The organism is Rhizobium sp. O111, from assembly GCF_055616315.1.
The window spans coordinates 2,610,479-2,668,149 of record NZ_JBSHXL010000001.1 but is presented as its reverse complement, the minus strand read 5'-3'; the positions used below and the strand labels follow the sequence as shown (position 1 = coordinate 2,668,149).

Genomic DNA, 57,671 nt, shown 5'->3' with positions numbered 1-57,671 from the left:
CGGCGTCGTGGTCGGCTACGACCGCAACACCTACACCAACACGCTTCTTCGCAAGGCGGGCATCGAGGTCATCACCGTTCGCGGTTCCGAACTCGGCCGCGGTCGTGGCGGCGGGCATTGCATGACATGCCCGATCTGGCGCGATCCCGCCTACTGACAGCAGACATCCTGAAACAGCCCTACGGAGCAAGACCATGAGCTTCAATCTGCGCAACCGTTCGCTTCTGACCGTGCAGGATTATACGCCGCGTGAATTCCGCTACCTTCTCGATCTCGCGCGCGATCTGAAGCGGGCCAAATATGCCCGCACCGAGCAGCAGCACCTGAAGGGCAAGGAGATCTGCCTGATCTTCGAAAAGACCTCGACGCGCACCCGATGCGCCTTCGAGGTCGCCTGCTCGGACCAGGGCGCGAACGTCACCTATCTCGATCCGTCCGGCTCGCAGATCGGCCACAAGGAATCCTTCAAGGACACGGCGCGCGTGCTCGGCCGCATGTATGATGCGATCGAATATCGCGGTTCGGCGCAGCAAGGCGTGGAGACGCTGGCGCGCTATGCCGGCGTGCCCGTCTATAACGGCCTGACGGATGAGTATCATCCGACCCAGATGATCGCCGACGTCATGACCATGCGCGAACATGCCGACAAGCCGATCGCAGATATCAAATACGCCTATATCGGCGACACGCGCTCGAACATGGGCCATTCGCTGCTGATCGTCGGCTGCCTGATGGGCATGGATGTCCGGATCTGCGGGCCGAAATCGCTGTGGCCGGCGGAAGAATACATCAAGATCGCCAGGGAATTGCAGGAGCGATCCGGCGCGCGGCTTCTGATCACCGACGATCCGAAGGAGGCAGTGAAGGGCGTCGATTTCATCCACACCGACGTCTGGGTGTCGATGGGCGAGCCGAAGGACGTCTGGCGCGAGCGCATCAAGCTGTTGACGCCCTACCAGGTCAACGAAGCGCTGATGAAGGCGAGCGGCAATCCGCAGACCAAGTTCATGCACTGCCTGCCGGCCTTCCACGATACCGAGACGACACTGGGCAAGCAGATCGCCGAGGATTACGGCATGAGCAACGGCCTGGAGGTGACCGGGGAGGTGTTCGAATCCGAGGCCAATGTCGCCTTCGAGCAGGCGGAGAACCGACTGCACACGATCAAGGCGCTGCTTGTCGCGACATTGGGAGACTAGGATGCGGATCGTCATCGCGCTTGGCGGCAACGCTCTTCTCCGGCGCGGGGAAGCGATGACCGCGGATGTCCAGAGACGCAATACGCGGGTGGCGGCCGAGGCGATCGCGCCGCTGGCCGCCGAGCATCAGCTGATCATCACCCATGGCAACGGGCCGCAGGTCGGCTTGCTTGCGCTGCAGGGCGCCGCCTACAAGCCTGACGAGGCCTATCCGCTCGACGTGCTCGGCGCCGAGACGGAAGGGATGATCGGCTACATGCTGGAGCAGGAGCTCGGCAACGTGCTGCCTTTCGAGCAGCCGCTGGCGACGCTGCTCACCATGGTCGAGGTCGATGCCGATGATCCGGGTTTCACGAACCCCACCAAGTTCGTTGGCCCTGTTTACGAGAAGGCCGATGCCGATCGCATCCGCGCGGAAAAGAACTGGGTGTTCAAGCAGGATGGCGACAAGTGGCGCCGGGTCGTTGCATCGCCGCTTCCCAAGCGCATCTTCGAGATCCGGCCGGTGCGCTGGCTGCTCGAGCAGCGCACGATCGTCATCTGCGCCGGCGGCGGCGGGATACCGACCATGTACGAGAAGGGCAAGGAGCGTCACCTGGTTGGCGTCGAGGCCGTCATCGACAAGGACCTCTGCTCTGAACTGCTCGCGCGCGAGATCGGCGCCGATCTCCTGATCATGGCGACCGACGCGCCGGCCGTCTGTCTCGACTGGGGGAAGCCGTCGCAAAAGGCGATCCACAAGGCCCGCCCCGGAGACATGAAGCAGTTCGATTTTCCGGCGGGTTCCATGGGGCCGAAGGTCGATGCCGCCTGCCATTTCGCCGAGACGACGGGCAAGGCTGCGGCGATCGGAGCGCTTGCGGATATTGCAGGGATGGTGCGGGGTGAGCTCGGCACGATCATCGATGGCCGTTTCGGTGGGCTCAGCTGGCACGGCTGAACGGGCGGACCGGACGCATCACGAGGATCAGAGCGAGGCAGCGGGGCGTATCGGCGCCCCGTTTTGCGTTTCGACGCTTTGCGCGCGCGCGACCTCGCCGTTTCGCCTTTGCCAGACATAGACGGGAATGCCGAGCATCAGGAGCACCATGCCATAGAGCACCGGCTCGGCGCCCGAGCCATAGAGCGTGAACATGGCGAAGAGGAATGCGATCAATTCGATGACGGTGACGCGGGGCGTCTTTTGCCCGTTGCTCAGCCGCGATGCGACAAGGGTGCCGGCGAGCGCGCAGAAGGCATAGGGGACGACCGCCGTCATCGTGCTCAGCCCCACCATCAGCCGGTAGACCGCCGCGAAGCTATCCGATCCGACCGCCTGGACGAGGACGAGCAGGGTCGCGAAGGTGGCGGAGACGACCATGCCGATGGCCGGCACGCCACGGCTGGAGAGGCGGGCGAAGAGCGGCGGAAACAGGCCGTCGCGGGCAGCGGCCATCGGCACCTGGCCCATCAGCAGGGTCCAGCCATTGAGCGCGCCGATCGACGAGATCACCACGGCGATCGAGATCGCCAATTCGCCGCCACGCCCCCACATCAGCCCTGCCGCTTCCGAGAAGGGGGCGACGGAGTGGATGAGTTGCGGGCGCGGCACGACGCCCATCACGACGACGGTGCCGAGCACATAAAGAGCCGCGGCGATGGAGATACCGAGCACGGTCGAACGGGGGATTGTTCGGCGCGCGTCTCGGACATCGCCAGCGGGAACGGTGGCCGATTCCAGACCCAGATAGGCAAACATGGTCAGCGGCGCCAGGGCCGCGAAGGATTGCAGCAGCGACTGGCCGCTCGGGTTGAATTCGGCGAAATGCGAGGTGTCGATATAGAGGAGACCGATGATGGCGACGGCGCCGAAGGGGATGAGCTTGGCATAGGTCGTCACCTGCGCGAAGAGCCCGGCCGCGTGGACGCCGCGCAGGTTGACGAGCACGATCGTCCAGATGACGCCGAGCGTCAGGACGGTTGCCGTCAGCCGGTTGCCGAGGGCAGGGAAGAGATCGATCATCACGCCGGTAAAGGCGATGGCAATGACGGGAAGCGACGACCAGATCGAGATCCAGTAGCCCCAGGCGATGAGAAAGCCGGCGAAATCGCCATAGGCGAGCCGTGTGTATGCATAGGGGCCGCCGACGGCCGGCACCATGCCGGCAAGCCGCGCGAAGGTGAGACCAAGGCAGATCGCGCCTGCACCCATGATCATCCACACCAGGATCGCCAGATTGCCATAGGGGGCGACGGCGGCCGGCGACAGGTAAAAGCCGGAACCGACCATGTTGCCGACGACGATGGCGGTACAGGCGGCGAGCCCGAGGCTTTTGCCGTTCTGCGAGGTCGTCATGAAATCCCTCCCGAAGATCGGTTCACCGCTGTGGACCATGGCCGTCGGACGGTCCGGGATAGCGTCCCGGTTTGTGCGGCCACGGGCATCCTCTTCCCAATCCGCAAGGCTCGCAATCCGGATCAATGCGTAGTACGCCGCCACGCCTGAAGCCTTCACCATTCGTGTGAACGCGCTAAAATGAGATGGGCAGCCAAGCGGAGACAAGGATGCGGAACGAGCAGCGCTTTTTGACCATATCGATCGTAGCGACCGTCGTGGTGGCGGCTCTCGGCATCGTCTTCGGTATCATTTCCGGCTCATTTTCCATCGCCTTCGACGGCGTCTATTCGCTGGCCGATGCGGCGATGACCGGGCTCGCGCTCTGGGTGTCGAGCCTGATCGTGCGGTCGGCGGAGAGCAATGCCAAGTCCGGCCGCATCCGCAACCGCTTCACCATGGGCTTCTGGCATCTGGAGCCCATCGTGCTTTTGCTCAACGGTTGCCTGCTGATGACGGTCGCCGTCTACGCGCTGATCAATGCCGTCATCAGTGTCATCAACGGCGGGCATGAGCTGCATTTCGGTGCCGCGATCGTCTATTCCGGCGCCACGCTTGTCGTCTGCGTGGTCATGGCGTCGATCGGCATTGCGTTGAACCGCAGCCTGAAGTCCGACTTCATCGCGCTCGATATCAAGGCCTGGATCATGTCCGGCGGTATCGCGTTCGCCTTGCTTGTCGCCTTCGTGATCGGTCTTGCGGTTCTGCCGACGCCGATGGCCTGGATCGCCCGATATGTCGATCCTGTGGTACTCGGCCTCGTCTGCCTTGTCATGATCCCGCTGCCGATCGGCACGATCTTGAAAGCGCTGAGCGAGGTGCTCTTGATCGCGCCCGTCGATCTGCAGGAGCATGTCGACCAGGTGGCGTCGGAGACCGTTCAGCGCCTCGGTTTCCTCTCCTATCGCGCCTATGTCGCGCGCGTCGGAAGAGCGACCGAGGTCGAGCTCTACTTCATCGTGCCCGAGGGGCTGCCCGCCAAGACGATCGAGGAGTGGGACGCGCTGCGCGACGATATCGGCGACCGGATCGGCGGCGAGGGGGCCAATCGCTGGCTGACGATCGCCTTTACCGCCGATGCCGAATGGGCCGAATAGGCACCGTTTCTCTTAGCTGTATGCTTTTGCCGTCACGTTGACTGCAATCAACGACGGTCCGCAACCTCCCGTGTACCATCCGCCCAATCTCAGACGCACGCAGCGGCATGACAGCCGCTGTCCAAACTTGGGTTCTGGAGGGGCGCATGGAATTCCACAAGTCATTTCCGATCGCAGTCATCGACGAGGATTTCGACGGCAAGAGCGCTGCCGGCCGCGGGATGCGCGATCTGGCGGCCGCCATCGAGGCGGAGGGGTTCCGTGTCGTCTCCGGCGTCACTTACGAGGATGCGCGGCGGCTGGTTCATATCTTCAACACGGAGTCCGCCTGGCTGGTTTCCGTCGACGGGACGGAGGACAAGGCGTCGCGCTGGCAGGTGCTGGAGGAGGTTCTGAGCGCCAAGCGCCGCAAGAACGACCGGCTGCCGATCTTCCTGTTCGGCGACGACACCACGGCTGAAGACGTGCCGGCCAGCGTGCTGCGCCACGCCAACGCCTTCTTGCGGCTGTTTGAGGATTCCGCCGAGTTCATGGCGCGCGCCATCGTGCAGGCGGCGCGCAATTATCTCGACCGACTGCCGCCGCCGATGTTCAAGGCGCTGATGGATTACACGCTGGAGGGGGCGTATTCCTGGCATACGCCGGGCCACGGCGGCGGCGTCGCCTTCCGCAAGAGCCCGGTTGGGCAGCTTTTCTACACCTTCTTTGGCGAGAACACGCTGCGGTCGGATATCTCGGTGTCGGTCGGCAGCGTCGGGTCGCTCCTGGATCATGTCGGGCCGATCGCCGAGGGAGAGCGCAACGCGGCGCGCATCTTCGGCACGGATGAGACCCTGTTCGTCGTCGGCGGCACCTCGACCGCCAACAAGATCATCTGGCACGGCATGGTCGGGCGCGGCGATCTCGTGCTTTGCGACCGCAACTGCCACAAATCGATCCTGCATTCGCTGATCATGACCGGCGCGACGCCGATCTATCTCATTCCCTCGCGCAACGGGCTCGGCATCATCGGACCGATCTCCAAGGATCAGTTCACGCCCGAGGCGATCGCACAGAAGATCGCGGCGAGCCCGTTCGCAGGCGAGACCAGCGGCAAGGTGCGGCTGATGGTGATCACCAACTCGACCTATGACGGCCTCTGCTACAATGTCGACGCCATCAAGGTGTCGCTCAAGGATTCAGTCGAAGTGCTGCACTTCGACGAGGCCTGGTATGCGTACGCGAATTTCCACGAGTTCTACGACGGCTTCCACGGCATCTCCTCGACGCAGCCGGCGCGCTCGCAGAACGCCATCACCTTTGCCACCCATTCGACGCACAAGCTTCTCGCGGCCTTCTCGCAGGCGTCGATGATCCACATCCAGCACGCTGAAAACAAGAACCTCGACGTCACGCGCTTCAACGAAGCCTTCATGATGCACACCTCGACATCGCCGCAATACGGCATCATCGCGTCGTGCGATGTCGCCGCGGCGATGATGGAGCAGCCGGCCGGCCGCGCGCTGGTGCAGGAGACGATCGACGAGGCGATCAGCTTCCGCCGGGCGATGAATGCGGTGCGCGGCCAGATGGGGCAGAGCTGGTGGTTCGACGTGTGGGAGCCCACGATCGCCGAGGAGACGCCGAGCGATACGCATGCGGAGTGGGTGCTGAAGCCCGGCGACGCCTGGCACGGCTTTACCGGGCTTGCCGAAAACCACGTGATGGTCGATCCGATCAAGGTCACCATCCTGTCGCCGGGGCTCTCGGCGGATGGGACGATGCAGGAGCACGGGATACCGGCCGCCGTCATCACCAAATTCCTCTCCTCGCGGAGGATCGAGATCGAGAAGACCGGGCTTTATTCCTTCCTCGTGCTGTTTTCGATGGGGATCACGCGCGGCAAGTGGAGCACGCTCGTCACCGAACTCATCAATTTCAAGGATCTCTACGACAGTAACGCGCCATTGACGCGCGCGCTGCCGGCGCTCGCCGCCGCCCATCCCGAGGCTTACGGCAATATGGGCCTGCGCGATCTCTGCGAGCAGATCCACGCCATCTACCGCAAGGACGACGTGCCGAAGGCGCAGCGCGAGATGTACACAGTGCTGCCCGAGATGGCGCTGCGGCCGGCCGATGCCTATGACCATCTCGTCAAGGGGCGGATCGAGAGCGTCGAGATCGACAAGCTGATGAACCGCATCCTGGCGGTGATGATCGTTCCCTATCCGCCGGGTATTCCGCTGATCATGCCCGGCGAGCGGATCACCGAAACGACGAAATCCATCCAGGATTACCTGCTTTACGCGCGCGATTTCGACCGCAAGTTCCCGGGCTTCGAGACCGATATTCACGGCCTGCGCTTCGAGGCCGGCGGCAACGGGCGCCGCTACCTCGTCGATTGCGTGGCAGAGGGGGCGGTCCAATGATCCCGCGCGACGTGAAATCCCCGACGGTTGCGATACCGTTCAACAAGATGCTGAAGATCGTCGCCGTCGTCGATCGCGACAACCGCCAAGTGCAGGAGCTGCTGGCGCAGCTCGCCGCCGACAATTTCGAGGTCGAACTCCGCGATGACTACACGGCCGACATTTCGGAAGACGCCTCGGTGGGCGCCTATATCGGCTCCGTCGAAGGCGGCCTCTTACCCTATGCGCGCGGCTTTCTCCGCTCGCTGCGTGAGGCGGGTTTCCGCACGCCGGTCTGGGCGATGGCGGATACGCTCAGTATCTCGGACATGGATGTGGTGGAGATGGCGGGCGAGGTGGATGGCTTCGTCTATCTCGGCCAGCAGACGCCTGCCTTCTACGCCAAGCAGATCGTCTCCAGCCTGATCAACTACGGCAAGTCGCTGCTGCCGCCGTTCTTCGGGGGCATGATGGCCTATGATGGAGAGGCCAATATCGCCTTCGATTGCCCCGGCCACCAGGGCGGGCAGTTTTATCGTAAATCTCCAGCCGGCCAGCTGTTCTTCAAGTATTTCGGCGAAAGCATCTTCCGCAACGATCTTTGCAATGCAGACGTCGATCTCGGTGATCTCCTGATCCACGAAGGCCCCGCCGTCGAGGCGCAGAAGCAGGCGGCGCGGATTTTCGGGGCGGATCGCACCTATTTCATCCTGAACGGGACCAGCACCTCCAACAAGGTGGTGACCAACGCGGTGCTGCACGCTGGCGATCTCGTGCTCTTCGATCGCAACAATCACAAGTCGCTGCATCAGGGAGCGCTCGTACAGGCGGGGGCTATCCCGATCTATCTTCCGACAGCGCGCAATTCCTTCGGCATGATCGGCGCCGTCGACTGGGCGGCGTGGGACGAGGGCTGGCTGCGCCAGCAGATCGCGGCCCATCCGCTTCTGGCAGACAAGAGCCGGGCCAATGCCGAGCGGCCCTTCCGGCTGGCCTGTATCCAGCTCGCCACCTATGACGGCACGATCTACAATGTCCGCCAGGTCATGGAGAAGATCGGCCATCTCTGCGACTACGTGCTCTGGGACGAAGCCTGGATCGGCTACAACGCGTTCCATCCGCTGTTCGAGGGCCATAGCCCGATGCGGCTCAAGGATCTCAAGCCCGACATGCCCGGCCTGTTTTCGACGCAGTCGGTGCACAAGCAGGGGGCGGGCTTCTCGCAGGCGTCGCAGATCCACAAGCGCGACGAACATATCAGCGACCAGCGCCGCTTCATCGAGCACAAGCGCTTCAATGAATCGCTGCTGATGCATGTCTCGACATCGCCCTTCTACCCACTGTTCGCCTCGCTCGACGTCAATGCGAAGGTGCACGAAGGCAAGGCCGGCGAGATGCTCTGGGATCGCTGCATCGGCCTCGGGATCGAGGTGCGCAAGAAGCTTCGCGGCTTCGTCCAGCATTACGAGAGCAAGGCGACGAGCGCCGAGGAGCAGTGGTTCTTCGATCCCTTCGTGCCGGACAAGATCTCCGTCACCGGCTCGAAACACACCGGCGACCTCACGGGCATAAGGTGGGAGGACGTGCCGACCGATGTCTTGAAGCGCGAGCAGCAGTGCTGGCGGTTCGATCCGGAGGCGACATGGCATGGTTATACCGGTTATGCGCCCGGCTACACGATGGTCGACCCCAACAAGCTGACGCTTCTGACGCCCGGTATCGACCGGAAGACGGGCGAGTATCGCGAGTTCGGCATCCCGGCGACCGTCGTTGCCAACTATCTGCGCGAGCAGCGCGTCGTGCCGGAGAAGTGCGATCTCAACAGCCTGCTCTTCCTGCTGACGCCGGCCGAAGACGAGAGCAAGCTCAACACGCTGGTCGCCAAGCTGGTGAAATTCAAGAACCTGTGGGATCGCGACGCGCCGCTACAGGATGTGTTGCCGACCGTCTTTGCCGCCAATCGCGAGCGCTACCAGGGCTACACGGTGCGGCAGGTCTGCAAGGAGATGCACAGCTTCTATCGCTCCGCCGGCGTCAAGGAGCTGCAGCGCCTGTGCTTCCGCTCCGAGAGCTTTCCGGAGCCGGCGATCTCGTCGAAGCAGGCCTATGAGGCGCTGGTCGCCAACAATGTCGACTACGTGCCGCTGTCGGAAGCCGCCGGGCGCATTTCGGCGACGCTGGCGCTGATCTATCCGCCCGGCATCGGCGTGATCGTGCCCGGAGAGCGCTGGGACAACAGGGCGCGGCCGATGCGCGATTATTTCCTGGCCTTCGAGGAGTCCTTCAACCGCTTCCCGGGCTTCAACTACGAAGTCCAGGGCGTGTTCCAGGAACGGATCGATGGGCGCATCAAGTTCCACACATATGTCGTGCGCGAGTAGGGCGAGGGGAGTGTCATCATGACCGATCACACAATGCATGCTGCGGCCGATACCACGGCCAAGAAGAAGATGAACCTGATGCAGCTGACCTTCATCGTCGCCGTCAACATGATGGGGTCGGGCATCATCATGCTGCCGGCGAACATGGCGCAGGTCGGCGCCATCTCGCTGCTCTCCTGGATCGTTACCGCGCTCGGTTCGATGGCGATCGCTTACGGTTTCGCGCAGGCCGGGCTGTTCAACCAGCGCCCCGGCGGCATGTCTGCCTATGCCGAGGATGCCTATGGCAAGGACGGCTATTTCCTCGTCTTCTTCCTGTATTTCCTGTCGTTGGCGATCGGCAATGTCGCGATCGGCATCTCGGCGGTGGGCTATCTCGCCGGCTTCTTTCCGGTGCTGACCTCGACGCCTGTCATGACCTGTGTCGCGCTGATCGCTCTCCTGTGGCTGACAACGGCAGCCAATTTCGGCGGCCCGCGCATCACCGGGCGGATCGGGTCGATCACCGTGTGGGGCGTCATCATTCCGGTCGGTCTGCTCTCGATTATCGGTTGGTTCTGGTTCAGTTCGAGCACGTTCGGTGCTGCCTGGAACCCGAAAGGGCTCACGCTCGCGCAGGGGATGGGATCGAGCATTTCGCTGACGCTCTGGGCGTTCCTCGGCATGGAGTCCGCGGCGCAGAACTCCGATGCCGTCGAGAACCCAAAGCGTGACGTGCCGCTTGCCTGCATGTTCGGCACGCTCGGCGCCGCCGTCATCTATATCCTGTCGACGACGGTGATCCAGGGCATCGTGCCGAACGCCGATCTCGCGGCGTCGACTGGTCCCTTCGCGCTTGCCTATGCGACCATGTTCAATCCGACGATCGGCTCGATCATCATGGCGCTCGCGGTGCTTGCCTGCGTCGGGTCGCTGCTCGGCTGGCAGTTCACCATCGCGCAGACGGCGCGCACGGCGGCGCAGGAGCGGATGTTCCCGGCGATCTTCTCGCGCGTGAACCAGATGGGCGCGCCGGTCCAGGGCATGATCATCCTCGGCATCGTGCAGACGGGGCTCGCGCTGATGACGATCTCGCCGACGCTCAACGAGCAGTTTTCCGCGCTCGTCAACCTCGCAGTCGTCACCAACGTGCTACCCTATATCGTGGCGCTTTCGGCTCTCTTCGTGATGATGAAGAAGGCGGGCGTGCCGCCGGCGAAGTACCGGCTGAACTCCATCATCGCCACGCTCGGCATGCTCTACAGCGTGTTCGCGATCTATGCCTCGGGCAAGGACGCGGTGCTTGGCGGCATGCTGGTGACAGGTATCAGCTTCATCATCTACGGCCGGATCGCGCCGCGCTTTGCGAGCGGCCTGAATCGTGTCGCGGCGGCCGAATAGTTCCGGGGAGGATGCGTCATGCAACAGAAGAAGCGTTTCAAGACATTGCTGACCGCGTCGATCCTCGCCGGCGCGGCCGCCTCCATGGTGCTGTCGTCCGCCGAGGCGCAGACGCTCGATCGGATCAAGACGAGCAGCTCGCTGAAGCTCGGCTATGAGCCCGATGCCCGGCCATTCTCGTTCAAGACCGAGCAGGCGACACCCGGCGGCTACGCGGTCGCGCTGTGCGGCAAGATCGCCGATAGCCTGAAGACGGCGCTGAACCTGCCGCAGCTGAATGTCGAGTGGGTACCGCTGACCGATAAGGGGCGGGAGCCGGCGATAAAGGACGGGACGGTGGATCTCGTCTGCGGTGCCGAGCCGATCACGCTCACTCGTCGCGCCGAGGTGTCCTTCTCGCTGCCGATCTTTCCGAGCGGCACGGGCGTGGTCCTGAGCAAGAGCGCACCGCTGGCGTTGACCGAGGTTCTGGCATATGGGCAGCCCACCAGCCGGCCGATCTGGCGCGGCTCTCCCGCTCGTACCATCCTCGAGCACAAGACCTTCTCGTCGATCGCGGGCACGACCAGCGAGCGCTGGCTGGCTGACCGGATCAAGACCTTCCAGCTGGCGGCGACATCGGTGCCGGTGGAAAGCTATGCGATCGGTATCGAACGTGTCGTCGACGGCAGTTCGGCAGCACTCTTCGGCGACATGCCGCTCCTGATGGATGCGGCCGCCCGCAGCGACAATGCCGGCAATCTCGTGGTGCTGAGGCGGCATTTCACCTATGAGCCGCTGGGGCTGGAACTGGCGCGTGGTGACGAAGACTTCCGTCTCGCCGTCGATCGCGCGCTCAGCCAGACTTACGCCTCGGCCGATTTCGTGGACCTCTTCACGACATGGTTCGGCGTGCCCGACGAGGCTATCGTCACCTTCTTCCGTCAGACCGCGCTGCCGGAGTAAACCTCATGCCGACCCGCCTCATCATGGTTGTTTGTCGATAAAAAGCGATATTTGTTGCATCGCGGAACAATCCGACACCCTCAGGGATTCGTACAAGGAGTAGCGAATGCGGAGGTAAGCCATGAACCGGGAGCGCGGACGGAGGAGGCTGATGCTCAGACTGCCGGATATCCGGCATGTGCTGTCAGGTGTGCCCACGGAAGCGCTCGGTGACATGTTCGAGTCCTACGCATTGGCCGCCGACGCGCTCGACCGGTTTCGCAGCGAGAAGCCGCTGCAGGAAAGTCTGATCGCGGAATATTCCGAGCTTTGTCGCGAGATCGAGCAGGAGGTTATCCTCTATTGCTCCGGCGGGCTCAGATCTCAGGGGTGAGGCCGTTCAGCCTTCTTTTGTCTCGTCTCAATCAACCGGCACAAGCGGCTTTGCTTCCGTGCTGTCTCGCGGCGGCCAGGCCCAGGCGCGCAGCAGTTCGTAGAACACGCTGAGCACGATCGGCCCGAGAAACAGGCCCAGTAGCCCATAGGATAGCGTGCCGCCGATAACCCCGATCAGGATCACCAGCATCGGCGTCGAGAGACCTTTGGCCATCAGGATCGGCTTAAGCACATTGTCGACAAGCATGATCGGTACCGCCACGACTGTCAGTGCCAAGGCGACCGATGTCGGCCATGAGAGCCAGCCCCAGATGATCGCCGGCACGAGGACCAGCCCCGGACCCAGCTGCATGACGCAGAGCATGAAGATGATGAAGGTCAGTGCGCCCCGTGCGGGCAGGTCGAAGAAGGCGAAGCACAGGCCGCACATCAGCGTCTGCAGGAAGGCAACGCCGATGACGCCGCGCGAGACATTCCTGACTGTCGTTCCCGCAAGCTTGGCGAAGCCGACGCCCCGGTCGCCGGCGATGCGGCTCGCCAGAACCTGAATGGTTTCGGCCAGCCGCGTCGACTGGGTAAGGAAGAAGCCGGAGAGAATGACGGAGGCGACGAAGCTCAGCACGCCGCCGCTGATCGAGGCGAGCTTGGCGACGACGATACCCATCACATGCAGGATCGGCTTTTGATACTCGATGATGTTGGAGGCGAGATCGCCCGCGACCTTGTTCCAACCCGCATAAAGGCGTTCGCCGATGACGGGCCATGTGCGAATGCTCTCGGGTGCTGCCGGCAGCGCGAAGCTCTCCGCCTGGAGCTTGCCGACCAGTCCTTCCACCGCGTCGGCGAAGTTGACCGCCACGAGCGCCACGGGGGCGATGATCAGCACGAGGCAGGCGACGACGATGACCGTAGCCGCGATCACCGGCCGGTTGCCGATCAGGCGCGAGAGCGCGTTGAACATCGGGTAAAGCGCGACGGCAAGGATGGCCGACCAGACGACGATCAGCGCGAAGGGCGCGATGAGCAGCACCGTCCAATAGGCGAAGAGGCCGATGATCCCGAGGCGCACGAGGTCGCTGACCCTTGCCTCGATCGAGATCTGTCCGGCGTCCTTCGCAGCCATGCCCACGTCGTTCGTCTGGTCCATGATCATAACCCGCGCCGCGAGCCCCCTTGCGCGCCTGGCGTCATTGCGTCGTGTCGGGCACGACGTGGCGGACGCTGCCATCCTCGATGAAGTCCGACGGCCGCTTCTGGCGCTTGCCGAGATCGGGCTCCTCGAACTTGATCCGCTCGTAGGGGATGGACTGCAGGATGTGCGAGATGCAGTTGATCCGCGCGCGCTTCTTGTCGTCCGAGGGGACGATCCACCAGGGCGCGTGGTTGCTGTCGGTCATCCTCAGCATCTCGTCATAGGCGCGGGTATAGTCCCACCAGCGCTGATAGGATTCGACATCCATCGGGCTCAGCTTCCACTGCCGGACCGGGTCGTCGATGCGGCGCCGGAAGCGCCGCTCCTGCTCCTCCTCGCTGACAGTCAGGAAGTATTTGAGAAGCGTCACGCCGCTCTCGACGATCGCCGCCTCGAAACGCGGCGCGAGCTCGAGGAAACGCTGCACCTTCTTCTCGCTGCAGAACCCCATGACGCGGTCGACGCCGGCGCGGTTGTACCAGCTGCGGTCGAAGATCACCACTTCGCCGGCCGCCGGTAGATAGTTGATGTAGCGCTGCATGTAGATCTGCGATTTCTCGCGTTCGGTGGGGGCGGGCAGCGCGATCACGCGGAAGACGCGCGGGCTGACCTTCTCGGTGATCCGCTTGATCATGCCGCCCTTGCCGGCGGCATCGCGACCTTCGAAGACGATGACCACACGGGCGCCCGATTTCTTGACCCACGCCTGGAGATGCGCCAACTCCACCTGCAGGCGGGCGATCTGCTTGTCGTAATCCCACGCCTTCTTTTTCTTCTTGTCCTTGCCGTTGGACTTTGCCGATGGCTCCGGGTCGTGCCCCTTGGTTTCCAGTATCTCGTCCATGGTTCTCCCTCCGTGCTCTTAAACCGTGCTGCCTGCCGATGTCGTGACTGTCTGATCGTAATTTCCGATCAGCGCCCGCAGCGCCTCTTCCCTGCCGTTGAAGATGTTGTCCGGGCCGATCGTCCTGATGACGCCGGCGCGGCTCAGAATGCCGCGGCTCTCCTCGCTGAGATCGGCGATCGCGAAGGTTATGTTGCGCTTGGCAAGGATCTCGGCCACGGCTTCGAGCGCGGTGGCGCCCGTGCTGTCGATATGGGTGATCGCGCTGGCATCGAGCACAAGGCAGCGAGTCTCGGCGGGCAGGTTTCGCGCCACTGAAGTCAGGCGGTTCCTGATGTAATCGGCGTTGTAGAAGAGGATGCTGCCCTGGACCGCGAAGACGGCGGCGCCGTCGACAGGGCGCGCTTCGGGGTGGCGGGCGAGGTCGAAGAAGCCGTGCCGGCCTTCGATGCGGCCGAGCAGGCCGTCGCGCGGAAACATCGTCTGACGCAGCAGATAGACCAGTGTTGCGGCCACCGCGACGATGACGCCGTTGAGGACGCCGAAGCTGATGGCGCCCCACATGGCGATCAGCGCGAAGATGAACTCCATGCGGCTGATGCGCCAGATCTTGCGCAACTCGTGGACGTCGATGAGGCTGATCGCCGCCATGGCGAGGATTGCGGCCAGCGCCGGAATGGGCAGGATGCGCAGCGCGCTGTGGAGGAAGACGAGGGCTGCGATCAGCGTTGCCGCCGAGACGAGGCCGGCCGCCTGCGAGACGCCGCCGGTCGACAGGTTGATCGCGGTGCGGGAATCCGAAACGCTGATCGGAAACGAGCCGAACAGCCCCGGCGCGATGTTGGCCGCGCCGAGGCCTATCAGCTCCTGGTTCGCATCGACCTCTTCGCCGGTGCGCGAGCCGAAGCTGCGGGCCGCCACGATGCCCGCGCCGAAGCTCACCAGAAAGATCGCGGCGGAGCCGAGTATGATCTTGTCGAGTGGCATCTGGTGGAGCGCGGGCAGCGAGAAGCTTGGCAGGCCGCTCGGGATGTCGCCGACGACGGCGATGCCGCGCCCCTGAAAATCGAAAATGGCCGAGAGCACGACCGAGAGGACGACGACCAGCACCGGCCCCGGAATTTTCAACTGGAAGGCGCGCACGAGCCACAGCAGCGCGAACATCGCAAGGCCGAGGAGCAGCGAGGGCCAGTGGATCAGCCCGCTCTTGCCGGCGATCTCGACCAGCGGCGGGACCAGCCCGTCGGATTCGATCTTCACGCCGGTGAAGCGACCGATCTGGCCGACGAGGATCGACAGAGACACGCCGGCGAAGAAGCCGACGAGGATCGGGCGCGAGAGGAAGCTTGCGAGAACGCCGAGGCGCAGCAGCTTGGCGGCGATGCAGCAGATGCCGACGCCAAGCGCGAGCGCTGCCGCGATCGCGACCCGATCGACCGGGGTGCCGGCGGGGTAGGCGGCGACGATCGTTCCCATGGCCGCGGCAAGCACCGTCATGGTGGCCGCATCGGGGCCGACGACGAGGAGCCGCGAGGGCCCGAAGATCGCGTAGGCGATCGGCGCGACGATGCTGGCGTAGATGCCCGTTTCCGGGGGCAGGCCGGCAATGGCGGGATAGGCGATGGCGCTCGGTAGGCCGACGGCCGCAATCGACAGCCCGGCTGGGATATCGCTCTTCAGCCAATCCCTGCTGAAACCGCTCAGGCCTCGCAACATCGGAAGACTGCCTATCACCGCGGGCTCCTTATCACTTCGTCATCGCTGTTCCCGTATTGGTGCCGGCCCCACCGTCAAGAGCGGGACCGGCCTTCTCCCCTCAGTGTTCGAGGAAGACGTAGTTCATCCAGCTGCTCATTCTGAGCAGCACCTTTCTCAAGACCGCGACGTGGTGCCAGTGGTGGGTGTAGACGGCCACCTCGGCAACGACACCGCCGGGTAGCTGGTAGCCCTCGGTGCTCTCGAGGAGCTCGATGCTGGCGATCGTCTGGCCGGGGGCTGCGCGTTCGGGCGATTGCGGGTCGATCAGCGCGCCTGAGGGCTGCAGCTGGCCTTGCGCCATCACGTCGATGATGCCCTGCACGCGGGCCTTGAAGATCTTGCCCGGGACCGCCTTGAAGGCCACCTCGGCGTCGTCGCCGACATTGACGCGTTGCAGCGAGTTCTGGATGAAGGCGGCGCCCAGCATCTGGTCCTGGCTGTCGATGAAGACCATGACCGGGCGCAGCGGCAGCGGGTTCGCCATCATGCCCGGACGCAGGAAGACCTGGGTGACGTAGCCGTCGCTGGGGGCACGGACCGTCGTCTGATCGAGCTCGTATTCAGCATTGGCGAGCTCGGCCTGAAGGCGGGCGACGGTGGGGTTCGTACCGTTGATTTCCGATTCATAGGCCAGTTTTGCCTGCGTGGCCTGGGCGCGGGCGGTATCGACCGCAGCCTCGGCCGTCAGGTAGAGACCCCTGCGGTTTTCGACTTCGAGTTCGGAGTAGACGGCGCCACGACCGCTCGACTTGGCGTTTTCGTTGGACGCCTGGAATTTCTCGAAGGCCTGCAGCGAACGATCCCTGGAGGCTTCGGCGCCGGTGACGGCCGCATTGGCGGCGTCGAGTGCTGCTTTCAATTGCAGCACCGTCTGCTTGGCCTCGGCGAGTGCCGCCGTCTTCTGGTCGACCGTGAACTGATAGGGGCGCGGGTCGATGCGGAAGAGGACGTCCCCCTTCTTCAGCGGCGCGTTCGGCGTCACCGGCACCTCGATCACCTGGCCGCCGACCGTCGGGATGACGGGCGCCGAAGTGAAATAGATGCGTGCGTCGCTGGTGTAGGGATGATTGTAGCTCATCAGCAGCAACAGTGTCCCGATCAGGAAGATGCCGCCGAGGACCGATGTCGCCAGCGTCCACTGGTTCACCGGGATGCGGAAGATCTTGAAGATCGCGTAGCAGAGCGCCGCGTAGGTCAGTATGAGAAGCAGGTCCATCAGGCGTTCTCCCTCTCCGATGTCTGGCCTTCCGACTGGCCTTCGAGTTCCGCGATGCGGGCGTGCAGGCGTGCGATTTCAGCGTTGGCCTCCTGCGCCGGCGATAGTTTCCCATCGCTGCGGATGCCCCAGCCGCGGTCCTCGCGGTAGATCGTTGCCCAGATGAACAGGAACGGCCAGATGGCGTGGAGGGTGAACAGGCTCACCCAGCCGGCGACGTGGATCGCATCCTGATGCGGATGGTTTCTGGCCTTTGCCATCAGGTGCGGGATGTCGTGGATCGCGATCACCGCGTAGAACAGCGTGATCACGACGAAGAACAGAACGCCCAGTGCGAAATAGTCGAGGAACACGGTTTTTGCCTTTCGACAACGAATGGTCGACCTCAGCGGGTGCGGGGAATACGCAAAAACAATAGACCTGCGTGGGCGGCGATGCCCGTAGCATCACGTAACATCTATCGGATCGAGGAGGGTCGAGGGGCTTTTCGCTGCCATGCGAGACATCGCCGGTCGTCGACCTTGGCGCGCGAATTGACATGGTCCGTATCCGTCAATCGTCAACCGCACGGAGCGCGGATGCCGCGTATCTTCGCGTATCTTACGTCTGCGCCCGCGCTCAATCGCCCTATAATCAGCTGGTCTTCCTGGGGGGAGATCGGCGGTGGGGGGTGCGATGAGCTGGAGAGTAAGCAATACGCCACGACTGTCCGCTCTCGCCGTCGCCGAGGTCCATTTCCCCGATCAGGCCAAGAGGGTCCGGCATCTCTACCAGGTGAGCGAAACGTTCCGCAGCATGTGCGAGGACCTCGCGGTGATCCTGGAGACGCTGACCCATCTCGACGATCTTCCGCGCACGGAGCGGGAGGCGCGTCGGCAGGAATACAAGGAACTGGAGAAAGCGCTTCTCAGCGAAATCGGCGAGGCGCTGTCGCAATCGAACGTCGTATCGCTCAAGCGCTCCTGAGTGCTCGGACATGGAGCGCGCCAAGAGCAGCATTCATCGCCATTTGCACGGAAAGGTCGACGCGTCATGAAATCAAGATCGTTCAGACTAACCGCTGGCCTGACAACTGGTTTGACGGCGCTGGCCTTCATTTCCATGCAGCCGGCGCCTTTCGTGTTCGCCCAGACGGCGGCTCCCGCTGCCGCGCCGGCGCCCGCGGCGCCTGCTGTCGCGACCGACCTCTTGTCCGAGGATGAGCTGGAGGTGCTGGTCGCCCGTATCGCGCTCTATCCCGACGAACTGGTCGCCGCGATTTCGGCGGCGTCGCTTTTCCCGCTGCAGATCATCGAGGCGCAACGCTTCCTGGACTCCAAGAAAAAGAACGCCGATCTCAAGCCGAAGGATGATTGGGACGGCAGCGTCATTTCGCTGCTGAACTATCCCGACATCGTGAAGATGATGAGCGACGATCTCGACTGGACGCAAAAGCTCGGCGATGCGCTGACCAACCAGCAGAAGGATGTGCTCGTTGCCATCCAGCAGCTGCGCGACGAGGCGGTGGCGAAGAACATCATCAAGACGGACGACAAGGTGACCGTCGTCACCGAAAACAACAACGTGGTGATCCGCCCGACCGATCCTCAGAAGGTCTACATCCCGCAATATGAGCCGCAGATGCTCTACGAGCCCGGCTACGCGGCAGAGCCGATCTCCTACTATCCGAGCTCCTACGACAATTACTATTATCCGGGCGCCGCGTTCTTCGCGGGGGCTGTCACCGGCGTCGCCTGGGCGGCGATCGTCAATTGGGACGACTGGGGTGTCTGGGGCGGCCGGTGGAACGGCGATGTCGATATCGACTGCAACAACTGCTTCAACGACCGGAATTTCAACGGCAAGGTCAAATGGAACGATGTCGACTGGACGAAGGTCGATCGCAGCAAGCTCAGCATCGACAAGAGCCAGTTCGCCAACCTGGATCGCACGGCGATCAAGTCCGGCCTTGAAGGCGACAAGCGCAACCAGCTGAAGAACCAGGTCGGCGACCGCCGGGCGGATTTGGGGGCAGGGGGGCGCAATACGGCCGCGCGCGCCGACGATATCCGCAAGGGAACCGTCAATGGCCTGAAGGCCAACGGCAAGCCGGGCATAGCCAACAGGCCCGCGGACCGGCCGAATGCCGGGAACCGTCCGGCCAATGCATCTCGGCCCGATGCGCGTCCCGGCAATGCCGGGGCCAATCGCCCATCGAAGGGCAATGTGAAGAAGAATTCCGGCGCGCCGAAGATGGCGGCGAGGCCGGACAACCGTTCACGGCCCAACGCGCTCGGCAACCCGCAATCGTCAGGCCGACGCGAAGCGATCGCGTCCCAGCGTGGCGGCCAGAGCATGGGCGGCGGCCATCGCGGCGCGCCGCGCGCACAGAGCCGCCCGGCACCCAGGTCTTATGCCGGCGGCGCCGGACGTGGCGGTGGCGGTCATTCGCGTCCGCCGCCACGGCGCGGCGGTGGCGGCGGCGGAAGACGATAGGATCTGACCGGGTTTCCAGAGCCAATGGAGGCAACCATGGCATTGCGACTGAAGTTGATGCGTTTGCTGGTTGGTGTGGTCCTGCCCTTGACGTTCGCAAGTTCGTCCATGGCGCAGACTGGCCTGTCGGCGTACATCGGCAAGGCGCCGCAACCGTCCTTCGACACGCCTGACATGGCGCTCGACAAGCTGAAGGCGGTGCTTGCGGCGAACGATCTGAATGGGCTTGCGGAACTGCTCGGGCTGAAGGCCGACAAGCTCAAGGACAACAACGCGGCCATGGTCAGCTATGCGCTGATCCGCGAAGGCGCGTCGCGGCTGATGAAGCTTGAGGATCTCGATGGGCGCAAGGTCGTGGCCATCGGCGACAGGCTCTGGCCGCTGCCGTTTCCGCTGACGAAGGGCGCGGACGACAAGTGGACGTTCGACACGCGCACCGGACTGGAGGAGATCGTCAACCGCCGCATCGGCGAGAACGAGCTCGCGACGATCGAGACCATCCATAACTTCGTCATCGCCCAGCACATCTATGCCTCGGAGGATCGGACCGGTTCTGGCATCTACGAGTATGCGCAGAAGCTGATCAGTTCGCCCGGCAAGCGGGACGGTCTCTATTGGCAGGCAGGTCCGGGTGACGAGGACAGCCCGGCGGGCCCACTGATCGAAACCGCCGCCTTCGGCAAGGCCAAGCGCGGCGAGGGCTATTTCGGATATCGCTACCGGATATTGACCGGGCAGGGCGACAACGTGCTTGGCGGCAAGCAGAGCTACATCGTCAACGGCCACATGACGGCGGGCTTCGCGGTGATCGCCTGGCCGGTCAAGTACCGGGAGACGGGTGTGCAGACGTTCATCGCCAATGGCATGAGCGTCATCTACCAGCGCGACCTCGGGCCAGAGACGGAGAAGAAGGCGGCGGCGATCAAGACCTTCAATCCCGACAACAACTGGTCGGTCGTGTCCGAATAGGGTGAAACGCATTCGGGTGGCGGTTGTCCGAAGCAACCGCCACCCGCAAAATCGATGAGTGCTCGCAGCCCCTCCCGGGGCTTTATTTAACCGGGGGTTCCCAGGTCAGGAACAGGCCGACATCGCCGGGCATGCCACCTGGAAAGTCGATGATCATGGCCTTCAAGCCATAGCCCTGCGGCTTGGCAAGCTGTTCGAACAGGTCGAGAAGCTCCTTCGCCTTGCCCTGAAGCGTCTTCTGCCATCCTGGAAGGCTGTTGTTGATGGCGCGGCCGCCGTCGTCGCAGAAGCTTGAGGGGAAGCTGTAGATCATCGCTTCGTACTTGCCATCCGCCGCGGCCTTCATGACGAGGCGCTTGATCATCGCGCGTTCCTTCTCGTCGATATGCTTGCGGAAGAAGTCCTCGACGAACTCGGCATGCTTTTCAGCCTCTCGCGCCTTGATCTTCTCGTCGCGCTCCATCTCTGCGATCTGGAGCTCAAGGGCGCGTTTGCGCAGTTCTTCGGCGCTGGCCATGGAATGGGGTGCGGATGTCTGCGTCGATGTCATCTCTACGTCCTCCAAGTTCATCCTCAGGGGATGATAGGGCGGATAGAGAAGCGAAGGCAGTATGATACGCGGGGGTGGCTGTAAGATACGGTATGTTACGGCTACGGCCCGGAAACGGCTTCAAATGCCGGTCGTCGAGGTCGATCCTAGCCTATTTACAATCATGTGACGGCTCCAACTCCGGCCCGCCGGGGCCGATGTGCGTTACGGTAATATACGCTCCATTCGCGCGACATCATGCCATCGTCCCGCCCGTCGATGTGACCAGTCAGGGACGGATAGGATGAAAAGATCAAGACGCGGGATTCTGATAACGGCCGTTGCGTGTGTCTCCATGGGCTTTGCCTGGGGAGCGTCGGCGCAGACCTTGAGCTATGCGGATGCGGTGACGAAGCTCGCAAGCGATTGCGGCTCCGACATCCAGAAACTGTGCAAGGGACTGAACCTCGGCAGCGGCCGCATCGCCGACTGCCTGCAGCAGAACGCGGCGAAGGTTTCGCCGAGCTGCAAGGCTTCGCTTGGTACCGTATTCCAATCGATCACGACGCGCGAACAGGCGCAGACGGCCTATGAGCGCGTCTGCCAGCGCGACATGTCGAAGAGCTGCAACGGCATCAAGGGCGATGGCTTCGTGCTTGCCTGCCTGATCAAGAAGCAGCCGCGCGTCAGCGACGAATGCAATCAGACGATCACCAATGCCGGATGGAGATGAGGCGATGAAGCGGGTTCTTTCGAAAGCAATCATTCTCGCAGCGGCGGCGTTCCTCGTTCCCGTTCTGGCATCGGCGCAGGAAGTATCGCAGGAGCGCATCGTCAAGGGGCTCGGCAAGCTGACCTCCGCTGCGCCAGCCATCGATCTGGAGATCCTGCGGCAGGAGGCGATCAGCGGCGGCGGCAAGCAGATGTCGGAGCTGCCGAACTGGAAGCGTATCGCCAAGCTGCCGCAGATGGTGGTCGAGATCAATTTCGAGAACGATTCCGTCGCGATCCAGCCGAGTTCCTATCGCACGCTCGGCCTGCTTGCCGACGCGCTGCACCATCCGAACCTCTGGGACTATAAATTCCTGGTGGTCGGGCACTCCAGCTCGACGGGCGACGAGAAACACAATCTCGATCTCAGCGAGCAGAGGGCGGCCGCCATCAAGGAGGCGTTGTCCACGACCTTCGCGGTGGATCCGCAGCGGCTCTATGCCGTCGGTGTCGGCGAATACATGCCGATCCCGGGCACGGACACATCGGGATCGAACAACCGGCGCGTACAGCTGATCAATCTCGGCGTCTTCACGAAGAAATCCTGAGAGCGTCTTCAAGCAAGCCGGAAGCTAGTGAAATATTTCCCGCATGCGTCTGGCAGACACTGAGTAAGAATACATGAAACGACCCGCGTGGAGTGATCCGCGCGGGTCGTTTCATTTCGGGCAAGTTTCTTTGCTCAGCCGGGCATCTGGCCCATCCGGGACAGCGTGACGCCAGCTTCGGCCGTTATGGGTCGCGTCACGGTGTAAGCTGATACAATTCGGGATATACGCAATGTTGAACATCGTCGTACCAATGGCAGGGCACGGAAGCCGCTTCGCCAAGGCCGGCTATACTCTCCCCAAGCCACTTTTGCCTGTGCACGGCGTGCCGATGATCCGGCTGGTGATCGAAAACCTTCGCCCCTCGGTCGAGCATCGCTTCATCTTCATCTGCCAGGCTGCGCATGTCAGGGAGCATGGGCTGGGCGAGAACCTGCGCGCCTGGGCACCGGGCTGCGAGATCTTTCTCGTCGAGCAGGTGACCGAGGGTGCCGCCTGCACGGTGCTGCTCGCCCGCGACGAGATCGACAACGATCAGCCGATGATGATCGCCAATTGCGACCAGTATATCGACGTCGATATCGACGATTATCTTCAGGCCATGGGCGATCTCGACGGGATGATCATGACCATGACGGCTGACGATCCGAAGTGGAGCTTCGTTTCCTTCGGCGCCGATGGCTATATCGACAACGTCGTCGAGAAGCAGGTGATTTCCGATCACGCGACCGTCGGGATCTACAATTTCCGCAAGGGCTCCGACTTCGTTTCCTATGCGGACCGGATGATCGAGCGCGACTTCCGCGTCAACGGCGAGTTCTATGTGGCGCCGGTCTATAATTTCATGATCGAGGACGGCTCGAAGATCGGCGCCTATTCGATCGGCTCGGTGGATGCGGGGATGTATGGTCTCGGCGTGCCCGAGGATCTCACCCATTTCCAGAGCCTGCCCTTGTCCATCGACGTGACGCGCTCGCTGGGTGCCGCGGCATGATCGAGGTTCTGAGCCATCGCGGCTATTGGAAGACGCCTGAGGAGAAGAACTCGGTCGAGGCCTTCGTGCGCTCCTTCTCGCTCGGCTTCGGCACGGAGACCGATGTGCGCGACAGCCAGGCGGACGGCGCGTCTTCGATCGTCATCTCGCACGACATTCCGCGCGGGGGAGAGATCTCCTTTTCCGAGTTGCTTCGGATCGCCAAGCAACACGGTTCGCCGTTGCTGGCGCTGAACATCAAGGCCGATGGTCTGCATGACATGCTGGCCGAAGTGCTCTCGAGCGAAGGCTACAGCAACTACTTCCTCTTCGATGCCTCGGTTCCCGATCTCATCCAGGGCGTGAAGCGCAAGATGACCTCGTTCACGCGTCTCAGCGAATATGAGCGCGAGGCCTCGCTTTACGACGATCCCGGCGTGACCGGCGTGTGGATCGACAACTTCCTGCCGGGGCGCTGGTACGACGCGGCGCTGATCGAGGGCATTCTCGCCGACGGCAAGTCGGCCACGCTGGTGGCGCCGGATCTCCACGGCCGCCACGACGAATATGAACCATTTCTCCAGTGGCTGGTGTCTTCGGGGCTCAACGAGCGGGACGGGCTTTCCGTCTGCACCGACTTTCCGGAGCGCGCGCAACTGATTTTGACTGGCCGGGACGCAGCATGACCACGCTTAAGGCGATTATCTTCGACATGGACGGCGTGCTGATCGATGCACGCGAATGGCACTACGAGGCGCTGAACCGGGCGCTCGAGCTCTTCGGATACACCATTCCGCTGCACGAGCACCTGACGATCTTCGACGGCCTGCCGACACGGCGCAAGCTGGAGATCCTGACGACCACGCGCGGGCTTCCCGAGGCGCTGCACGGCTTCATCAACGAGATGAAGCAGCTCTACACGACCGAGATGATCCACACCAAGTGCAAGCCGACCTTCAAGCAGGAATACGCGCTGGCGCGGCTGCGGGAAGACGGATACCGGCTCGCGGTGGCATCGAACTCGATCAAGAGCACTGTGTCGCTGATGATGTCCCGCGCGGCACTCGACGGTTACCTTGAGTTCCAGCTGAGCAACGAGGACGTCAAGCACGGCAAGCCGAGTCCGGAGATTTACACCAAGGCGATCACCATGATGGGCCTGACGCCCGAGGAATGCCTGATCGTCGAGGACAACGAAAACGGTATCAAGGCGGCCAAGGGTTCCGGCGCCCATGTCATGGTGGTGAACGATATCGCGGATGTGAACTATCCCGCGATCACCGAGACCATTCGAAAAATCCACGGTTGATGAGCTTGCGATGAATATTCTGATCCTGATAGCCGGCGAGCCTCGCATCCAGGCGATGGAGGCCTATCCGACCGCGCTGGTGGAAATCAACGGCGTACCCCTGGTGCAGCGGCAGCTGGCCGAATGCGCCAAGATCCCCGGCCACCGCATCATCGTGGCGATGCAGAAGAAAGACCTGGCGCGTTATCACCTCGACGAGGTCGTGCGCCTGCTGTCGCCGGACGCCGCTGTTGTCTCGGTCGAGGACAAGACGGAAGGGGCTGCCTGCACGGCGCTGCTCGCCGCCGGCTACATCGACAATGACGAGCCGCTGTTGATCCTCAACGGTGACGAATTCCTGACAGTTCCCTTCGACGGCGTGATCCAGAACTTCGTGGAGCGCGAGCTCGATGGCGGCACGATGACTTTCAAGTCAGTGCATCCGCGCTACTCCTTCGTCCGGCTCGATGAGCAGAACATGGTGGTCGAGGCGGCCGAGAAGCATCCGATCAGCGACAACGCGACGGCCGGTTTCTACTATTTCCGGCAGGGACGCGATTTCGTGCGCGCGGCGAAGAATGCGATCCGCAAGGACGCCCGGCACAACAACATGTTCTATGTCTGCCCCGTCTATAACGAGATGGTGCTCGAGGGGAAGAAGATCGGGATCTTCCCGATCAACGCCAAGGACTTCCATCCCATCAAGTCAGACCGCCAGCTGATCGAACTATCAGTCACGGAAGGTGACAAATGAGCGACAAGCCACTCACCCTCAACGACATGATCGGCGGCTGGTTCATCGGCGACTTCGATCCCACCGTCGTCAAGACGGATGCGTTCGAGGTCGGCGTGAAGCATTACGTGGCCGGCGACAAGGATGCGGCGCATTACCACAAGATCGCGCGCGAGATCACGCTCGTTGTCTCCGGCACGGTGCGGATGGTCGATCAGGTTTGGGAAGCGGGAAGCATCATCGATATCGAGCCCGGTAGGGTCAACCAGTTCGAGGCGCTGACCGATGCGACGGTGACGGTCGTGAAGATCCCGAGCGCCAAGAACGACAAGTATCTGGTTTAAGTTATTTGGAGGAGGGCGGTCGCGGATGGTTTCGCGGGCGCTATACTTTCAAGACAGTGCTATAAAGCAGAACGCCCGCATCGATGATCTCGATGCGGGCGTTCTTGTTTGATTGCTTGCTTGTTATTCCGCGCGGATTTCGTGCAGAACCATGCCGGTGCTGCCTGCCATGCTGGTCAGCCGCGGACGGTTGAAGACCGTATAGAGCGGGTTGACGCATTCCGGGTTGGCGAACAGCGTGTTGGTGTCGAAGTAACCGTCCTCGATGAACTTCAGATTGTCGTGCATCGTGCGGAGGTAATAGTACATCATGTGCAGATGACCGCGGCCGGCCAGCTGGTTCATGATCAGCGCATTGTGGAAGGCGGGAATGGCGGCCTTGCCGATCACGTGGATCGCATCGCCGACGCGGCGGTGATCGCGCCAGTAGTCGCGATATTCCTTCCAGGTGAAGTGGATGCTGTTGATGTCGATCTTCAGGTCCCAGGCGTCGAACGGCTTTTTGAAGGCCAGGTCGAAGCGGACCACGACAAGCGCATCGTAATCGGTCTTCTCGAAGATATGCTTCAGCGCTTCCTTGTAGGTCTCTGCCTGCGAGCTTCCCTTGGGGTCGAGCAGGATCAGTTCGCATGGCGCGAATTTTTCCTGCAACTCGGCCAGCGCCGGGCTTTCATATGTCGCCAGATAGACCGTGGCGTCGGGGTTCTTCGCGCGGATCGGCGCGATCACGTTCTCAAGCAAGGACGCGGCGTTGTCCCGCCCGTCCATCGGCAGGCCGAAACGATCCTTTTCAAGAAAGTTATGGCCTCTAATCAATATAGACAGTCGCATTCTAGTCGTCCCTATCACCCAATAGCTCCATGAACGCCATTTTACTTGTGCCGGGCTTGCCTCGGGGACGAATCGGTGTGCGCCGCAGCATCCGGAGCTCCCGCCAGGGCAGGATTTGTGCGTTAGGCCCAAAAAAGGTCGGAAATTATTGCGGGCGGGCGGCGCTATGCTGCTGGAGCGTCGCGCCGACATTTGCTATCCGCCGCTTCGGATCGACAGGTAACTTGCGTTTCCATGATGATTCGTTTTTGTTTCTATAGTATTTCTAATTGATAATCTGGGAATTAAAAAAGAGAATCATGGTTCTGGATCAGTTTTTCTCTTTCCTATTCTATCGTTTTGAATTGATACGTTAAGCACCGGCCCGTGCATGCAGCCATTGTTGCAATCGCCAGTCGATCCGTACGGTTTCGGCTTGAAAAAAGACATAGTGTCCCAATTGCATCTAAAAAAATGACGATTTAAACTTCCGGCGACCGAATCTGTAACAAGAGTGCAGCTCCGCTACAGCCGACGTTAACTCGAAATTAAAGACTGCCGAATAAGAGTTTTACTGCTCGCGATAGCTCTACCGAGGAGCGCGGTTGGCCGGTTTGTCCATGATGGACGCTGGTAAACGGTGCCGGGGGTTAAGAAGTTCGCGGTCATTGGCGTAGGGATCAGAGCCATTTTTGGCTCTGGGCGCATGATGCCCTCCTTTTGCGCTGGCTCGTCCGAGCCATGTTTAGTTTGACCCAATTTTGTTCCGACAGGAAACCCGGATCGTCGATGCCGACGACGCCGTGTGGCCGGCTTAAGTGCGGCTATACGCGTCCGACCGACGAAGCGGGATGATGTCTTTTGATCAGCTAACGCGAGGGGCGCTCGTCCATGACTTCCATTGTAACTTCTCTGACCGTCAATCAGATCCGGGCGCTGTCGACGACCGCGATCGCCAATCTGTCGTCCGATGACGTGGCACTGCTCACGACGACACAGATCAAGGCCTTGAGCTCCACGCAGCTCGGCGCTATCGAAACCCAGGACTTCGTTGCTCTTTCTTCCCAGCAGATGAGCGCCGTATCGGCGACCGCGCTGGTTGGTCTGAAGCTCGAGCAGCTGGCAGTTCTTACCACGGGCCAGCTCGGCGGTCTCTCGACCACGCAGGTTGCTGCTCTCTCCACCACTGAAGTCGCAAACCTCTCCTCCGAACAGATCGGCGCGCTTTCGACCGGTCAGGTTGCCGCTCTTACCTCCAAGCAGATCGCTGCGATGGGCACGGAAGACGTTGCCGCCTTCACGACCAACCAGATCGCCGTCCTGAAGACCACACAGCTCGCCGCGCTCTCCTCCGCGCAGATCGCTGGTCTCTCCACCGATCAGGTCGTTGCGTTCACGTCCTCGCAGGCCGCAGCGCTGACCTCGGTTCAGCTCGGCGCCATCTCGTCCGACGGCATCGCCCTGTTCTCGACCGACGAGATCGCGGCCATCAGCACGAAGGCTCTCGGCGGCCTCAGCACCGATGGCATGGCGGCGCTCACCAGCGACCAGGTCATCGCGCTGAAGACCAGCCAGGTTGCTCTGCTCAGCAGCGCCCAGTTCGGCGCCCTGAACTCTGACCAGATCGGCGTTCTCACGGGCTCGCAGATCGGCGCTCTCGGCTCCAAGCAGCTTGCTTCGCTCTCCACCGACGTCATCGCATCGCTCAACACCGACCAGATCGTCGCGCTGAAGACCACGCAGGTCGCAGCCCTCACCACCGACCAGCTCGCAGCACTCGACGTCGCGCAGGTCGGCGCATTCAGCTCCGCCCAGACCGCAGTGCTTTCCTCCGCGCAGTTTGGCGCGCTGACCACCGACGACATTGCGAGCTTCTCGACCGACGAGATCGCCGCCATCAACACGAAGACGCTGGCCGGCCTGTCCACCGCGACGCTCGCAGCTCTCGACACGGACCAGTTCGCAGCCCTCAAGTCCAGCCAGATCGCTCTGCTCACGACCTCGCAGGTCGCATCGCTGGGTTCCGAAAAGATCGCCGCGCTGAAGAGCGACCAGGTCGTCGCCCTGACCTCCAGGCAGCTTGCAGCACTGACCACCGATGAAGTCGCAGCGATCAGCACCGACAACGTCGCCGCCATGAAGACCGGGCAGATCGCCGCTCTGAACAACAGCCAGATCGCCGCGATGTCCTCCGAGCAGATTTCGGCGCTCACCGGCGCACAGATCGGCGCAATGTCCTCGTCCGAACTCTCGGCGCTGTCGACCGACGACATCGCGACGTTCACGACCGATGAAATCGCTGCCATCAGCACCAAGGCTCTCTCCGGCCTGTCGACCGATGTCATCAACTCTCTGACCAGCGATCAGGCAGTCGCCCTGAAGTCGAGCCAGATCGCAATTCTGAGCACCGCCCAGATCGGCGCATTCTCCACGGACAACATCGCTATCCTGACCAGCGATCAGGTCGGCGCCCTGAACTCCAGGCAGATCGGCGCGCTCACGGCGGACGAAATCGGTGCGATTTCGACGGATAACGTTGCCATCCTGAAGACCGCGCAGGTCGCGGCCCTCAGCTCGGCGCAGATCACCGCGATGTCTTCCGAGCAGGTCGAGGCTCTGACCAGCAGCCAGGTTGGCGTCCTCAGCTCCGCACAGCTCGGCGCGATGTCCACGGACGGCGTCAGCTCCTTCACCACGGATGAAATCGCCTCCATCAGCAGCAGAGCTCTGACGGGTCTGAGCACCGACGACGTCGCCGCTCTCAGCAGCGACCAGATCGTCGCGCTGAAGACGAGCCAGGTCGCTCTCCTGAGCAGCGCGCAGCTCGGCGCCATCTCCACCGACAACATTGCTCTCCTGAAGAGCGACCAGGTCGGTGCCCTGACCGCCAAACAGATCGCCGGTCTCTCCAGCGACGCTCTCAGCGCTATCTCGACCGACAACGTTGCAACTCTGAAGACGGCGCAGATCGCCGCCCTGACGACGGCGCAGATCGGCTTCCTGTCGACAGACCAGGTCAAGGCTCTGACGACCGGCCAGGTCGGCGTCCTGACGGCCGGCCAGATCGGTGCGATGTCGAGCGACGACATCATCACGTTCTCGACCGACGAAATCGCCGCTATCAGCACGAAGGCCATTGCACAGCTCTCCACCGACGGCCTCGCTGCACTGGATAGCGATCAGGTCAAGGCTCTGAAGTCGACCCAGGTCGCGCTTCTGACCACCGCTCAGGTCGCATCGCTTACGACGGACCAGGTGTCCGTGCTCGGCAGCGACCAGGTTGGCGCGCTGAACTCCAGGCAGATTGGCGCTCTCACCACGGATGAGCTTGCTGCCCTGTCGACCGACAACGTTGCCATCCTGAAGACCACGCAGATCGCCGCGCTGAGCAGCCTGCAGATCGACGCCCTGACGTCCGATCAGGTGACCGCGCTGACCAGCACCCAGGTCGGTGTGCTGACCTCCGGCCAGCTGCATGCCCTGTCGAGCGACGATATCGTGTCCTTCACCACGGATGAAATCGCTGCGATCAACACCAGGTCGCTGTCGGGCCTGACCACGGATGCCGTCAACGCTCTCAGCAGCGATCAGGTTGTTGCTCTCAAGACCAGCCAGATTTCCGCGATGGGCACCATCCAGCTGAACGCGCTGACGACTGACAACATCACCAAGCTGCTGAGCGACCAGATCCTGGCGCTGAGCACCAGCCAGCTTGCTTCGCTGTCGACCGATGACATCGCTGCGATCTCCACCGACAATGTCGGCATCTTGAAGAGCTCGCAGGTTGCCGCTCTGACGACGGCGCAGATCGACGCCATGTCGAGCGACCAGGTCGAGGCACTGACGACCGGTCAGGTCGCGGTTCTGACGGCCGCCCAGATCGGCGCAATGTCGAGCGACGACATCGTGACGTTCTCGACCGACGAAGTGGCCGCGATCAGCACGAAGGCCATTGCGCAGCTCTCCACCGACAGCCTCGCGGCTCTGGACACAAACCAGTTTGCCGCTCTGAACTCGGGCCAGGTCGCGCTGCTCACCACCAGCCAGGTCGCATCGCTGTCGACCGACAAGCTCGCTGCCATCGGTAGCGATCAGCTCGGAGCCATGAACTCCAGGCAGATCGCAGCTCTGACCACGGATGACATCGCTGTCCTCTCCACGGATAACGTCGCCATTCTGAAGACCGGCCAGATCGCCGCCATGACCACGGACCAGCTCAATGCGCTGACCGCCGATCAGGTGACCGCGCTGACCGCCGATCAGGTCGGTGCGATGTCCTCGCTCCAGCTTGCGGTCATGACCACCGACGACATCACGTCGTTCTCGACCGATGAAATCGCGGCCATCAGCACCAAGGCGCTTGCCGGTCTGAGCACCGATGATATCAACGCGCTCAGCAGCGACCAGGCCGTTGCCCTGAAGTCGAGCCAGATCGCACTGCTCAGCACGGCGCAGATCGCCGCCCTGTCGACCGATAACATCGCGCTTCTGACCAGCGACCAGGTCGGTGCACTGAAGTCGAACCAGATCGCGGCACTGTCCACGGACGAAGTCGCGGCTCTGAGCACCGACAACATTGCCCTGCTGTCGTCGGGTCAGGTCTCCGCTCTGAACAATACTCAGATCGGCGCCATGTCCTCCGACCAGATCAAGGCTCTGACCAGCGCCCAGATCGGTGTTCTCACCGCCGACGAGTTCGCCGCAATGTCCACCGATGACATCGCGACCTTCTCGACCGACGAAATCGCGGCGATCAACACCAAGATCATCGCGGCTCTGTCGACCGACACGCTCGAGGCATTCGGTACGGATCAGTTCGCTGCTCTGACCACCGGTCAGGTGGCACTGCTGAGCACCTCTCAGATCGCGTCGCTGACGACCGACAAGGCGGTGGCCCTGAGCAGCGATCAGATTGGTGTCCTGAACTCCAGGCAGATCGCGGCGCTCAGCACCGACGACCTCGCGGTTCTGTCCACCGACAACGTGGCACTGCTGAAGACGGCCCAGGTGGCCGCACTCAGCACCGCGCAGATCACGGCGATGTCGTCCGATCAGGTTCAGGCTTTGACCAGCACTCAGATCAGCGTGCTGACCTCGGCCCAGCTCGGCGCCATGTCGACGGATGGTGTCTCGTCCTTCTCGACCGACGAGATTGCGGCGATCAGCACCAGGGCTCTGACCGGCCTGAGCACTGATGATATCAACGTGCTCAGCAGCGATCAGGTCAAGGCTCTGAAGACCAGCCAGATCGCTCTGCTGACGACCGGCCAGCTGGCTGCGATCACCACCGACAACATCGCTCTCCTGTCTTCGGATCAGGTCGGTGCGCTGACGTCGGCACAGGTCAGGGGTCTGACCACGGACGAAGTGGCGGCTCTGACCACCGACAACGTCGCAGTGCTGAAGTCGGGTCAGGTCGCGGCTTTGACCACGGATCAGATCACCGCCATGACCTCGGATCAGGTCACGGCGCTGACGAGCTCCCAGGTCGCGGTTCTGACCGCAGCCCAGATCGGCGCCATGGACACGGACGATATCACCTCGTTCACCAACGACGAGATCGCGGCCATCAGCACCAAGGCTATCGTGGAACTTTCCTCGGCCAGCATTGAGGCAATGACCACCGATCAGTTCAAGGCCCTGACGACGAACCAGGTAGCGCTTCTGACCACCAGCCAGATCGCTTCGCTCTCGACCGACAAGATGGCTGCCATGAGCAGCGATCAGCTCGGTGTCCTGAGCTCGCGGCAGGTCGCGGCTCTCAGCACCGACGATATCGCGGTTCTGACTACGGACCAGGTCGCAGTGCTCAAGACCGGCCAGGTGGCTTCGCTGACGACGGCTCAGATCGACGCGATGACGTCCGATCAGATCCAGGCGTTCAACAGCACCCAGATCGCGGCCATGAGCTCGGCGGAGATCGGCGCAATGTCCAGCGAGGACATCGCGACCTTCACCACCGACGAAATCGCGGCGATCAGCACGAGGGCTCTGGCCGGACTTGCAACGGAAGACATCGCGGCCATGAACACCGACCAGCTGGGCGCCTTCACCTCGACGCAGGTGCCGGCTCTGAACTCGGCCCAGGTCGATGCGGTTCTCGCAGCCTACGCAGCGCTGAACTCGTAAGTCACGGATAGACGAAAATAGAGACGCCGCCCGATCATCTCGGGCGGCGTTTTTCGTTTCGGCGCCCGGTGCCGAACCGCCTTGGATATCAGGCGTTCTCACGCTGTTTTGACGCCAATCAGCCAGCCCGACGCAAGCTCTATCCGATAGCAAGGAGCCCGACGCTTTCGTGCGTCTGTTGATCTCAGGCCATCCGGCCGCCTTGCCGTAGGACGTCCATGAACGCGAACACCGCAATTGCATCGAGCCAAGTCTCTCCAATCGCAAACATTTTGGAGCAGGCCCGTCATCAACGCCTGTCGCTTGGCGATCTGATTTCCATCGCCGAGGGTCTTGCGAATGCCGACCAGCGGCAGCAGGCGGCAGAGCTCTATAAGACGTGGATCGCGTTCAACGAAAATAATCCGTTGCTGCATCTTGCCTATTTCAACTACTCCGTGGTGTCGCGTCAGGCCGGCGACATGGCCGGCGCGATCAGCGCGCTGCGTGCCTGCCTGAAGATCGATCCGCGCTTCGGCCCGGCGCATATCAACCTCGGCCGGGCGCTCGAGGATTGCGGTCTCGGCCATCAGGCGGTCGAACAATGGCGCAGCTACGCGGAGACGACCAACGACATCACCAGCGAGCGCATCGAGCACCGTTTGATGACGCTTCAGCATATCGGCCGCGTTCTTGAGGGCGGTGGCGTGCTGGAGGCGGCGGAGACCACGCTGTGGCAGGCGATCGAGCTGCAGCCGAACCGCCCGGAAGCCGGCCAGCACTGGACGTCGCTGCGCCAGCGGCAGTGCAAGTGGCCGATCCTGACACCGTCGATCCATGTCAGCGCACGTCAGTTGCTCGACGCGATGTCGACGCTGACGCTCTCCTGCTACGCCGACGACCCGCTCTATCAGCTCGCCAAGGCCTATCGCTACAACAAGACGCTCGTTGGTCGCCCGAACCTTTCGGCCTTCCCGCGCAAGCCCGCGCGCGTGAAGACCGGCACCGGCCAGCGCCTGCGCGTCGGCTATGTCTCGTCGGATCTGCGCGATCACGCCGTCGGCTTCGCGCTCAGCGAAGTGCTGGAGCTGCACGACAAGACGACCGTCGAGATCTTCGGCTATTACTGCGGCGAGCCGCGCACCGGTGACGCGACGCAGGAGCGCATCAAGGCGGCCGTCGATGGCTGGCGCGATATCAGCGCGCTCAGCGATACCGATGCGGCCAACCTGATCCGCAAGGATGAGATCGATATCCTCATCGACGTCAACGGCTACACCAAGCATGCCCGCACGAAGCTGTTCGCCTATCGTCCGGCGCCTGTGATCGTGAACTTCTGTGGCTATCCCGGTTCGATGGGCAGCCCCGTTCATCAGTACATGATCGCCGACGAGACGATCGTGCCCGTCGAAAACGAGATCTACTATACGGAAAAGGTCCTGCGGATCGCCTGCAACCAGCCGATCGACCGCAAGCGCCAGATCGCCGCGACGCCGACCCGCACGCAGGCGGGCCTGCCCGAGGATGCCTTCGTCTTCGCCTGCTTCAACGGCATGCAGAAGATCAGCGAGCCGTGCTTCGCGCGCTGGATGACGATCCTGGCTGCGACGCCAGGCAGCGTGCTCTGGCTGCTCGCGGCAGACGAAGCCGTGAACGACCGCCTCGTGCAGGCTGCCGTCAAGGCCGGCATCGATGCCAAGCGGATCATCTTCGCGCCGAAGGCGCCGAACGCGCATCACCTGGCGCGCATCGCGCTTGCCGATCTCTTCCTCGACACCTTCCCCTACGGTGCCCATTCGACCGCGGGCGACGCGATCACCATGGGTCTGCCGGTTCTGACGGTTCCGGGCAAGAGCTTCGCCTCGCGCTTCTGCAACAGCATCGTGGCCGCCGCCGGCGTGCCGGAACTCGCCTGCAGTGGGCCTGATGATTACGTGAAGCGTGCGATCGGCTTCTTCAAGGATCGCGCAAGCCTGGCCGCCATCCGCCAGTCGCTGAAGGACAAGCGCGAGGGCAGTGCGCTGCGCGACATCCCGGGTCTCGCCCGTCGTCTGGAAGAGCTGTTCTGGCAGATGCAGGGCGAAGCCGAGCGCGGCGAAACGCCGACGCCTGACCTCAGCAACCTCGACGCCTATTACGAGATCGGTGCCGAGCTCGTGCAGACGCTCGGTGAGTTCGAGGACGATGCGAGCTATCGCCGCCACTACCGCGAGAAGCTGGCGCAGTGGAACGACTATGCGCCGCTTGCCATCGACACGCGCCTGTGGACGGAGCCGACGGCCTAACGCCGCCGGTCCATCCTCAAGGGGTTTCAACTTGCCGCAAGGCCACAGGCAACGGGTGCTTTAGAGAATGCAGGGGAATGGAAAGATCGTGATCGTCGGCGCCGGACTGTCGGGCGCCGTGATCGGGCGGGAACTGGCGCTGGCGGGGCACAAGGTCGAGATCCTTGATGCCCGCGACCATATTGCCGGCAACTGCCACACCGAGCGTGACGCCGATACTGGCGTGATGGTGCATGTCTACGGACCGCACATCTTCCATACCGACGATGCCGAGGTCTGGGATTACGTCAACGGTTTCCAGACCTTCATGCCCTACAAGAACCGGGTGAAGACGACGAGCAAGAGCCAAGTCTATTCGCTGCCGGTCAATCTGCACACGATCAACCAGTTCTTCGGCAAGACGCTGCGCCCGGATGAGGCGAAGGCGTTCATCGAGGAGCAGGCCGACAAGACGATCACCGATCCGCAGACTTTCGAAGAGCAGGCCATGCGCTTCGTCGGCAAGGATCTCTACGAGGCCTTCTTCAAGGGTTATACCGAGAAGCAGTGGGGCTGCTCGCCGACCGAACTGCCGGCCTCGATCCTGAAGCGGCTGCCGGTGCGCTTCAACTACGACGACAACTACTTCTTCCATAAATTCCAGGGCATGCCCGAGAATGGTTACACCGACATGATCGGCCGCATTCTCGACCATCCCAATATTGCGGTAAAGCTGAGCACGCGTTTCGAGCGCGCCGAGCATGCGGATGCCAGCCACGTCTTCTATTCCGGCCAGCTCGACGGCTATTTCGACTACGAGGCAGGCCGTCTCGGCTACCGGACGCTGGATTTCGAGCGCTTCAGCTATGACGGTGATTATCAGGGTTGCGCGGTCATGAACTACGGCGATGCTTCGGTGCCGTTTACGCGCATCACCGAGCACAAGCATTTCTCTCCCTGGGAAGAGCACCAGGGTTCGGTCTGCTATCGCGAGTTCTCGCGCGCCTGCGGGCCTGACGATATTCCCTATTATCCGATCCGGATGGTCGAGGAGAAAGAACAGCTGGCGCAATATGTTACGCGCGCCGAGAAGGAAGAAGGCGTCACCTTCGTCGGCCGCCTTGGCACCTATCGCTATCTCGACATGGACGTGACGATCCGCGAGGCGCTCGACACGGCGCGGCTCTATCTCTCGACGCTATCAGAGAGCGCGCGCATGCCGGCCTTCCTGCATCGTCCGGTCTGACCGGAACATCATCGTCGTTGTTGCGAAAGGCGCTGGCTGCAAGGCTGGCGCCTTTCTCTTTTCCCGCGTCGAATTTCGACTGCGCAGCGTTCGATCCGACAAGACGCGCGTCCATCAGACAATCACATATTGGTGAATTGGTCGTCGCAGCTTGTCCGGAAGGCCGGTTTGGCTTTGGTATAGCGTTGTATTCCCTTGAATATATTGCTCTGCTGGCAGGCCAGCCGGCGCTTTGGCGAGAGCGAGCTATTTCGAGTGCGGCGCGTAACAAAATGGCTGCGTCGCCCGTAGTTGTTGTCAGACACACACTTGATACCGGAGGAGACCACGAGATGATGAATAGACGCAGACTGCTCTTCAGTGCCGGCATTGCCGCGATCGGCCTGCCGATTGTTCTCGGTCGTTCGAAGGTTTCGGCCGCGGAGACCTTTCCCGTCACCCATACGGATGCCGAGTGGAAGAAGATGCTGACAGCGGATCAATATGCCGTTCTGCGCGAGGAGGGGACGGAGCGCCCCTTCACCAGCGCCCTGCTTCACGAAGAGCGCAAGGGCAACTTCGCCTGCGCCGGCTGCGGACAGGACGGTTTTGCATCCGCGACCAAATTCGACAGCGGAACGGGATGGCCGAGCTTCTGGGCGCCGCTTGACGGCAAGGTCGTCGGCACGACACGCGACACGCAGTTCGGCATGGTACGCGAGGCGGTTCACTGCAGCCGCTGCGGCGGTCATCTCGGGCATGTCTTCGACGACGGGCCGCAACCGACCGGCCTGCGCTACTGCCTGAACGGTGTCGCTCTGACATTTCATCCGGCTTCGGCCTGATCAACGGGACCTGTCATGATCCTCTTCATTCTCGCTTATCTCGGTGGCGTGCTGACCATCGTCAGCCCCTGCATCCTGCCGGTGCTGCCGTTCGTCTTCGCCCGCGCCGGCCAGCCGTTTCTGCGCAGCACGCTGCCGATGCTTGTCGGCATGGCGGCGACCTTTGCGGCCGTTGCGACGCTGGCGGCGCTTGGTGGCGGCTGGGCGGTGCAGGCCAACGAGTATGGCCGCTATGCAGCGCTTGTGCTGCTCGCCGTCTTCGGCGTGATCCTGCTTTTCCCGGCCCTGTCCGATTATCTGACGCGGCCGCTGGTATCGCTCGGGGCACGGCTGTCGCAATCGGCCGATCGTGGTACCCGAAGCGGGGGATCGACCGTCGTGGCGTCGGCATTGTTGGGTGTAGCGACGGGGCTGCTCTGGGCACCCTGCGCCGGCCCGGTTCTCGGGCTGATCCTGACGGGTGCGGCGTTGCAGGGGGCAAGCGTCGGCACGACGTTGCTGCTGCTCGCTTACGCTCTGGGTGCGGCGACGTCGCTGGCGCTGGCGCTGCTGATTGGCGGGCGGGTGTATCAGGCGATGAAGCGGTCGCTTGGCGTCGGTGAATGGGTGCGCCGCGGGCTTGGTGTTGCCGTTCTGGCCGCTGTCGTGGCGATCGGTCTCGGCCTCGATACCGGTTTCCTCACGCAGGCCTCGCTGGCCAGCACCGGCACGCTGGAGCAGAGCCTGATCGACAAGCTGCATCCGCAGCAGCAGGCGGCAGAGAATGCCGGCTCCGTCGTGATGAAGGGCGACGCCATGAGCGGCAGCAACCAGATGATGATGTCCGGCAATGCTCCGGCCATGATCTCAGGTAACAATGCGATGATGGCCGGCTCGAACGCGATGATGATGAAGGGTGGCCCGAAGACGGCTGCCGCGGAAGCGCTTCCGGTCGAAGGAATGATGCCGTCGCTTGATGGCGCCGTGCAGTGGCTCAATTCGCCGCCGCTCTCGGCGCAGTCGCTAAAGGGCAAGGTCGTTCTCGTCGATTTCTGGACCTATTCCTGTATCAACTGCCTGCGCGCAATTCCCTATGTCCGCGCCTGGGCGGAAAAGTACAAGGATCAGGGGCTGGTGGTGATCGGCGTGCATGCGCCGGAGTTCGCGTTCGAGAAGAACATCGACAACGTCAAGAAGGCGATCGGCGATCTCAAGATCACCTATCCTGTCGCCATCGATAACGACTATGCCATCTGGCGCGCCTTCGAAAACCAGTATTGGCCGGCGCATTACTTCATCGATGCCGAGGGGCGCGTGCGCCATCATCACTTCGGCGAGGGCGACTACGACGGTTCCGAGCGGGTGATCCAGCAGCTTCTGGCGGAGGCAGGCAAGGCCAAGGTCGCCGCCGATATGGTCGAGGTCAAGGCGACCGGCGCCGAAGCCGCATCGAACCAGGCGGATGTGCAATCGCCGGAAACCTATGTCGGCTGGGAGCGCTCCGAGAACTTCGTCGACCAGAAAGGCACGGTCAACGATGCGGCCCATACCTATGTCGCGGCGACACCGCGGCTCAACGAATGGGGCCTGACGGGCAACTGGACCGTTGGATCCGAGCAGGCCGCGTTGAACGACAAGGACGGCAGCATCTACTACCGTTTCCATGCCCGCGATCTGCATCTGGTGCTCGGTCCGGGTGCCGACGGCAAGCCGGTGCGCTTCCAGGTGACCGTCGATGGCAAGCCGCCGGGTGACGGGCATGGGGCCGATACCGATGCCGATGGCAACGGCACCGTGACCGCACAGCGGCTCTACCAGCTCATCCGCGAGCCTGGCGCCGTTGGCGATCACACATTCGAAATCCGCTTTCTTGATCCCGGCGTACAAGCCTACGCCTTCACCTTCGGTTGATAGGAGACCATCATGACTGACCATAAGGGCATGACTGACTATAAGGGTTCGACTACACGGCGCTCGATGCGCACCGTCGCCTTTGGTGCGGCGGGCGTGCTGGCCGCGGGTCTGGCGATGTATTTCACACCGTCATCAGCAGAGGAGGCGCGTGTCATTCCGGCGCCTGTCATGGACGAGCCGGCCGGCGGCGGCAGCGAGACGGCGACGTTTGCCGGCGGTTGCTTCTGGGGCGTGCAGGGTGTGTTCCAGCACGTGAACGGGGTGAAAAGCGCGACGTCGGGCTATGCCGGCGGCTCCAAGAATACCGCGCAGTACGAAACGGTCAGCGGTGGCGATACGGGCCATGCGGAATCGGTCAAGGTCGTGTTCGACCCGAGTAAGGTCAGCTACGGCCGGCTGCTGCAGATCTACTTCTCCGTTGCGCACGATCCGACGCAGTTGAACCGCCAGGGTCCCGATACCGGCACGCAGTATCGCTCGGCGATCTTTCCCGCCAATGACGAACAGGCCAAGGTCGCCAAGGCCTATATCAGCCAGCTGAACCAGGCGCGGGTTTTCGATGCGGCCATCGTCACCAAGATCGAGCCGGGCAAGAGCTTTTATGCCGCGGAGGGGTATCATCAGGACTTCCTGACGAACAATCCAACCTATCCCTATATCGTCATCAACGACCTGCCGAAGGTCGCCGCGCTGAAGCAGCTGTTTCCGAAAGATTACAGCGAAAAGCCGGTGCTGGTCGCGGCCTCCGGCTCGAACTGAACACCATCCGTATCGCATGCAAAACGCCCGCTCGGTTTCGAGCGGGCGTTTTGCGTTAAATCGCACTGTCTGGTCAACTCATTATACCTGAGTGAAAAATTCCACAAAAGAGCCATTGGTGCGTGAAATATCGCTACTTGCTTTGAACATGTGCAAAATAATTCTCAATTGTGGCGGAAATCGAACCGGTTTGCGCTCGCCGGTGCTTGTCACCCAGGCAAAGCGGGCGTACGGCGCTTAGCGTCAAATTGCCCTGCGCTGAATTGACGCTTCAGCAAAACTTGAGCGACCGACTCCCACGGTCGTGAAGGAGCCAATCATGAGAGACCTCCCGGGCCTGCCGTCCCGCAGAAGCTTCCTGAAAGCTTCCGCGGCGACCGCGGCCATTGCCGGCATTGCCGGTGCAGCGAAAGCCGAAACCAAACCCGAACCCGCCGCGCTCACCGAATACAAGCCGGACTGTCTTCAGCCCACCGAGTGGGCCTTCGTCATGGCTGCGGTTGCGAGACTGATTCCGTCGGAAGGCGACGGTCCCGGCGCGATCGAGACGCGCGTTCCCGTTTTCATCGACAAGCAGCTCGCCGGCGATTACGGCAAGGCATCAGACTGGTACATGGTCGGCCCCTATGAGCCGGCGGCTAGCCCGCTGCGCGGCTGGCAGACCCCGCTCAACCCGCTGGAAACATACCAGCAGGCGATCCCGGTGTTCAACGAGTGGTGCAAGCAGACCCACGGCAAGATCTTCGCCGAGCTTGACGCGGCAACGCAGGACAAGGCGCTCACCTCGCTCCAGAAGGACGAGATGAAGATCAAGCCTGAACTGCGCGAGTTCTTCTCGATCCTGCTCGCCAACACCAAGGAAGGTTACTTCTCCGACCCGATGTATGGCGGCAACCATGGCATGGCTGCCTGGAAGTATATCGGCTTCCCGGGCGCGCGCGGCTCCTACAAGGAGTGGGTCGGAAAGCATAACGTCAAGTATCCGCTTGGCCCCGTCTCGATCTCCGGCGAAAGGGGCTAACGATCATGGCACGCACAGAAAAGAAAAAAGACGTCGTTCTCGTCGGCTTCGGCTGGACGGGCGCGATCATGGGCATCGAGCTTGCCAATGAAGGCCTCGAAGTCCTGGCGCTGGAGCGCGGTCACGATCAGGCGACCGTTCCCGACTTCCAGTACCCGAACATGATCGACGAGCTGAAGTACGGCATTCGCTACGGGATGATGGAAAAGCCGGCGAACACGACGGTCACCATTCGCCGTTCGCTGGATGAGACCGCGCTGCCTTACCGCAGCCTCGGCACCTTCCTGCTCGGCACCGGTGTCGGCGGCGCTGGCACCCACTGGAACGGCCTCAACTGGCGTCCGATGCAGTCGGAATACCGCCTGAAGTCCTACGTGACCGAGAAGTTCGGCGCAGGCGTCATGACCGAGGACATGACGATCCAGGACTATCCGATGACCTACGAAGAGCTCGAGCCGCATTTCGATCGCTTCGAGAAGGTTGCGGGCATTTCTGGCCAGGCCGGCAACGTCAACGGCAAGATCGTCGAGGGCGGCAACCCGTTCGAGGCGCCGCGTTCCAACGACTATCCGATGCCGGCCATGCCGTCGACCTGGGATGGCGTGAAGTTCCGCGATGCGGCGAAGGCTGCGGGCTATCACCCGTTCCCGAGCCCTGGTGGCATTGCCTCCAAGGACTACGTCAACGAATACAACATGCAGATGGGCCCGTGTAACCATTGCGGTTTCTGCGAGCGCTACGGCTGCTACAACTATTCGAAGTCCTCGCCGCAGACGGCGATCATCGACGCGCTCAAGCGCAAGAAGAACTTCGAGTATCGCGTCAACTCGGAAGTGCTGCGCGTCGAAAAGGCAGAAGACGGCAAGACCGCGACCGGCGTTACCTATTTCGACCACAAGACCGGCGAAGAGGTCTTCCAGCCGGCCGACCTGGTCATCCTGACCGCCTTTGCGCTGAACAACGTGCACCTGATGCTCGTCTCTGGCATCGGCCAGCCGTACGATCCGAACACCAACGAAGGTGTCGTCGGCCGTAACTACGCCTACCAGATCACCGGTGGCTACACACTGTTCTTCAAGGACGAGGAATTCAACCCGTTCATCGGCACGGGCGCCAACGGCTTCTGCATCGACGATTTCGGCATCGACAATATCGATTTCGCCAAGGAAGGCTTTGTCGGCGGCGCTTACTGGCGTGCCGGCCAGACCAATGGTCAGCCGGGCCACACCATGCCGCTTCCTGCGGGCACGCCAAGCTGGGGCGCTGGCTGGAAGAAGGGCATCGGCGAATGGTACGGCCATGCGATGAACATCGGCGCCCACGGTTCCGTCATGTCCTATCGCGGTCACTATCTCGACCTCGATCCGACCTACAAGGACCGCCACGGCCGTCCGATGCTGCGCATGACCTACAACTGGCATGAGAACGAAATCCGCCAGACGCAGTTCATGAAGTCGAAGATGGAGCCGCTCGCCAAGTCGATGAACCCGACGACGATGCAGGAAGGTTTCAAGAAGGAAGGCGCCATGTTCGACGTCCGTCCTTACCAGACCACACACAATACCGGCGGCACCGTCACCGGCGACGATCCGAAGACCTCGGTTCTCAACCGTTATCTGCAGTCCTGGGATTGCCATAACGTCTTCGTCATGGGCGCCAACGTCTTCCCGCAGAACACGCAGTACAACCCGACCGGCATGGTCGGCGGTCTGGCCTATTGGGCGGCGCATCACATCCGCAAGGATTACCTGCCCAATCCGCGGCCGCTGGCATAAGGAGAACAGAGATGAAAACCTTTCTCCGCATCATCGGAACGCTGGTCGTTCTTGGTGTTATCGCCCTTGTCGCCTTCATCTTCGTGCCGGTACAGCGTACCGGCCCGGTCACCCAACTCGCAGCCGACTTCAAGCCGGCCAAGGGGCAGGGTGAATATGTCATGCGCGCCGGCGACTGCATGGCCTGCCACACCAGCGAAGGCGGCAAGCCCTTCGCCGGCGGCCGCGCCATCCAGAGCCCGATGGGCACGATCTGGACTACCAACATCACGCCGGACAAGGACACCGGCATCGGCAACTGGACGCTCGCCGATTTCCGCGCTGCCCTCTACGACGGCGTGACGCCCAATGGTACGCATCTCTATCCGGCCATGCCGTACGAGAACTACCGCAAGCTGTCGGAAGAAGATGTCGTGGCGCTCTACGACTACTTCATGCATGAGGTCGAGCCCGTCTCGAACAAGGTGGAGGAAACCAAGCTTTCCTTCCCGTTCAACATGCGCTTCGGCCTGCGCGCCTGGAACTGGCTGGCCGCCAGCTACGCGGCCGGCTTCAAGCCGGAGCAGGGTGAAGACGAGCAGTTCAACCGCGGCAAGTATCTCGTTGAAGGCGCCGGCCACTGTGCCGCCTGCCACAGCCCGCGCAACCTGTTCATGGCGCAGGATGGCATCGACAATTCGTCGAAGGCCTTCCTCTCCGGCGGCGAGATCGACGGCTTCACGGCCCCTGATCTGCGTGGTCCGGCAAGTGGTCCGCAGACGTGGAGCACCGAGCAGCTGGCAGCCTATCTCTCGACCGCTCGCAACGCTCACTCGTCGGCGACCGGCGAAATGATGCTCGTCGTTCGTGACTCGCTGCAGTACATGAGCCATGACGACAACCTCGCGATCGCCACCTATCTGAAGAAGATTGGTAGTGCTGGTGGTTCCGCTTCGGCCGCACAGCCGGAGAAGGCAGAGGTGACGGCGACCGAAACGCTGCTTTCGGACGCCAAGCCCGACATGCCGCTCGGTCCGCGTCTCTATCTCGACAACTGCGCCGCCTGCCACATGGTAAGCGGCAAGGGTGCCGGCGAGACCTTCCCGGCGCTTGATGGCAACTCGCTGGTTGACGCCAAGTCGCCCAAGGGCCTGATCAGCGTGATCCTGCACGGCGCCGAACTGCCGTCGACGCCGGATCGCCCGATGAAGCTGCGCATGCAGGGCTACGAAAACCGCCTGTCGGATGACGAAGTCGCCGCACTCGCGACCTTCCTGCGCGACGGCTGGCACAACAAGGCCGCAACTGTTTCAGCTGCCGACGTGACCGCCGTTCGCGGCGAGAAGCACTAAGACAAGAGGCCGGCAGCGCCAGAGTGCTGCCGGTTTTTCCATGAGACTGGACATGAAACAGCCCGCGGGAGAGATCCCGCGGGCCGTCTTGTCTTAGGAAGCTCGACCTGAAATCAGGTGCGCGGCTTGAGGTTTTCGGGGTCGTAGATCGGCTTGTAGCCGACGCTGACCACTTCGACCGGATAGGTCTCGGCGAAATATTCGACGTTCAGCTTGCGGCCGACCTGGCAGTATTCCTGCGGGAGATAGGCGAGCGCGATGTTCTTTCCCACGGTCGGGCCGTAGGCGACCGAGGTCGTGTAGGAGATGCGGCCGAGGCTGTCGACCAGCGACTTGCCAGTTTCCGGATCCATGACCGGCATGGAGCCGACGGGGTAGCGCTTGACGCCCTTGCGGTCGGTGTTTTCGGTCATGACGAGGGTGCAGAGCATCGCCGGCTGGTGTTCGCGGGCCTTGTATTCCAGATGCTTGGCCTTGCCGCGGAAATCGGCTTCCTTGACCTTCGGGCGGGCGAGATCGGCTTCCAGCAGGTTATACTGCGTGAGCAGATCGCCGTTCTGCAGGCGCAGCGATTTTTCCATACGGCGCGAGTTGGCGTAGGTCTCGACGCCGAAAGGCATGACGCCCGTGGCGCGCAGCGCATCCCAGACGGCGAGGCCATCCTCGTACTTCATGTGCAGTTCCCAACCCTGTTCGCCGACATAGGAGATGCGGAAGGCGGTGACCGTCTTGCCTGCGATCTCGATCGGCTTGATGGCCGCGAAGGCGAAGTTTTCGGGATCGAGTGCTGCCGGATCGGCGACCACCTTCTTCAGCGTGTCGCGGGCATTCGGGCCCCAGATGCCGATCGTGATGAACTTTTCCGAGACGTCTGTGATCGTCACGTCGAGGCCGCGATCTTCTGCCACGCGCTTCATGTAGTGGAAGTCGCGCGGGCCGGCATCGGCGCCGTTGATGAGGCGGCAGCGGTCGGCCATGCGGATGACGGTGAAGTCGGCGCGCACCATGCCCTCGTCGTCGAGGAAGTGGGTGTAGATGCCCTTGCCGATATTGGCGTCACCGCCGATCTTGGCGGCGCAGAGCCATTCCAAGAGCTCGACATGATCGGGGCCTTCGAGGTCGACCATGTGGAAGTGGCTGAGGTTGACGATGCCGCAATCCTCGCTCATCGCCAGATGCTCGGCGTTTGAGACGCGCCAGAAGTGGCGGTTGTCCCATTCGTTTTCGCGCACGGGAACGCGGTCGGCGTATTTCTCCAGCAGGTGCTCGTTGGCCTTGTAGCCATGCGCACGCTCCCAGCCGCCGAGCTCCATGAAGTAGCCGCCGAGTTCCTTTTCGCGCTCGTAGAAGGGCGAGCGCTTGGCGTTGCGGCCAGAGGCGTAGGGTTCGCGGGTGTGGACGGCGGGGAAGTAGATCTTCTGCGCGGCTTCATAGCAGCGGCCGGCGATGAAGTCCTCGGTCAGCTGGTGCGGGTAGAAGCGGGAATAATCGATCGAGTTGTGGTCGATCTCGGTGCGGCCGTCGGTCATCCAGTCGGCGATCAGCTTGCCGTAGCCCGGGCCGTCCTTGACCCAGATGGCGACGCAATACCAGAGGCCGCGCACCTTCTGGCTCTCGCCGCAGGAGGGGCCGCCGGCGGCGGAGACCTGCAAGAGGCCGTTGAAGGAGTGGCCTTCGTTATAGCCGAGTTCACCGAGGATCGGCGTCAGTTCCATGGCCTTTTCGAGCGGCTCGAGGATCTGCTCCATCTCGAGGTCGCGCTGCGAGGGCGACAGGCGCGCCTCGTGCTTTTCCAGCAGTTCGCGCGGATGGCACATGCGCGGATTGGTGGTCTCATAATAGCCCCACTCGATCTGGCCGCCTTCGGTGGTCTTCGGGTCGCCGGTGTCGCGCATATAGGCGGAGTTGCCCTGGTCGCGGAGCAACGGGTAGCCGATTTCCTTGCCGGTGCCTTCGAACTCGTTATAGGGGCCGAAGAAGGTGAGGGGGTGATCGACCGGCATGACCGGCAGGTCTTCGCCGACCATTTCGGCGATCAGACGGCCCCAGAGGCCGGCGCAGACGATGACGTGATCGGCCATGATGGTGCCGCGATGGGTGACGACGCCCTTGATGCGGCCGCCTTCTACGATCAGCGACTGGGCGGGCGTGTTGCCGAACATCCTGAGCTTGCCGGATTTTTCGGCGGCATCGACCAGCTTGCCGGCAACGGTCTGCGAGCGCGGGATGACGAGGCCGGCGTCGGGATCGAACATGCCGCCCTGGACCTGATCTTCCTCGATCAGCGGGAACATCTGCTTGATCTCAGCGGGCGAGACGTAATGCGCCCGGGTGCCGAAGGCCTTGGCGGAGCTCAGCTTGCGCTTGATCTCTTCCATCCAGGCATCGTCGCCGGTACGGGCGACTTCAAGACCGCCGATGCGGGAGTAGTGGCCCATCTTCTCGTAGAAATCGATCGAATACTGGGTGGTCCAGACCGAGAGATAGTCGTGTGATGTGGTGTAACAGAAGTCCGAGGCGTGGGCGGTCGAGCCGATGTCGGTCGGGATACCCGACTTGTCGATGCCGACGATGTCGTCCCATCCGCGCTCGATCAGGTGATGGGCGATGGATGCGCCGACGATGCCGCCGAGACCGATGATGACGACCTTAGCCTGCTTAGGAAACTCTGCCATTGAGTGCGACCCTGATTGAATATTGAGATCGGATTTTAGGGATAGAAACGCGACGTGTAGAGCCTGTCTACGACATAATTATCAAACTGCACGACCAGAGGCATGTGGCTTGTGGATGACGGGCGAGGGCAGCGCAGGCTTTTGCTGTCTTCGAGAGCTGACCGGTCGCTGTCGGACAGGGTCGATGTTGCGTCGTTTCCGCGACATGGTAGAATCCCGCTAAGATTCAGAGAGTTGGCTCTATTTCCGTCACCCCCGGCGGGCAAGGACCGGCAATGAAGACTGCGAGTGCGCCGATGGCAAGCTACGGTGTCGAACCAGGGATACGCTTCGCGTTGCTCCTTGATGGGCGCGGCGGCTGCAGACAGATCGACATGGATGATGTCTGCGCCTGGAAGCCGGGCGATGGCGTGATCTGGCTGCACCTAGAGCGCGATCATCCGGCGGCCGCCGAATGGGTGAACGCCAAGGGCGGTTTCGACAGTTTCGTGGCCGAAGCGCTGCTGGAGGAAGAGACGCGGCCGCGCGTCGAACCCGTCGATGATGGATTGCTGATCATCCTGCGCGGCGTTTGCGCCACCGCCCCCGATGAGGCGGAGGAGCCACATTCCGGGCTCGATCTCGTGCCGCTGCATCTGTGGGTCGATGGCAACCGCGTCGTTTCGCTGCGCGACAGTGGCCACTACATCACCGCGCTTCGCGATATCAGGGCGGCGCTGGAGAAGGGCAAGGGGCCGCAGCGCAGCGGCGATCTCCTGGCGCTGATCGGCGAGAAGCTGGTGCGCGACCTCGAACCGGTGCTCGATGGAATGGACGAGGAGGTCGATGAGCTCGACGAGATGATATTTCACGGGGAGGCGAGCGAGGTGCGCGAGCGTCTGAAGCTCCTACGACGCCGCTCCGTGCAGCTGCGCCGCTATCTGGCGCCGCAGCGCGACGCGCTGAACCGTATCGAGCACGACGACGCGCCATGGCTGCTCGAACGCGACAAGCTGAGATTGCGCGAAGTGATCGACAAGCTGATGCGCTTCATCGAATATCTCGACGCGATCCGCGACCGGACGGGCATTCTGCACGATGACCTGTCGACCGTGATCAGCGAGCGCATCGCCCGCAATTCGAACCGGCTTGCGGCGCTTGCGGCGCTGCTTTTGCCGCCGAGCGTGGTGGCCGGGCTGTTCGGGATGAATGTCGGCGGGATACCGGGGGTCAATGATACCTGGGCGTTCATCGTCATCGTCGGCTTCGTGACGATCACGTCGATCGCGACGCTGTGGGCGCTCCGGCGGATCGGCTGGCTCTAGCTTGGGCGAGTGGTAGCCGGATATCAAACAAGCGTGATTCTGGCCTGGCTTCATTGACAATGCAATTTCGGAGGAAATATCACTTCCTCTACCGCTGCAGCGTGTGGCTTCCTACATCCGTGTCCCCGCCACCTGTTGCCTTCAACCAAGGCTGAAGATCAGCATGATCGATACGCGTTTTTCCACGGCGATGCAGATCGTCGTCAGCGTCGCCGTCAACGACGAAGCCGGCGTGCGCTCGACGAGCCAGTCGCTGGCGGCGGGTTTGGACACGAATGCGAGCTTCGTGCGCAAGCTGCTGCCGCCTTTGACGGAGAGCGGCATTCTGGTTTCGGCAGCGGGGAGCAAGGGCGGGATCAGGCTGGCGCGGCCGAGCAAGGAGATCCTGCTCAGCGAGATTTACGCGGCCGTGACGGGAAACAAAAAGCTGTGGGCGACGCGCCACGAAATCCCGCATGCGGGGCTGGTGGGGGAGAATATCGGCGATCTATCCGAATATCTCTGCGACCGGGCGGAGCAGGCGGTTGTCGATATGCTGGGAGCGGTGACCGTCGAGGATAGCGTCGCGGAGCTGCGTCGCCTCGATGTCGAGCGGCACAAGCTTGATGCTGCCGGTACACGTGCGGCCGATCGGCGTGACGCCGCGGAATAGTCCATTCAGCCAATAGCAAAAGGTGGCTCAGCAGGGAAACCGAACCACCTTCCGTAAACTGATCGGAGGTCAATCTGATCAGAAACACCTGATTCGGGCGCCATTCCTCGCTCACGCCGGATCAGAGGATCCAGCGTGATTGAAGAGTGGCGCCCGAAGATTATTAGAATGCGCGCTGCAGGCGGAAGAAGCCCTTGGTGATGCTGTCTGCGTTGTCGGCGTCCGTGTAGTCTACGGTTGCCTTGACGTAGAGGTTGTCAACGATCTGGTAGTCGACCGTCAGGCCGGCCTTCCAAGCGTCGTTGTTGTCACGGAACTGGCCGGCAGTGATGCCGTAGTTGCCGTAATACTGGAACGCAGGGGTGATCTTCAGCTTGTCGGTTGCCTTGATGGCGTATTCGACAGCCACTGCCCACTCAGACTTGTTGTAGTAGGAGTTCGGGCCAGACGAGTAAACGCCAGCGAGGCCGAGCGTGCCAGGACCGATTGCAACGGTACCCATGGCGCGAACTGCACCTTCTTCGTTGTCGGTGTCGTAACCGCCGGTGATCTGGTACGTGAAGGCGCCAGCCTTACCACCGATAGCAGCGGCAACGCCGAAGTTGTTGGCGGTTTCGCCCGGCTTGTAGTAGCCGTCTTCCAGTTCGTCGATTGCGATACCAGCGTAGAAGTCGCTGGTTTCGTACTGGTAACGAATGGAGTTGCGCAGGGTAACGGAGGAGCCGATGTCGTCGGTTTCGCCGGAGAGACCATCGTCCCACCAACCATAGAACAGACCAGCGCGCAGGCCAGCGATGTCGATGTAAGCGGAGTCGAGCGTCGTGGTCGTCGAAGAGTTGTCGCCGTTGTTACGGAGAACGATAACGCCGGTCAGCGGGCCGTACTCGGTGTCGCTCTTAGCGGTGAACTGAACCTGGGCGCGCGTACGAGCGTTCCAGTCCGAGGTGCCCTTCTGGTTCGGGCCGCCGTAGACTTCAAAGCGGAGGTAACCGCCGACCTTGAGGCAGGTTTCCGTGCCTGGGATGTAGAAGTAGCCGGTGCCGTAAGCGTCGCAAACGCGAACGTATTCTACAGCTTCCGGTTCAGCAGCGACGATAGCGTCTGCAGCCTGGGCGCCCGAGACGGCGGCGAGAGCCGCTGCCGAGCTGATGAGCATCATACGAATAGTCATAGTTGAGTCCAATCTATTTAGGATTGGGCACAGGTCATTGCTGCCGAAAACGGCTTCTACCTACCCCAATTTCAAAACAAGCCCTCACGGGGACGTGATGTCTCCGTGACCGGCAAATTACATTTCGGCTTAAATGTATCAATTACAGATACAGTCATAATTCGTTATATTTGCGATGCAAAAAGACGGTGTTGCAGAAAGGCAACTTTCGCGACGATGAACGCGGTTCATCAGCAGCTCGATCCTGATAATCAAGCTATCTCAATACTATATGGAGAAATGCTTATGCACGCTTGTCGTGCTGCAATGCAATATTATTGCCGAATTACGGTTGTCCTTCGGTCATGATGCAGCACTCACGCCAGCGAATCGCTCGCCAATCAGGTGACGGGTCAATTGGTCTTTAAGGTCGAATTGAAGACGGCCGTCCAGCGTCGTCAGGCGCTCCAGCAGCTTGCGAACGCCTTCGCTGAACAGCAGGCTCGACTGGTGCGCATCGACACTCGTTAAAGTAGTTGTTCCGAGAATGCTGACGCCGCTATGGGCGACGATTTCGTCCACCTTGGACATCGCGCAATTGCCACCGGCGGCTGCCTCAAGATCGATGATAACGGTGCCCGCCGTCAGGAGCGATAGCGATGCGTCGTCGATCAAAACAGGGGCGCGCCCGGTCGAGCCGCCGACACTGGAGACGATCAGCTGCATTTCCCGGAGTTGGCCAGCAAGCTGCTTGCGGCTGGCGGCGATGAGAATGTCTGCAGTCGCAGCGCTTGCGCGCTCGAGTGCCGAATCGATCGCCACGAATTTCGCGCCCAATGTCTCGGCCCGTTTTCGATCGTTGTCGGTGACGCTGAAGAGATAGGTCTGGGCGCCGAGACGCCTGGCGGTGGCGATCGCCTGAAGGGCGGCCGCGCCCGTGCCCAGCGCCGCCATCTTGACCGGGCGTGCAATGGCGCCATCCATGACAAGCATCGGATGCCCGACGCCGAGTTGACGGGCGCCTTCGAGAACCGCTGCGTGGCCGCAGATGGTCGCCTGTCGTGTCGCCACATCCATGCTGCCGGCATCCGCGACGCCTTCAAGGCTGGCGAGGTCGAGCATGAGGCCGCGGCCTGCCGGCTCGTCTGCGTCGAGCGGGGAGCCGAGGAAGATCAGGGTTGGGGATCCGGCGAAGCTGCGCGCGTCCAGCGGCTTGCGGATGCTGACGAAAAGATTGCACTCGCGCGCAATGGTCTCACGGCTCGCCGGTCGCGCACCGGCGGCGACATAGGCCTCATCCTCATAGCCAGCGGCGGCGCCGCAGCCGTGTTCGAAGCGGATCGAAAGGCGCGCTGAGAGGTGGCCGATATCCTCGGGCGTCAACGCCACGCGCCGCTCACCGGGCACAGTTTCCCGGAGCAGTCCAGCGTGGACGGGAGCGAGGTTTGGCATTCAGAACTCTGTTGGTGAAAAACCGAAGGGCGCGCGCGGTCGCTATAGGGCGCTGACCTCATCGTTTTATGACAGTTTTGTAATTTTTCACCGATGATCGCGATATATTCGCGATGCGCGCAACTTCAGGTAAAATTCCGGTTGAGACATGTTCCAGAAGTTTGCAAGAATGAGCCCTTAAGGGAGCAGCATTGCAAAGAGATGCGGTTTTGCGCTGCCGCATTTGGATGTAATGATCCTTGCGAAGCGCTTGGCTGCTGGAGGCATTCGTGAATTTCTATTCGGTCTATGATCAGGGATTTGTCCGCGTGGCGGCTTGTACGCCGATCTGCGAGGTCGGCGATCCTGATTTCAATTCGAAGGCGACGCTTGATATGGCGCGGCAGGGCCATCAGCAGGGCGTCGGCCTGATGGTGTTTCCAGAGCTCGGGATCTCAGGCTATTCCATCGATGACCTTCTTGGACAGGATGCGCTCTTGAAGGCGGTGGACACTGCGATCGCCGAGATCGTCACTGCCAGCGCGGCACTGACCCCGGTTCTTTTGGTGGGGGCGCCGTTGCAGCATGAGGGCCGACTTTATAATTGCGCCGTCGCCATTCACGCCGGCCGTATCCTCGGCGTCGTGCCGAAAACGCATCTGCCCAATTATCGCGAATTCTACGAGAAGCGCTGGTTTGCCTCCGGGCGGACCGTTCGCGGTGAGACGATCCAGGTTGCCGGCGAGAGCGTGCCGTTTGGTATCGACATGATCTTCGCGGCCGAGGATCGGGCGGAGTTCACCTTCCATATCGAGATCTGCGAGGATCTCTGGGCGCCGGCCGCGCCGAGCGATTTCGGCGCGCTCGGCGGTGCGCTCATCCTCACCAACCTGTCGGCGAGCAACATCACCGTCGGCAAGGCGGAAACCCGCAAGCTGCTCTGCGCCTCGCAATCGTCGCGCAGCTTGTCGGCCTATATCTATTCGGCCGCCGGGCCGGGGGAATCGACGACGGATCTGGCGTGGGATGGACAGGCCTGCATCTACGAGCTTGGCTCGATGCTATCGGAGACCGAGCGTTTCCCGATGACGTCGCAAATGTGCGTCGCCGATATCGATGTCGAGCGGTTGCGGCTGGAGCGCTTGCGCACCGGGACCTTCAACGATGCCGCGACGCTCAATCTGACGCCGGATCGAGTGTTCCGGCGCATCGGCTTCCAGTTCCAGGCGCCACAGGACGATATCGGGCTCGAGCGTGATGTCGCGCGCTTCCCGTTCGTACCTGCTGACGAGAGCCGGCTGGACCAGGATTGCTACGAGACCTTCAATATCCAGGTGCAGGGCTTGATGAAGCGTCTGCGCTCGACGGGGATCAAGCGGCTTTGCCTGGGGATTTCGGGCGGGCTTGATTCGACGCATGCGCTGCTGGTGGCGGCGCGGGCATACGACAAGCTCGGCTGGCCGCGCTCCGACATTTTGTGCTTCACCATGCCGGGCTTTGCCACCGGCGACGAGACCAAGTCGAATGCCTGGGCGCTGATGCGCAGCATCGGGGTGACGGCGGAAGAGATCGACATCAAGCCGCTGGCGCTGCAGCTGCTGCGCGATCTCAAGCATCCGTTCTCCGGCGGGCAGCCGGTCTACGACGTTACCTTCGAAAATGTGCAGGCGGGCCTGCGCACCGACTTCCTGTTCCGCGCCGCCAACCAGCGCAATGCGCTGGTGCTTGGCACGGGGGACCTGTCGGAAATCGGTCTCGGATGGTCGACCTATGGGGTCGGCGACCAGATGAGCCATTATAATGTCAACGCCTCCGTGCCGAAGACGTTGATCCAGCACCTCATCCGCTGGGTGATCCGCACCGGCGATTTCGACGCCGATGCCAAGGCGACGCTGGAGCGCATTCTGGGCACGTTGATCTCGCCGGAGCTCGTTCCCGCCGACGAGAACGGCGTGATGCAGAGCACGGAAGACAAGATCGGCCCCTACGATCTGCACGATTTCGCGCTGTTCTACACCACCCGTTTCGGGCTGCGGCCATCGAAGGTGGCTTTCCTCGCTTATTCCGCCTGGAAGGATGTCGACGCCGGTGTCTGGCCGCCGCATTTCCCCGAGGACAAGCGCCGCGCCTTCGATCTTCCTGTCATCAAGAAGTGGATGGAAACGTTTCTCTTCCGCTTCTTCACGATCAGCCAGTTCAAGCGCTCGGCCTCGCCGAACGGGCCGAAGGTCACGTCGGGCGGCTCGCTTTCGCCGCGCGGAGACTGGCGTGCGCCGTCCGATGGCAATGCGCGGATCTGGATCAAGGAGCTGAAGGCCAACGTTCCCGATGTCGCGAACTGACGGAGTTGGCGGCGGCATCCTTGCCGAAGCCTGCCGGTGGCACACATAAGAGAGCATAGCTTACGGAGGTAGATGCTCGTGGAGTGTGATGGTCCTGACGAACCGTTGCGTTACGAGATCCGGCGCGAGCCCTCGGGGCGGTGGACGGTCGTGGATTCTATGACCGCGCTGCCGGCGGCAAGCGACGGGCGCGACCTGGTCGGGCTTTCCAGGGAGGACGCGCGCGATATCGCCGAGGAGCTCAACCGGAGCATCGCGCAGGGTCGTGATCCGTTGATCTGACCACCGGCGCGGAACCCGCTGGAGATGCGACATGGCGGATCATGACGATCGCCTGAATGATCAACGTCTGGCTAATCAAGGTTCGGCGGATCAGGCCGCTGACAAGCCCGGCCGTCTGGATGACAGGGAAGAGCGCATGCTCAGCGAAGGCCGCAGGCTTTCGGCATGGGCGCTGATCGGTGCGGCCGCCTTCGTGATCGCGATGATTGCGCTTGCCTTTGCCGTTTTCAAGAGCGATGGCCCCAATCCAGGCGCCGCGACGTCGCCTCCAGCCGTAGATAGGCCGTCTTCCGAGGGGCCGTAGGGCAACACTTCGCCATATATACTCTATAAACGATGTCATTTGTTGTCTCTTCGCGGATTCAGCGCTATTGCCTGCCGGATAGGAGATCACGTGAGGAGCGTAAGGTAGTCGGAATGCTGACGAAAAAAGGAAAATACGGCCTGAAGGCTTTGGTCGATCTCGCAAGGCTCGCACCGGGCGAAACCGCGTTCATCAACGATGTGGCGGCACGCAACAATATTCCGAAGAAATTCCTCGACACCATCCTCCTCGAACTGCGCAATGTCGGCATCCTTCGCTCGAAGAAGGGGCCGGGCGGTGGCTACTCGCTGTCGCGGCCGGCGTCCGAAATCCGCATCGGCCATGTGATCCGCACGCTCGATGGCCCGCTGGCACCCATTCGCTGCGCAAGCCGCACCGCGTTCGAAGCCTGCGACGACTGTTCCGATCCGGAGACCTGTCAGGTGCGCCGGTCGATGACCGATGTGCGCGACGCGATTGCCGATATCCTCGACAACATGACGCTCGAGCAGTTCGTCGCATCCGGCAACAACAACAAGTGGACCGAGAGCGACGAGACGGTGCCGATGTCGGTCGCCTGACCGACCGCGTTTCGTACCGCATCCCAATTCCCGTTGATTTCGGTCATGTGACCTGTCCCATGACCGTGCTCTCGATTCATAGGATACTCACTATATGGTGAGGGGATGGTCTTCGCGGGGTGGCTGCGCGAAGATAGCGCGTGTTTTTTAAGAAATAAGAGTGTTACTGACATTCCATTGCCCGCGTGGGCGCTGTCTTGGGTCGTGTTTGCCGCTGCCTGATGAAAGGCGCTGCCATCGCGACCCATGACATAATGCAGCATGAGGTACCATATGCCGTCGAACCCTCGCACACGGCTCCAGCTCGATCCCGGCGATATGCCGATCTACGCGATTGGGGACATTCACGGCAGGCTCGATCTTTTGCGACAGGCCGAGCAGGCGATCTTCGAGGATGCCTCGCGCCTGCCGGGGCGCAAGCTCATCATCACGCTCGGCGATTACATCGACCGCGGGCCGGCCTCGGCGCAGGTGATCTCGCACCTGATGCAGCCGGTACCGGAGGATTTCGATCGCATCAGCCTGACGGGCAATCATGAAATAATGATGCTCGACTATCTCGACGGCAAGATGTCCTACGACAGCTGGATGATGACCGGTGCGGATGCGCTGCTGCATTCCTATGGCATCGATACCAAGCAGATGCCGGTGCTGTTTCGCACGGCGTCGAAGCGGGATGCCTTCATCCGCGATTCTTTGCCGAAGGCGCATATCGAGTTCCTGCGCGCGCTGCCGATCATGATCGACACGCCGGCGGTGCTTTTCGTGCATGCCGGCATCGATCCGGCGCGGTCGATCGACAATCAGCAGGATGACGATCTGGTCTTCATCCGCCACCGCTTCTTCGAGAGCGATCTGCCGCTGCCGAAGCTCGTCGTGCACGGGCACACGCCGGTCGATCAGCCCGACGTGCAGGAGATGCGGCTCAACCTCGACACCGGCGCCTACCGCAGCGACAGGTTGACTGTCGCGCGGTTGTGGCAGGGCGAGGTGCGCCTGTTCTCTACCTAATCAGGCATCCGCTTCCGCGGTTTCCCGCATCTTCGGCGTCTCTTCGGTGTAGTAGCTCGTGTATTTGTGACGGTAACGCTCGGTGCCGCCGAAGTTGGTGAACTTGCCGAGTTCGGCCATGTCGGTCTTGTTGAGGATCACACCAAGGATCTTCGACTTGATCTGCGGCTCGGCGTTCAAGACGTCACGCACCAGATTGGTGGGCGTCGCACCCCATTCGGTGACGAAGAGGAAGCCGTCGACCTGCGGCGCAAAGGCCTTGGCGTCGATGACGGGGCCGAGCGGCGCAAGGTCGACGACGATGTAGTCGAACATCTTGCGGGCGGCTTCCATCAGATTGAACATGCCCTGCGATGCCAGCAGTTCGCTGGTGTGCATCAGGTTGTCATTGGAGATGACGGGCAGGATCGCGAGCTTGGTGGTCGGATCGACCTTCACGGCGCCGGCCCACGGGATTTCACCGAGAACGGCTTCGACAAGGCCATGCTGCGGCGGGGTCTTCAGCATGCGGGTCAGGCCCGGATTGCGAAGGTCGGCGTCGATGAGAAGCGTGCGCTTGCCGCTTGAGGCGAGCAGTGCCGCGAAGTTGGCGGCCGTCGTCGACTTGCCTTCGCCTGGCATTGCCGAGACGACGCCAATGACGCGGTCGGAGCGACCCTGGAACATGACGTCGCTGGCGAGCTTGGCGTTGCGGAGCGTTTCGGCGAAGACCGAGCGCGGCGCTTCCAAGACGACACGCATGATGCGCTCGAAGGTCGCGCCATCGTCACCGACAGGATCGCCGGGCTCTGAGGCAAGCTGGCTCGGGTTGCGGAAGATCTTGCGCTCACGCGGCGGCTTGCCGACCAGCGGCAGGTAGCCGAGGAACTTCAGGCCGAGAATGGTGCGGACATCGCCCTCGACGCGGAAGAAGCGTTCGCGGAATTCCTGGAACACGACCAGGCCGCCGCCGGCCATCAAGCCGAGCACGATGGCGAGACCAAGCGTCATCGTACGCTTCGGGCTGGACGGCGAGACCGGGACGCCGGCTTCCGAGATCACGCGGGCCTTGGCGATCGGGAAGGACTGCTGCTGCGAGGCCTCTTCATACTTGCCGAGGTAGGATTCGTAGAGCGTCTTCAAGGCGGCTGCGCGCTGTTCCAGATCGTTCAGCTGAACGATGGACTTGTCGGCTTCCGAGTTCTTGCCGGTCAGATGATCGATATTCTGGCGGAGCGATGCTTCACGTGTGCGTGCAACCTCGAATTCGTTGCGGGCGTTGGAGGCGAGCTGCTGCAGTTCCTGGAAGATCTGGCGGGTCAGATCGTCCTTTTCCGAGCGGAGTGCGACCGCCTGCGGATGATCGGCGCCGAAGTTCGTCGTGACTTCCTGCTCACGCTTGCTGACATTGATGTAGCGCGTGCGCAGATCCTGGATGACGGAATTGTTGGCCTGGCCAGACGAGATGGCGGCATTGTTGACCGCGCCCTCGGGGCCGAGGTCGATGATCTGCTTGAACTGGTTGTAGCGTGCCGAGGTGCTGGCGGCGTCCGACTGGGCGACGATCAGCTGCTTGGTGAGGTCGGCCAGCTGCTGCTCGGACATGAGCTCGCCATTGGCCGAGGTCAGGCCATTCTTCGCCTTGAAATTGGCGGCCTCGAGCGCTGCCTGCTGCGAACGTTCGCGCAGGTCGGTCAGGCGCTGTTGCAGCCAGACGGAGGCGCTTTCGGTGGCGTCGAAGTTGGCGTTCAGCTGGTCGCTGAGATAAGCGGTCGCATAGGCCTTGGTGATACGGGCGGCAAGGAGCTTATCCGTGGAGCGGAACGAAACGGCGAGAACCGCGCTTCGGTTGACGCGCGACACGGTCAGCGCCTGCTGAATGAGGGCTGCTGCCTTCTGGCGGCGTCCGGCGCGGGCGTCATCCTCGGAAACCGGAGGACTGCCGGGAAGCACGGCGCTGGCGAGCAGCTTGATGCCCGACTTGACGAGGCCAACAGGGGAGGCGGGCGGATCGAGGATGGTGGCGTTGTCCTGCAGGTTCTCGGCATCGACGACGCGCAGAGCGAGCTGGTTGGACTTCAGGATTTCGACCGCGCTGGCGATCTGCATGTCCACCTGCTGGGAGTTCGCCACCGGCGTGGCGTCCTGCGC

Annotated in this window: 47 protein-coding genes (2 of these 47 running past the window's edge); 35 read left to right on the top strand and 12 right to left on the bottom strand. The window is 62.1% G+C overall.

Annotated features, from left to right (window positions below):
• The 3 genes in view from arcA to arcC are tightly spaced (at most 37 nt apart) and all read left to right on the top strand, a layout consistent with a single transcriptional unit that may run on beyond the window.
• A protein-coding gene (arcA, locus tag ACVTFQ_RS13480) for an arginine deiminase (RefSeq protein ID WP_111564053.1) crosses the window boundary here: on the top strand, positions 1 to 157 show its 3' portion. The gene continues 1,073 nt to the left of window position 1, outside the view; the window shows 157 of its 1,230 coding nt (coding positions 1,074–1,230); the start codon falls outside the window, past its left edge; its stop codon occupies positions 155 to 157.
• A gap of 37 nt (positions 158 to 194) precedes the next feature.
• The gene (locus ACVTFQ_RS13475; protein WP_047514062.1) at positions 195 to 1,199 is read left to right on the top strand and encodes an ornithine carbamoyltransferase; all 1,005 of its coding nucleotides are present in this window, start codon (positions 195 to 197) and stop codon (positions 1,197 to 1,199) included.
• A gap of 1 nt (position 1,200) precedes the next feature.
• Entirely contained in the window at positions 1,201 to 2,139 is a 939-nt protein-coding gene (arcC, locus tag ACVTFQ_RS13470; protein WP_111564054.1) for a carbamate kinase, read from the top strand.
• A gap of 27 nt (positions 2,140 to 2,166) precedes the next feature.
• Here arcC and ACVTFQ_RS13465 read toward each other — a convergent pair whose 3' ends face one another.
• Entirely contained in the window at positions 2,167 to 3,534 is a 1,368-nt protein-coding gene (locus ACVTFQ_RS13465) for an amino acid permease (protein WP_111564055.1), read from the bottom strand.
• Positions 3,535 to 3,743: 209 nt separating this feature from the next.
• On the opposite strand from ACVTFQ_RS13465, the gene ACVTFQ_RS13460 reads away from it, so the two are divergent.
• The 6 genes from ACVTFQ_RS13460 to ACVTFQ_RS13435 all read left to right on the top strand — a co-directional run bounded on the left by ACVTFQ_RS13460 (position 3,744) and on the right by ACVTFQ_RS13435 (position 12,136).
• Positions 3,744 to 4,670, top strand: coding sequence for a cation diffusion facilitator family transporter (locus ACVTFQ_RS13460; RefSeq protein WP_111564056.1), 927 nt, complete (start codon positions 3,744 to 3,746; stop codon positions 4,668 to 4,670).
• A gap of 146 nt (positions 4,671 to 4,816) precedes the next feature.
• A complete protein-coding gene (locus ACVTFQ_RS13455) occupies positions 4,817 to 7,078 on the top strand; it encodes an arginine/lysine/ornithine decarboxylase (RefSeq protein ID WP_112437384.1) in 2,262 nt (753 codons plus the stop codon).
• On the top strand, positions 7,075 to 9,438 hold the full coding sequence (gene speC, locus ACVTFQ_RS13450) for an ornithine decarboxylase (RefSeq protein ID WP_111564057.1): 2,364 nt from the start codon (positions 7,075 to 7,077) through the stop codon (positions 9,436 to 9,438). Before ACVTFQ_RS13455 ends, speC begins: the two co-directional genes overlap by 4 nt.
• A gap of 18 nt (positions 9,439 to 9,456) precedes the next feature.
• Entirely contained in the window at positions 9,457 to 10,818 is a 1,362-nt protein-coding gene (gene potE, locus ACVTFQ_RS13445) for a putrescine-ornithine antiporter (protein ID WP_018896905.1), read from the top strand.
• Between the two features lie 18 nt (positions 10,819 to 10,836).
• Positions 10,837 to 11,763 carry an amino acid ABC transporter substrate-binding protein gene (locus ACVTFQ_RS13440; protein ID WP_470423901.1) on the top strand — a complete coding sequence of 309 codons (927 nt, stop codon included), beginning with the start codon at positions 10,837 to 10,839 and terminating at the stop codon, positions 11,761 to 11,763.
• A 121-nt stretch (positions 11,764 to 11,884) separates the two neighbouring features.
• Positions 11,885 to 12,136, top strand: a complete 252-nt coding sequence (locus tag ACVTFQ_RS13435) for a hypothetical protein (RefSeq protein ID WP_111564059.1) — start codon at positions 11,885 to 11,887, stop codon at positions 12,134 to 12,136.
• Between the two features lie 27 nt (positions 12,137 to 12,163).
• Here ACVTFQ_RS13435 and ACVTFQ_RS13430 read toward each other — a convergent pair whose 3' ends face one another.
• From ACVTFQ_RS13430 to ACVTFQ_RS13410, 5 genes are all read right to left on the bottom strand, one after another.
• On the bottom strand, positions 12,164 to 13,285 hold the full coding sequence (locus tag ACVTFQ_RS13430; RefSeq protein ID WP_111564172.1) for an AI-2E family transporter: 1,122 nt from the start codon (positions 13,283 to 13,285) through the stop codon (positions 12,164 to 12,166).
• A 40-nt stretch (positions 13,286 to 13,325) separates the two neighbouring features.
• Positions 13,326 to 14,174 (bottom strand): polyphosphate kinase 2, encoded by an 849-nt coding sequence (ppk2, locus tag ACVTFQ_RS13425; protein ID WP_047514045.1) that lies wholly within the window; start codon positions 14,172 to 14,174, stop codon positions 13,326 to 13,328.
• Positions 14,175 to 14,192: 18 nt separating this feature from the next.
• Positions 14,193 to 15,908: a SulP family inorganic anion transporter gene (locus ACVTFQ_RS13420; protein ID WP_111564060.1), complete on the bottom strand. Its 1,716-nt coding sequence runs from the start codon at positions 15,906 to 15,908 to the stop codon at positions 14,193 to 14,195.
• 82 nt (positions 15,909 to 15,990) lie between these two features.
• Complete coding sequence (locus tag ACVTFQ_RS13415; RefSeq protein ID WP_047514040.1) at positions 15,991 to 17,148, bottom strand: HlyD family secretion protein; 1,158 nt, start codon at positions 17,146 to 17,148, stop codon at positions 15,991 to 15,993.
• Positions 17,148 to 17,501, bottom strand: a complete 354-nt coding sequence (locus ACVTFQ_RS13410) for a DUF3302 domain-containing protein (RefSeq protein ID WP_018896912.1) — start codon at positions 17,499 to 17,501, stop codon at positions 17,148 to 17,150. The genes ACVTFQ_RS13415 and ACVTFQ_RS13410 overlap by 1 nt, the downstream gene beginning before the upstream one ends.
• Positions 17,502 to 17,823: 322 nt before the next feature.
• Between ACVTFQ_RS13410 and ACVTFQ_RS13405 the strand changes: the two genes are divergently transcribed.
• From ACVTFQ_RS13405 to ACVTFQ_RS13395, 3 genes are all read left to right on the top strand, one after another.
• The gene (locus ACVTFQ_RS13405; RefSeq protein WP_111564061.1) at positions 17,824 to 18,114 is read left to right on the top strand and encodes a hypothetical protein; all 291 of its coding nucleotides are present in this window, start codon (positions 17,824 to 17,826) and stop codon (positions 18,112 to 18,114) included.
• Between the two features lie 66 nt (positions 18,115 to 18,180).
• Positions 18,181 to 19,623, top strand: a complete 1,443-nt coding sequence (locus ACVTFQ_RS13400) for a DUF3300 domain-containing protein (protein WP_112437385.1) — start codon at positions 18,181 to 18,183, stop codon at positions 19,621 to 19,623.
• A gap of 36 nt (positions 19,624 to 19,659) precedes the next feature.
• On the top strand, positions 19,660 to 20,592 hold the full coding sequence (locus ACVTFQ_RS13395) for a DUF2950 domain-containing protein (RefSeq protein WP_112949869.1): 933 nt from the start codon (positions 19,660 to 19,662) through the stop codon (positions 20,590 to 20,592).
• An 82-nt stretch (positions 20,593 to 20,674) separates the two neighbouring features.
• On the opposite strand, the gene ACVTFQ_RS13390 is transcribed toward ACVTFQ_RS13395, so the two are convergent.
• A complete protein-coding gene (locus ACVTFQ_RS13390) occupies positions 20,675 to 21,109 on the bottom strand; it encodes a hypothetical protein (protein WP_402928721.1) in 435 nt (144 codons plus the stop codon).
• Between the two features lie 316 nt (positions 21,110 to 21,425).
• On the opposite strand from ACVTFQ_RS13390, the gene ACVTFQ_RS13385 reads away from it, so the two are divergent.
• The 7 genes from ACVTFQ_RS13385 (at position 21,426) to ACVTFQ_RS13355 (ending at position 25,778) form a co-directional block, all read left to right on the top strand.
• Positions 21,426 to 21,854, top strand: a complete 429-nt coding sequence (locus ACVTFQ_RS13385; protein ID WP_313759974.1) for a cysteine rich repeat-containing protein — start codon at positions 21,426 to 21,428, stop codon at positions 21,852 to 21,854.
• Positions 21,855 to 21,858: 4 nt separating this feature from the next.
• Positions 21,859 to 22,440 (top strand): OmpA family protein, encoded by a 582-nt coding sequence (locus ACVTFQ_RS13380; protein ID WP_111564065.1) that lies wholly within the window; start codon positions 21,859 to 21,861, stop codon positions 22,438 to 22,440.
• A gap of 232 nt (positions 22,441 to 22,672) precedes the next feature.
• Positions 22,673 to 23,434 carry a glycosyltransferase family 2 protein gene (locus ACVTFQ_RS13375; protein WP_111564066.1) on the top strand — a complete coding sequence of 254 codons (762 nt, stop codon included), beginning with the start codon at positions 22,673 to 22,675 and terminating at the stop codon, positions 23,432 to 23,434.
• Positions 23,431 to 24,099: a PI-PLC domain-containing protein gene (locus ACVTFQ_RS13370; RefSeq protein WP_313759973.1), complete on the top strand. Its 669-nt coding sequence runs from the start codon at positions 23,431 to 23,433 to the stop codon at positions 24,097 to 24,099. Before ACVTFQ_RS13375 ends, ACVTFQ_RS13370 begins: the two co-directional genes overlap by 4 nt.
• Complete coding sequence (locus ACVTFQ_RS13365; protein ID WP_047514019.1) at positions 24,096 to 24,722, top strand: HAD family hydrolase; 627 nt, start codon at positions 24,096 to 24,098, stop codon at positions 24,720 to 24,722. Before ACVTFQ_RS13370 ends, ACVTFQ_RS13365 begins: the two co-directional genes overlap by 4 nt.
• Positions 24,723 to 24,732: 10 nt before the next feature.
• Positions 24,733 to 25,455 carry a glycosyltransferase family 2 protein gene (locus ACVTFQ_RS13360; protein WP_111564067.1) on the top strand — a complete coding sequence of 241 codons (723 nt, stop codon included), beginning with the start codon at positions 24,733 to 24,735 and terminating at the stop codon, positions 25,453 to 25,455.
• Complete coding sequence (locus ACVTFQ_RS13355) at positions 25,452 to 25,778, top strand: cupin domain-containing protein (protein WP_111564068.1); 327 nt, start codon at positions 25,452 to 25,454, stop codon at positions 25,776 to 25,778. The genes ACVTFQ_RS13360 and ACVTFQ_RS13355 overlap by 4 nt, the downstream gene beginning before the upstream one ends.
• A gap of 123 nt (positions 25,779 to 25,901) precedes the next feature.
• On the opposite strand, the gene ACVTFQ_RS13350 is transcribed toward ACVTFQ_RS13355, so the two are convergent.
• The gene (locus ACVTFQ_RS13350) at positions 25,902 to 26,609 is read right to left on the bottom strand and encodes a hypothetical protein (RefSeq protein ID WP_146618528.1); all 708 of its coding nucleotides are present in this window, start codon (positions 26,607 to 26,609) and stop codon (positions 25,902 to 25,904) included.
• 870 nt (positions 26,610 to 27,479) lie between these two features.
• On the opposite strand from ACVTFQ_RS13350, the gene ACVTFQ_RS13345 reads away from it, so the two are divergent.
• From ACVTFQ_RS13345 to ACVTFQ_RS13305, 9 genes are all read left to right on the top strand, one after another.
• Positions 27,480 to 32,717, top strand: a complete 5,238-nt coding sequence (locus ACVTFQ_RS13345; protein ID WP_112949862.1) for a beta strand repeat-containing protein — start codon at positions 27,480 to 27,482, stop codon at positions 32,715 to 32,717.
• 218 nt (positions 32,718 to 32,935) lie between these two features.
• Positions 32,936 to 34,981: an O-linked N-acetylglucosamine transferase, SPINDLY family protein gene (locus ACVTFQ_RS13340; protein ID WP_111564071.1), complete on the top strand. Its 2,046-nt coding sequence runs from the start codon at positions 32,936 to 32,938 to the stop codon at positions 34,979 to 34,981.
• Between the two features lie 67 nt (positions 34,982 to 35,048).
• Entirely contained in the window at positions 35,049 to 36,206 is a 1,158-nt protein-coding gene (glf, locus tag ACVTFQ_RS13335) for a UDP-galactopyranose mutase (RefSeq protein ID WP_111564072.1), read from the top strand.
• Positions 36,207 to 36,538: 332 nt separating this feature from the next.
• On the top strand, positions 36,539 to 37,030 hold the full coding sequence (msrB, locus tag ACVTFQ_RS13330; protein WP_111564073.1) for a peptide-methionine (R)-S-oxide reductase MsrB: 492 nt from the start codon (positions 36,539 to 36,541) through the stop codon (positions 37,028 to 37,030).
• Between the two features lie 15 nt (positions 37,031 to 37,045).
• Positions 37,046 to 38,920, top strand: a complete 1,875-nt coding sequence (locus ACVTFQ_RS13325; RefSeq protein ID WP_112437144.1) for a cytochrome c biogenesis protein DipZ — start codon at positions 37,046 to 37,048, stop codon at positions 38,918 to 38,920.
• Positions 38,921 to 38,932: 12 nt separating this feature from the next.
• Positions 38,933 to 39,682: a peptide-methionine (S)-S-oxide reductase MsrA gene (gene msrA, locus ACVTFQ_RS13320; RefSeq protein WP_111564074.1), complete on the top strand. Its 750-nt coding sequence runs from the start codon at positions 38,933 to 38,935 to the stop codon at positions 39,680 to 39,682.
• Positions 39,683 to 40,001: 319 nt separating this feature from the next.
• Positions 40,002 to 40,703: a gluconate 2-dehydrogenase subunit 3 family protein gene (locus ACVTFQ_RS13315; RefSeq protein WP_111564075.1), complete on the top strand. Its 702-nt coding sequence runs from the start codon at positions 40,002 to 40,004 to the stop codon at positions 40,701 to 40,703.
• 5 nt (positions 40,704 to 40,708) lie between these two features.
• Positions 40,709 to 42,478, top strand: coding sequence for a GMC family oxidoreductase (locus tag ACVTFQ_RS13310; RefSeq protein ID WP_112437143.1), 1,770 nt, complete (start codon positions 40,709 to 40,711; stop codon positions 42,476 to 42,478).
• A gap of 11 nt (positions 42,479 to 42,489) precedes the next feature.
• On the top strand, positions 42,490 to 43,809 hold the full coding sequence (locus ACVTFQ_RS13305) for a cytochrome c (protein WP_111564077.1): 1,320 nt from the start codon (positions 42,490 to 42,492) through the stop codon (positions 43,807 to 43,809).
• A gap of 113 nt (positions 43,810 to 43,922) precedes the next feature.
• On the opposite strand, the gene ACVTFQ_RS13300 is transcribed toward ACVTFQ_RS13305, so the two are convergent.
• Positions 43,923 to 46,484 (bottom strand): GcvT family protein, encoded by a 2,562-nt coding sequence (locus ACVTFQ_RS13300; RefSeq protein ID WP_111564078.1) that lies wholly within the window; start codon positions 46,482 to 46,484, stop codon positions 43,923 to 43,925.
• A 275-nt stretch (positions 46,485 to 46,759) separates the two neighbouring features.
• Between ACVTFQ_RS13300 and ACVTFQ_RS13295 the strand changes: the two genes are divergently transcribed.
• Both ACVTFQ_RS13295 and ACVTFQ_RS13290 read left to right on the top strand, forming a co-directional pair.
• Positions 46,760 to 47,788 (top strand): CorA family divalent cation transporter, encoded by a 1,029-nt coding sequence (locus tag ACVTFQ_RS13295; RefSeq protein WP_026282729.1) that lies wholly within the window; start codon positions 46,760 to 46,762, stop codon positions 47,786 to 47,788.
• Positions 47,789 to 47,951: 163 nt separating this feature from the next.
• Positions 47,952 to 48,440: an RrF2 family transcriptional regulator gene (locus ACVTFQ_RS13290; protein ID WP_047513982.1), complete on the top strand. Its 489-nt coding sequence runs from the start codon at positions 47,952 to 47,954 to the stop codon at positions 48,438 to 48,440.
• Between the two features lie 163 nt (positions 48,441 to 48,603).
• Here ACVTFQ_RS13290 and ACVTFQ_RS13285 read toward each other — a convergent pair whose 3' ends face one another.
• Together ACVTFQ_RS13285 and ACVTFQ_RS13280 are read right to left on the bottom strand one after the other, a co-directional pair.
• The gene (locus ACVTFQ_RS13285) at positions 48,604 to 49,611 is read right to left on the bottom strand and encodes a porin (protein ID WP_111564079.1); all 1,008 of its coding nucleotides are present in this window, start codon (positions 49,609 to 49,611) and stop codon (positions 48,604 to 48,606) included.
• Between the two features lie 342 nt (positions 49,612 to 49,953).
• On the bottom strand, positions 49,954 to 51,042 hold the full coding sequence (locus tag ACVTFQ_RS13280) for a Rossmann-fold NAD(P)-binding domain-containing protein (RefSeq protein WP_111564080.1): 1,089 nt from the start codon (positions 51,040 to 51,042) through the stop codon (positions 49,954 to 49,956).
• A 269-nt stretch (positions 51,043 to 51,311) separates the two neighbouring features.
• Here ACVTFQ_RS13280 and ACVTFQ_RS13275 point away from each other — a divergent pair, with 269 nt between their 5' ends.
• The 5 genes from ACVTFQ_RS13275 (at position 51,312) to ACVTFQ_RS13255 (ending at position 55,541) form a co-directional block, all read left to right on the top strand.
• A complete protein-coding gene (locus tag ACVTFQ_RS13275) occupies positions 51,312 to 53,363 on the top strand; it encodes an NAD(+) synthase (RefSeq protein WP_112437145.1) in 2,052 nt (683 codons plus the stop codon).
• A gap of 150 nt (positions 53,364 to 53,513) precedes the next feature.
• Entirely contained in the window at positions 53,514 to 53,645 is a 132-nt protein-coding gene (locus ACVTFQ_RS13270; protein ID WP_280638479.1) for a hypothetical protein, read from the top strand.
• A gap of 31 nt (positions 53,646 to 53,676) precedes the next feature.
• Complete coding sequence (locus ACVTFQ_RS13265; RefSeq protein WP_111564082.1) at positions 53,677 to 53,949, top strand: hypothetical protein; 273 nt, start codon at positions 53,677 to 53,679, stop codon at positions 53,947 to 53,949.
• A gap of 113 nt (positions 53,950 to 54,062) precedes the next feature.
• Positions 54,063 to 54,530, top strand: coding sequence for an RrF2 family transcriptional regulator (locus ACVTFQ_RS13260; RefSeq protein ID WP_111564083.1), 468 nt, complete (start codon positions 54,063 to 54,065; stop codon positions 54,528 to 54,530).
• Positions 54,531 to 54,803: 273 nt separating this feature from the next.
• Positions 54,804 to 55,541, top strand: a complete 738-nt coding sequence (locus tag ACVTFQ_RS13255) for a metallophosphoesterase (protein ID WP_111564084.1) — start codon at positions 54,804 to 54,806, stop codon at positions 55,539 to 55,541.
• Here ACVTFQ_RS13255 and ACVTFQ_RS13250 read toward each other — a convergent pair whose 3' ends face one another.
• On the bottom strand, positions 55,542 to 57,671 hold the 3' portion of the coding sequence (locus ACVTFQ_RS13250) for a polysaccharide biosynthesis tyrosine autokinase (protein ID WP_111564085.1). It continues 228 nt past the right edge of the window; only the last 2,130 of its 2,358 coding nucleotides appear in the window; its start codon lies off the right edge, out of view — the gene reads right to left on this strand; the stop codon is at positions 55,542 to 55,544.

Bases quoted from the DNA above. Each gene is read 5' to 3' on its own strand.
- ACVTFQ_RS13255 (WP_111564084.1), top strand. From the start codon at position 54,804: ATGCCGTCGAACCCTCGCACACGGCTCCAGCTCGATCCCGGCGATATG.
- ACVTFQ_RS13385 (WP_313759974.1), top strand. From the start codon at position 21,426: ATGAAAAGATCAAGACGCGGGATTCTGATAACGGCCGTTGCGTGTGTC.
- ACVTFQ_RS13345 (WP_112949862.1), top strand. From the start codon at position 27,480: ATGACTTCCATTGTAACTTCTCTGACCGTCAATCAGATCCGGGCGCTG.
- ppk2 (WP_047514045.1), bottom strand. From the start codon at position 14,174: ATGGACGAGATACTGGAAACCAAGGGGCACGACCCGGAGCCATCGGCA.
- ACVTFQ_RS13295 (WP_026282729.1), top strand. From the start codon at position 46,760: ATGAAGACTGCGAGTGCGCCGATGGCAAGCTACGGTGTCGAACCAGGG.
- ACVTFQ_RS13395 (WP_112949869.1), top strand. From the start codon at position 19,660: ATGGCATTGCGACTGAAGTTGATGCGTTTGCTGGTTGGTGTGGTCCTG.
- ACVTFQ_RS13280 (WP_111564080.1), bottom strand. From the start codon at position 51,042: ATGCCAAACCTCGCTCCCGTCCACGCTGGACTGCTCCGGGAAACTGTG.
- arcC (WP_111564054.1), top strand. From the start codon at position 1,201: ATGCGGATCGTCATCGCGCTTGGCGGCAACGCTCTTCTCCGGCGCGGG.
- ACVTFQ_RS13455 (WP_112437384.1), top strand. From the start codon at position 4,817: ATGGAATTCCACAAGTCATTTCCGATCGCAGTCATCGACGAGGATTTC.
- ACVTFQ_RS13475 (WP_047514062.1), top strand. From the start codon at position 195: ATGAGCTTCAATCTGCGCAACCGTTCGCTTCTGACCGTGCAGGATTAT.
- ACVTFQ_RS13465 (WP_111564055.1), bottom strand. From the start codon at position 3,534: ATGACGACCTCGCAGAACGGCAAAAGCCTCGGGCTCGCCGCCTGTACC.
- ACVTFQ_RS13440 (WP_470423901.1), top strand. From the start codon at position 10,837: ATGCAACAGAAGAAGCGTTTCAAGACATTGCTGACCGCGTCGATCCTC.
- ACVTFQ_RS13265 (WP_111564082.1), top strand. From the start codon at position 53,677: ATGGCGGATCATGACGATCGCCTGAATGATCAACGTCTGGCTAATCAA.
- ACVTFQ_RS13310 (WP_112437143.1), top strand. From the start codon at position 40,709: ATGGCACGCACAGAAAAGAAAAAAGACGTCGTTCTCGTCGGCTTCGGC.
- ACVTFQ_RS13390 (WP_402928721.1), bottom strand. From the start codon at position 21,109: ATGGCCAGCGCCGAAGAACTGCGCAAACGCGCCCTTGAGCTCCAGATC.
- ACVTFQ_RS13370 (WP_313759973.1), top strand. From the start codon at position 23,431: ATGATCGAGGTTCTGAGCCATCGCGGCTATTGGAAGACGCCTGAGGAG.
- ACVTFQ_RS13360 (WP_111564067.1), top strand. From the start codon at position 24,733: ATGAATATTCTGATCCTGATAGCCGGCGAGCCTCGCATCCAGGCGATG.
- ACVTFQ_RS13430 (WP_111564172.1), bottom strand. From the start codon at position 13,285: ATGGACCAGACGAACGACGTGGGCATGGCTGCGAAGGACGCCGGACAG.
- ACVTFQ_RS13380 (WP_111564065.1), top strand. From the start codon at position 21,859: ATGAAGCGGGTTCTTTCGAAAGCAATCATTCTCGCAGCGGCGGCGTTC.
- ACVTFQ_RS13435 (WP_111564059.1), top strand. From the start codon at position 11,885: ATGAACCGGGAGCGCGGACGGAGGAGGCTGATGCTCAGACTGCCGGAT.
- ACVTFQ_RS13340 (WP_111564071.1), top strand. From the start codon at position 32,936: ATGAACGCGAACACCGCAATTGCATCGAGCCAAGTCTCTCCAATCGCA.
- ACVTFQ_RS13365 (WP_047514019.1), top strand. From the start codon at position 24,096: ATGACCACGCTTAAGGCGATTATCTTCGACATGGACGGCGTGCTGATC.
- msrB (WP_111564073.1), top strand. From the start codon at position 36,539: ATGATGAATAGACGCAGACTGCTCTTCAGTGCCGGCATTGCCGCGATC.
- ACVTFQ_RS13305 (WP_111564077.1), top strand. From the start codon at position 42,490: ATGAAAACCTTTCTCCGCATCATCGGAACGCTGGTCGTTCTTGGTGTT.
- msrA (WP_111564074.1), top strand. From the start codon at position 38,933: ATGACTGACCATAAGGGCATGACTGACTATAAGGGTTCGACTACACGG.
- glf (WP_111564072.1), top strand. From the start codon at position 35,049: ATGCAGGGGAATGGAAAGATCGTGATCGTCGGCGCCGGACTGTCGGGC.
- ACVTFQ_RS13415 (WP_047514040.1), bottom strand. From the start codon at position 17,148: ATGGACCTGCTTCTCATACTGACCTACGCGGCGCTCTGCTACGCGATC.
- ACVTFQ_RS13350 (WP_146618528.1), bottom strand. From the start codon at position 26,609: ATGCGACTGTCTATATTGATTAGAGGCCATAACTTTCTTGAAAAGGAT.
- ACVTFQ_RS13355 (WP_111564068.1), top strand. From the start codon at position 25,452: ATGAGCGACAAGCCACTCACCCTCAACGACATGATCGGCGGCTGGTTC.
- ACVTFQ_RS13400 (WP_112437385.1), top strand. From the start codon at position 18,181: ATGAAATCAAGATCGTTCAGACTAACCGCTGGCCTGACAACTGGTTTG.
- ACVTFQ_RS13405 (WP_111564061.1), top strand. From the start codon at position 17,824: ATGAGCTGGAGAGTAAGCAATACGCCACGACTGTCCGCTCTCGCCGTC.
- ACVTFQ_RS13460 (WP_111564056.1), top strand. From the start codon at position 3,744: ATGCGGAACGAGCAGCGCTTTTTGACCATATCGATCGTAGCGACCGTC.
- ACVTFQ_RS13260 (WP_111564083.1), top strand. From the start codon at position 54,063: ATGCTGACGAAAAAAGGAAAATACGGCCTGAAGGCTTTGGTCGATCTC.
- potE (WP_018896905.1), top strand. From the start codon at position 9,457: ATGACCGATCACACAATGCATGCTGCGGCCGATACCACGGCCAAGAAG.
- ACVTFQ_RS13300 (WP_111564078.1), bottom strand. From the start codon at position 46,484: ATGGCAGAGTTTCCTAAGCAGGCTAAGGTCGTCATCATCGGTCTCGGC.
- ACVTFQ_RS13290 (WP_047513982.1), top strand. From the start codon at position 47,952: ATGATCGATACGCGTTTTTCCACGGCGATGCAGATCGTCGTCAGCGTC.
- ACVTFQ_RS13325 (WP_112437144.1), top strand. From the start codon at position 37,046: ATGATCCTCTTCATTCTCGCTTATCTCGGTGGCGTGCTGACCATCGTC.
- speC (WP_111564057.1), top strand. From the start codon at position 7,075: ATGATCCCGCGCGACGTGAAATCCCCGACGGTTGCGATACCGTTCAAC.
- ACVTFQ_RS13285 (WP_111564079.1), bottom strand. From the start codon at position 49,611: ATGACTATTCGTATGATGCTCATCAGCTCGGCAGCGGCTCTCGCCGCC.
- ACVTFQ_RS13315 (WP_111564075.1), top strand. From the start codon at position 40,002: ATGAGAGACCTCCCGGGCCTGCCGTCCCGCAGAAGCTTCCTGAAAGCT.
- ACVTFQ_RS13375 (WP_111564066.1), top strand. From the start codon at position 22,673: ATGTTGAACATCGTCGTACCAATGGCAGGGCACGGAAGCCGCTTCGCC.